This is a genomic window from Spartinivicinus poritis (assembly GCF_028858535.1).
Taxonomy (GTDB): Bacteria; Pseudomonadota; Gammaproteobacteria; order Pseudomonadales; family Zooshikellaceae; genus Spartinivicinus; species Spartinivicinus poritis.
Window position 1 is genome coordinate 57461 of sequence record NZ_JAPMOU010000023.1, and the last position, 43676, is coordinate 101136.

The following is a 43676-nucleotide window of genomic DNA, read 5'->3' on the forward strand; positions in this document are numbered from 1 at the left end:
AACGGTTTGGAGTATGGTAAGCCTCCTGTCCGTCTTTTAATCACTAACGTGAACAAATGTCTGGTTATTACCGTTCAGGACCAGGGGGATATCCCCTCGACGTATTTATTTAAATTAATTAGAAGTAATCATCAATTGCGTGGAATGGGTATAGGATTACGCTTAGTCAAACGTATTAGTAAACAGCTGGGTGGTAAACTTAAAATTAATAAATGCCCAACCCGATTTACAATTGAGTATCCACTATGAGTATTGTATTACTGGTAGAAGATGATCTGTTGTTAGGGGAAGGTTTAGTTAAGCTATTTACCAAGTCAGGTTATCAGTGCTTTTGGGTAACAAAGGCGAGTGAGGTTGAGCAATATTGGTTAAAGGCTGATATTGTTATTCTGGATCGACAACTACCAGAAGGCGACAGTTTAAGGCTGTTGCCTCAATGGCTTTCAAACAAAGCCTTACCCGTAATTATCTTAACCGCCAAAGTTGAAGTCGATGATCGTATCGAAGGGTTAAGAACAGGGGCTCGTGATTATATGCTTAAACCATTTGAGCACCTTGAGTTATTAGCTCGGGTACAAGCACAGTTACGGCCATTGGGCGAAAGTAGATTATATGCTAATGACCTAGTACTCAACTTAGCGACACAACAGGTGGTTTATCAAGGAATTGAGGTAACACTGACAATCAAAGAGTTTAAGTTACTCTCAGTATTAATACAAAAGCCAAATAGAGTGTATAGCCGAGAAGAGTTGCTTAACCAAGTATGGGGTTATCAATCGTTTCCTACAACCCGAACAATCGATAACCATGTATTACACTTAAGACAGAAATTCCCTACCTTAGTTATTGAAACGGTAAGAGGGATCGGGTATCGATTAAAAGTATGAAGTTGAAAAGCAATTATTTATTTACAGTTGTTTTTTTATTTTTTATAACCAGTCAGGCTAACGCGAATAATTGGTTGCAAGAAACACCACTAAAAAAGGTCTATGTAGCATTACTAGATGAAAAGCCTATTAAGGCATGGCAACAATTGCTGCTTATACTGAAGAAGCCGTTAACGAGTGAAATAAAGAAACAATGGCCACTAGTATTTGATACAATATTACAAGAAACCAGTTGTGGACAAGCGATTCCAGTAAAAATAGATAATATTTTTGCGAGCTTTATCCGAGTAGTACTAATCAAACACTATAACCTTCAACAAGTTGAATATCATGTAAAATTAAGTTTCGAAGGGGTTGATGCTCCTTTTACTGTCAAACTCATTAATAACCATGGAAAGCCATTAATTAATAATAAAATAGCTAAACAATCAGGTGAGTATGGCTACGCTGAAGTGGAAAGTGACTATTTTCCTCACACCTATTCTGCAGGTGTTTATGACTTGATATTGAGCAGAGGGGAGCACCGTTGGCATGTTAGCCTTATTTTACCGCCTATACCTGATCAGGATTGGATTAAAATTCGAACTCAGGCATCTGTTAAACCACAAATTGATTATACTATTCCCGCTCAAATGGCTGCTTGCCCACCATCAAAAGTAAAGCAGCAGGTGCTAGACCATCACTTTGGTCTATTGTGGCAAAATGTATTATTAAGTAATCAAGCTATAGTATGGAAAAATGATATTGTAAATGCCCATCGAGCCAGTGTCGTGGTAAATAAAAGCTTTTATCAAGGCGATATTTTAATTGAATGGGCTCAAGGAATAGGCTTACCTATTGAACTCACAAGATTTTAACTGTTCTTTTTACCCTCACATGACAAACTCAGCTCAAGTACTGGCTTAAATATACCCGTCGCGGATCATTTTTAGGTTTTGTTATCTTCATTCCTCACCTAAAAATCCTTCGCATTGGGTATAATATACATAAACACCTGCTTTTTATATGAAGGAACAATAAATGTATAGTATTCGAATGGTACTGGCTTGTTTTCTATTCATTGTGTCATGTATCAGCTTTGCTGCCGACCCTATTAAGTTCTGGGAAACGACACAACATGGTGGCAATAGCTTCAATCGTTTACCACCTAGTAAAGCCTATTTTGCAGCATTAAAAGGGTATGGTGCCAGCTGGGTAAGACTTTCTTATGATAAGTGGCAAGCAGAAAAGCGTGATTTCCTGATGGGAGATGCTGACAACTATCGTGGCATTTCTCTGCAAGACTTTACAGTTTTAGCTAATACATTGGAGCGCGCCCATCAAGCTGGAATTAAAGTAGTTATAACACCATTATCTCTGCCATTTATGCGCTGGTCTCAGAATAATGGAAACAAATTTGATGACCGACTTTGGCAGGATAAAAAGAACTGGGATGTAGCTGCGCAATTTTGGCAGGATTTAGCTAAACAACTTAAAGATAATCCAGCTGTTGTTGCATATAATATTATTAATGAACCCGCCCCTGAAAAAAAAGGAGGGCTGGCGGAGCATGCTGACCAGTCAACAATGCAAGACTGGTATAAGCAACAACAGGGAACCTCAAGAGATTTGCGCGCTTTTTATACTAAGGTGATCCATGCTATCCGTCTGGTAGATCCTGTAACACCGATTATGGTGGATGCTGGTTGGTATGCATCAGCTGATGCATACAGCTACTGGCCTGCACCTTTGGCAGACAAACGTATTCTCTATAGCTTTCATATGTATGAGCCTTATGCTGCTACCAGTGGCCCTAACTTGAAGCGTAAAAAACCATACAGTTATCCTGGTATAGTGCCTTTTGGTGATGGTATGGAGTATTGGGGGGCCAAAAGAGTAGCTAAGTATCTTGCGTTACCAGGCCAATGGGCTGAGTTGCATGGTATCCCTGCTAATAGAATGGTGGCAGGTGAGTTTGGTTGTATTCGTAAACTGCCTGGCTGTAAGAACTATTTAAACGATGTGCTGACTGTTCTGGATCAAAAAAAATATCACTGGGCATTCTATAGCTTCAGGGAAGATAACTGGGATGCAATGGACTATGAATTGGGGACAGCAAAGGTTCATTGGAAATATTGGGATGCTATGGAAAAAGGTGAACCTGATCCAATTAAACGAGAACTTACGCCTTTGTTTGATGTTATACGTATGAGGCTATAGAGCTTCTTAACACTACTTGAATCCCCACTCTCAGTTCAAATAGGCGTTGAAATAACGCCTTTCAGTTTCGCAACGCTTGATACTATAAGCGTGGTAAGTTACACTCGTGTAACGCTATAACTAACACCTGCTTATTCAGTCCATAAGCACTCAATGGTATGAGCAGCTAGTTTTAGCTTTTAATATTGTCAAAATGAATCATAGTTGGCTGTTATAAAATGTACGTATTTTTTTGATCATCAATAACTGTAAATAAAACGCTGGTTTAGCTCGTCTGATAATCAAGCTTTGGTATTCATGCTAGGTTTTGGACAACAGAAATGCTTTAGCTTCATCTTAGCTCGCGTTGTATTGGCTTGAGGTGAGAGTCATACATATTTGCTAAAACCAGAATTAATGTAGCTTGACAATTCTTTTGTATAAAGGTTGTCAGTTGTTGCCTTCAGTTATTTTAGGTGTTCAAATAATATGAGTACAGATACTGTCGTTTCATATATATTTTTATGTGTTATCTCTGCAGCTACTCCAGGACCTGGCACTTTGGCAGTGGTCGCACAGAGCATTCAAAATGGATTTCGACATACTCTTCCATTAATAGTAGGTATTCAACTTGGTTTGCTTTCTGTCGCTATTGCGGCAATCAGTGGGCTTGCAGTTGTTTTTAAAGCTTCAACAACCTTGTATTATCTCGTTCAATATGCAGGATTGAGTTATCTTGGTTACCTTGGGGTTATGTCTTTAATGGCTTCATATAATAATTATAAAATTAATGAGTCAGCACTGAGTAACTTTTCATTTAAACAAGGTGTGATTATCAGTAGTTTCAACCCGAAAACACTACTATTTTTTTCATCATTTTTTCCTATGTTTATTGATGTGAAAAGTGACTACTTGATACAAGCACTATGGCTAGTGGTTATTTTGCTATTATCAACACTGTTAGTACACTTGTTTTACTCGTTGATCATGGAGAAAATATCATGGGTGCTTTTTAAGTACTCAAGATTATTTCATTTTGTTGTAGGTATTTCTTTTATTACTATAGCCATAACTATGGTTTAAATAGACTTGATTATAGTTAAAATTAGGTACTGAATAATTTTTTATTCAGTACCTAATTAGGTTCTCTAGAAAATTGTCATTACATCACACGTTGAAAAACATACAAAGAAGCTTTGTTTGTGTAGCTTAAGCCTTTACCCACTTTATATAAATATTCCTTGGTAATAGCAATGTCTTGCTTGGGAATAAAGTATTTGTCTAAATCATTGAAAGATAGCTTATATTTTCCGTTTGACTCACGAATAGTCGCTACCAGCTTGTAGTCATTATCAATTGATGCTAACCCAGCATCACCATGGCTATCATTTGCCAGTAAATATCCCCCAACCTTTAAGTATTGTTTGCAGCAACTAGAAATAAAACCAGCATATTGTGAAATTAAAAGGTCAAAAAGACCCAGCAGTTCTTTTATGGGATTATTATAATCTCTTCCATAAAATGTGATATTGGGTATAGTATCATACTCCTTTCTGCTGTTAATAAGATTAATAATCCGATCATTATCTTTAAAAAACTTGATGGCATTTTTATCAGCATCAATGAAAACTACCTGTGGATAGACAAATGCTGGTGATATTTGTACATAGCTGCCAGGGTATACAGCATTAACTATCGAAAATTCCTGCTTTAATAATTGAAATAAGTCAACTTGTTCATTTTCTCTGTCCATGTAGTAGGTTTTATAAAGATGAATAATGTCTTTTTTTCTTATTGCCATAGGAGCCTATGTGAATCTGTAAATTGTTTGCTAGCCTGTAATGATACGTTATTGTAACATTACAGGTAGGTAACTTTAGCAGCTATAAGGGAATATACTTACTACATTATTATATGGGATATAAGCAATCAGTGTTAAACATGAGAGACTATATTGATTTAACCCTTCTTACTCTAGAAGGTATATCCAAAACAGCAGGTAGGCCTATTGATGAACAAGCCTACCTTGAATCAATTGAAATAGCGATGAACCATGGCTTGCTATTCGAGGTTCGTCGAAATGGTATTTTATTAAGCTATGCAACGCTTAAAGATATGGGTAGTGGTACTTGGTTCATTCTTATGTTTGTTACTCACCCATATCACAGAACTAAACAAGTTTTTGGCGAACTATTTTCAAAAATTATCGCTCACCTAGAAACAGTCAAAGCCTGTAAATTAGTGAGTAATGTATTGAAAGTGAACAAGCTATCTCTGGCATTTCATAGGAAGCTAGGGTTTACTATTACAAGAGAAGCTGATATCGGTTTTGAGTTTACAATGGACCTTGATAGCCCAAATGCTCAGCATTGGAAACAATGGAGTAAGCAATTCTACAATGAAATAAACGCTTGAAGTGATTTTCTTAGGGCAGACAGGCCTTAAGCCAATAGGTAGTTTCGGTATTGCTGGCTGTATAGGTATAGACTTAATTATGGGAGTCAATGAGGTCTTTTAAAATGCAAAACAACCAGCTAGAACAGTATAAAATTGCGTGGAGTATTATCTCTGAATTGTTCCTAGACAATCAACTTAGAGTTTTAGACCTAAAACATATAGCAAATGAATTGTTTAAAACTTCTTTTACTGAAAAGGAGCTAAATGAGATGTATTATTACGATGTTGCACCTATTTGCTTTATGAATTTACAAAATGTAGCTGGTGAATGGGAAGGATTTGACAAAGAATGGCTATTTTCTGAGATTCAAAAAAACAGAAATAAAAACCAAATAATATTTCGGTTAAAATGTAAACTGATGCGAAAGTTATATAGCCCACTGACTTTAGAGCAATGGGCAAAAGTCCTTGAAAAACTTAGAGAGTTAAGAGGGGCAGGGTAGTTTAGGAGGCAAATTTAGGTTTCATTGCGATTCTCAGTAAAACAGCCCTATGGTAGTGTATAGGTTATACAAATACATGAAAACTATTTTCATTAAACTCTTTCTTTTTTATTGGTAATGGAGAGCATTACTTTATAGGTAATCCGCCATACATGCCTACCTTATGGGATGTATGGATTGGAATCTATGTGTTGTGTGGTTTTATGGCATTAATGTTTATAATAGGTATATGTAGAGGAAGGAAACTTACCTAACAAAGAGATGCCTGATAAGCTTAATAATGATGAACATCAGAATAGCGACAGACCTGGATCGTGACGATATCAAAAGAATCTATTCATCCGCGTTTCCCAAGGGCGAGAGTGAGATTGTCACAAAACTTGCCATTGAACTACTTGCCGAAAAGACGACACCATCAACCATCCCTCTGATAGCTGAAACTAATAACTTTGTGGTGGGACATGTCACATTTAGTCCTGTTGGAATAGAAAGCAATGAGAGCTGCCAGGCTTATATTTTGGCACCGCTGGCAGTGCAGCCGGGTTACCAAAAACGTCGTATTGGCTCTAAGTTGATTGAATATGGCATGCAACAGTTGTTAGCAATAGGGGGAAATATCGTCTTTGTTTACGGTGATCCAAAGTATTACGGAAGATTTGGTTTTAATGCTGGAGCTGCTCGTAATTATACAGCGCCTTACAAACTTCAGTATCCTTTTGGGTGGCAAGCTGTTGTGCTTAATGAATATATTTTAGAAAAAGCACCCGTAGCAATAAACTGTGTTGCTTCTTTGTGCGACCCCAAATTATGGTAATCAGTTTTTATGAGCCAATTAACACAAATTATTCAGTCCCTTGCATAGAGGCTTTTTTATTCTATGGCTTACTAAACTAATTGTTTGTGTTATATTGGTAACCTCATAACACAAATCTTTTGCCTCTAACTTAGAGGCATTTTTTTACTTAACTGTGACAAAACTGCCTAGTAACTCACTTATAATCAATAGTGTCATACTGTTCCTATTGCTGTTTGTGGTTTAGGAGTTTGATATTTTTCATCTCAAAGAAAAAATTTAGCCCTCGTTATCCTGAGGGCTTTTTTTGTTCTGGAACATTGAAATATTGTTGTACTTATAAAGTATCTAACCTCAAGAGGCTACTTTTTACATTCCTGTGACATTCAATCCAGCAGAGGCTTATATAATTGGCACTGTTGTACAGACCTATTTGAAAGGGAATTAAGCTGTATAGTAGACAGCTTGTGAGCCTAAAATAGGAAGACATACTCAAGTTTTAGCCCCCATGGGGCTTTTTTTATATAATCCTACCAGTAGCAAGTTTGATAGCTAGTAGCCCTCCTATTACAAGTCTAATGCCAATATTAGATTTTACTTAATTATGACAAAAATATTCAGCGTTTACATATAAAATGCAATTAGTCATATGGCCTATGGCTTTTTGGATGGATATTGAAGAGGACTTTTTATGTGGAAATCAATAATTTTTATAGCTGCTGTTACTTTTTCTATTGCTGGTCAAGCTGGCGATGATGACGACTATTGTGAATGCTGGGGTGTTATATGTGAGTGTGGCATGTCATCAGCAAAATAGTGTTTAGACTTATTCCAAACGCTAATCAAACAGCCAATATTGTCTTTGCTAGAAATAATGCTTAACAGCTAATATCCTTTTAAGCCCCACATCGTTGGGGCTTTTTTATTGTATTAACGGCTATCTTTATTGGTGTGATTGTTTCATCTTTGGGGTTTCTTATTTTTGCTAGTTATCGACTTGGTAGGTGCTATCAAGATTATATAAGTAGAAAATGTAAACCTTTTAATGGTAGTTCATAGGCCTTGAAAAATTAAAACTTCGTTACATTCTGTTTCAGAAATTACATATACTTTCAGTGTTGTATAGCTCGATACTAAGTTGTAAACAATGACATAAATCAAGTGCGAGTGGACTATTATGAACAAAATAATTGCTGTAATTGTTTTAACTTCCGTTTCTGCTTTTTCTCATGGTTATGCACATGAATCATGTAAGCATCTCACGGGCAGTGCATATTCAAAGTGTAGATCTACACCAAATTTTATACGTCTTAGTGACCAAAATTTGAAAAAAAATACAGCCCAATTAGAAAAAGCCTTAGAAAATATATCTAAATTAAACGGAGTCTCTTATGAGTGGAAGAAAAACAGCAAGAAAGATATTGGTGTGATTGCCCAAGATGTGGAAACTGTCTTTCCTGAGCTAGTGCAAAACATCAAAATCACTAATGAAGATGGTACAGAAAAAACACTCAAGCAGGTTAATTATGCTGGGCTTGTGGGTGTGCTGATTGAAGCAGTGAAAGAGTTAAAACATGAAAATCAAGCTTTGAAAGATCTGCTAGGGATATAAGTGATCTAATTAGCTACCTTCTGGGAAGGTGGCTTTTAATTTTATGCCAAAGTATTTCATTGTCAATGGGAGTCTCCAGAGGAAGCAGTGGATTTTTGAGCGTGAAGATAATCCTATTTTCCATTTTGGCTGATCGTAATGTGCTTGCATGTGATGGATGGTTATAAAATAGTCGGTCAAAATCTCCTTGTTTAATTGCTATCCATAGTCCTGTTTCAATTCGACTGGCAAGTTTTTTATTAGATTTGTTAACAAAAAAGTAGATTGGTGCTGGATAGTACAGCATTAATTTCATATCAAGCATAAATCCTTTATTTGAATATTCCTTTAATTCTTCCCAAACTTCTGTTACTCCTCTAGGGAAATAATCAAAACGATGGTGTTCTAACATGCTAAATAATCCCTCATAGTTTGGGCTTATGGTTACAGAAAAACTGTTTGCTTGCAGTATTTTAGTATCGGGCCAGTCATGGCCTTGACCAGCTTGAAGTTGTTTAAGCTCCTTAAGCGTTGTAATTTTTTCAAAATTTTCCTTATCTACTTTTCTTATTATAAAAATACGATGCCCCAGCAATCCTTTCATCAAAGGAATCCGTATTGGTAATAACACGTTTTCTCGTTCAATAGATGTCATTGTCCATAGTATATCTATGAATTTATTTTGCTGAAGGCTTGCAATTGCTCTGTCTTGGTTCATTAACGATTGGGACATTTCAAGCCTGAAGCTTCCATATGTATCTTGAGTATTCTTGAGAGCGATCTTTAATAGATCGATGAAATAGATATGTCGTTTATCATGAATACTTTCTGGCGGAACATGTTTTACAACTAGCTCGCCATAAGTAGTACTACTTATAACAATGCTTAAAGAAGCGATAATGTTGGCAAGTGCTTTCATCTGATCTTACAGCTTACTTTATCTATAACTTTTAAGCATAGCACGTCATTCACTAGATATGACTAATAACTCAATTTCAAGTTTAACGAGTCATATTATTACAGGACTAGATAGGCTCTTTACTTCTGATGAAGGGTGTTCAGCTGCAATACAAAAGCTCTAAGAACCCCTTAACCAATCACATTTACTTTCAGGCCATAACTAATTCAAAAGAAGGCAAGCACCCACCCATTATGGGGTTCGGGTTGGTGGCCTGGATTGGGTAGGTTACATGTAGGGTTGTTTGATAAAATCAAGGAATAGTTAAAAATGAGCTTATCATCCTATTTAATAACTACTTCCTTGTTAAAATATAATCATATCGAGAGCTGTCGATAAAAAATGAGTATTTGATTTTATTATAATCGCTAACAGGGGTAATTATAGTTTTCATTCTAGATTTATGGTAAGGGTGTGTAAACAGATCTTTTTTATCTGAGTAGGCAAAACTTTGATAATGTAGCTCATTGCCAACCCAACTTACATTATTGTATAAATAGTTCCAATTTTTATCACTTTCCAAATGTAACTTTATATTACCATCAGCATCTTTTATTATGGTGATCTGAATTTCACCTTTATCATTAGCCCATGCTCCAATGTATCTATCTATATCCGGTCTAATAGGTATTATTGGTTTATGAATAAACTCTTTACCATCAAATGCACCTTTTTTTGTTTCACTAGGTTCTTTCCATTTGAATAATGAACATAATGGTTCAATTTTATTGGTTTTAATATATTGAAATGTTAATTTATGATCATTGAAATTCATACTAAGCTTCATTGCTTTAGGTTGTAAAGTTAATACTTCTAACTCAAAGCTATTTTTTTCAGAAGAAATGTAAATTATTTTTCCATCCTGACTTACTTTGTAGTCAGATATTTCAACTACCCTTTCATTTTTTTTAATACAATTAAACGAGTACACCTTACTTTTACCATCTTTTGTATACTCTACAACATTAGCAATACCATTCTTGAGAGGAATCATAGACCATATGCCAATAATAGAATTTTTGACGACGTTATCTGAAATTTCTTCACTTATTGCCAGGTTTACATATAAATCAATCGCTATTATAAAAATAGCTATAAATGGCATTTGATTCATTCTAGCAATTTCCTAGAAGCTAACAGCTAATGAATATCTCTAGACAGAACTATGACTTATAGATGTCTAGTTCTAGATAATGTTATCTTAAGCATAGGCTCTATTACAAAAAGTATCTAATGAATGTGTTAATCAGCTTTTTTCTATCACCTATACATAATCGTTTACCACAATCAGTCAACGACTCTAGCATGCAGCTTATCGGAGTTTATGATAGTGGTTGGGTAGGCTATGACTAAGCATAGCCATACGTTTGGAAGTCCTAGCAATACGGTGTTAAATAGCCTCAATCAGTGATCAGTTTAAGCAGTATACGTGTCGAAAATATTCAATACCTGTCTTGAGCCATTAGCTATCTTATCTCCCATAACTCACTATTGAGGAGATAAAATATGGCTTTACGTGCCAACTACTTAGATCTCGCTTCCAAAGCGATGCAGATTTTGATGAAACAGGAAGACTATCTGCGTGAGCAATTTAGTGCTTCAGAAACGATGACGATCTCAATCTGGGAATTGATTAAACTGAGAGTGTCGCAGATCAACCAGTGTGCTTTTTGTATTGATATGCATAGCAAAGATATGCTGAATCAGGGTGAAACTCAGGAACGTATTCAGGAACGTATTATTGGTTTAAGTGCGTGGCGTGATATGCCCTTATACTCAGAGATTGAACTCGCAGCACTGGATTGGGCTGAGTATTTGACTGCAGGTAAACCTGTGGATGATCACAACTATCAGAATGTGGTAAAGATACTAGGTGAACAAGCTGTTGTGGATTTGACCATTGCAATTAATGCCATCAACAGTTGGAACCGAATTGCTAAAACATTCAAGCCAGAGGTGGGCAGTTATAAACCGTAATAAATCAATTAAGCCAGTATTCAACTTTCAGCTGTCTAAACCATCGGGACGGCTGTCTGCGTTTATACAAGGAATATGGTCAGCATCTGTACTTCAACCAGATTCGGTAGTGAAGTCACTGTATTCTGATGCCGGGAGTGGAATTATTTTTAATCTTATGGGTGACGTGACGATTGGTAATGAAACTCTCCCGGAAGGTGTCATCATGCTGCCGATAAATAAACAGGCGGAGAACATTGTTCTATCTTCTGGAGCACTACTCGCAGGTATCCGCTTCTATCCGGCAATTGGTTATGGTGTCTTAGGGCAGCACTTCGATAAGCCCACATTATTATCGTCAGAACAAGATCAACTATATAACCTCTACCGAATTTATTCTCAACTCCGGATGCAAAAAGATAACGAGAGCCAGATTGAAGTGCTGTATCAGTGGGCAGATAAAAATCTGGATTTTACCAATGTGATTCCAGACTCTCTGGAAAAAGCACTGGAGTGTATTGAACAAAATGAAGCCTTGGGGCAACTTAGTAAAAGTATTCAATTGAGCCAACGACAGATCGAGCGTCTTTTTAAGCTTTGGCTGGGGATGACCCCAAAACATTATCAGCGCATTTTACGGATTAAAAAAACAATTTGCTTTTTACTGCTACATAAAAACGTAGACCTGGCGGATGTTGCTCAACAATTTGGATTCAGTGATCAGGCTCATATGACACGGGAATTTCGTACTATTGCATGTACTACACCAGGAAAATTATAGGTGCCCTACAGCCTAACGATTTCAAAATTAGGAAAGACGATGAGAATTATAAACCTCGTAATAATAATTGTAAGTCTGAGTTTTTTTGCAAGTGGTGTACCTGCAGAAGACGTTAAGATCAATGAAAATCTCACTATACATTACGAGCAAGCTGGCAGCGGCGACATTACTATCATTTTTATTCCTGGCTGGATGATGTCAACCGATGTTTTTGAACATCAACTCGCACACTTTAAAAATTCAACAACGTATCGGGCACTGGCTTATGACCCAAGAGGCCAAGGTAAATCATCAAAACCAGTTGAGGGCCACACCTATCAACAACACGCTCGTGATCTAGCCCAATTGATCGAAAAGCTGGGCTTGAAGAATATCATTTTGGCGGGTTGGTCATATGGTGTTATGGAGCAACTGGCGTATTTGAACCAGTTTGGACCTGATAAGCTCAAAGCTATGATAATGATTGACACTGGGCCAGATATAGCAGGAGCATCATACGACGAGTGGGTCTGGTATCTTGACGATGATTCGGATGGTTATTCGCGGTCGTTTACTGAGGGTATCATCGAGAATCGAGATAACGTCATTGCGGAATTTAGCAAATGGATGCTTGAAACCCCCACCCCTGAGAAAGTTGCCTGGGTATCAAAAATCGCTAATCAAACGTCAAGCAGTGTTGCTTCCATTACAAATGCTACAGGGTTTTATCTTGATTACAGTGAGGATCTTATCGCACTGGAGGGAAAAATGCCTTTATTATATGTTGTGCGGGATGAGAAGAAGGCGGTGGCAGAAAAGTGGATTAAAGCTAACACCCCATCTGCCACTACGGTTTATATGGGCAAGCACATGATGTTTTGGGAGCGGTTTAAAGAATTCAATAAAGCCGTTGATGAATTCCTTTTAAGTATTGAAGAGTAGGTATAAATTGCCGATGCGGTCTGTTATCGGCTGAATTAAGGGAGCTTAAGAATAGATTGGCTACCAAGTAATTACATTTAGATACCATCTCATACTGAATAGCTTGACTGTATCAGTAGCTCTTCACAAATTGATGATAGTTTATTAAATATCAACAAAATGATATTTTTGTTTTATTCTGCCTAACGTTCCATCGTGTTTCATTCTTAAAAGCTCTTCATCATATTTTTTGACCAAAGATTTTAAATTAGGATAAGATGATGCTTTGACAAATAGGTTATAATATGGCTTTATTTTTAATGGTTTCTTTAGATATGTTATTTGGTCCGAGATACCTTGTTGATGAGCTTTATATAATGCTGAAAGAGTTTCAAGAGGAACAACATCCAGCCGCTTATTAATCAGCTTGCTTAATTGCACAGCATCTCTTGGAATTATTTGAATATTAGGAAATAACTTAGTAGCTTCCCAAAACTCTTTTGTGTAAGACTTTCCTGAAGAAGCACCAACTCGCCACTCTTTTAGGTCGCTATAATCTTGAAATTTAATTTTTTCTTTATCTTCTTTCCTAATAAAAAAGTTCCATGCAACTTTTACATGCGACTCCTTGGGGTATATAAGATATTTTCCCCTTTTTTCCTTATATGAATAAGTCATCAATATATCCATATCTCCTTTTTGCCACATTATCTCAATCCTAGGAGAAGAATCTATTAGAACAACAATATATTCATGGCCTAATTTTTTCAAAATATGATCGAGTACATCAATATCAAACCCCCGAGGCTGTTTATTTGAATCAAGATACCTCATCGGAGGAGCAGGAACACCTACTACAATTAGCTTTCTGGCATGTGCATAATAAGTAATTTGCTGAAGGAGTAACATTAAGAGAACAAACTTAGAGATTATACTCATTAAGCTTTATCCTTAGGATTAGAGCGTACAAGTGAGTATATAGCTGAAGATTAAAGTTTTATCATACTAGATGCTCAATTGTTCTAAAGATACCTTGAATGATTCCTACTCGTTCTTGCTAACTTTATCTGTTACGCTTTCAAAACTGTCAGTAAGTACATACATGGAGTCGGCTAATTTAGCCTGAAAAAAGTATTGTTCTACGCAATATATCTTTTGCATTTGTACTGAGTAGCCACAGCATTTACTGCTTAAATATTGCGCAATTATTTCATGGCCACCTGTCCTTCCATATGACAAATTACTTTCTATCCCTAGCCATCATCAACTCCTCCGAGAATTAAGAAGACCGAAAAAAGCACTGCTCCTCCCCACCTGTGGAGTTTGTGTCATAGAGGTTTTTGCAAACTTAATTATGGCAATAATTAATAGCTAAACCTTGTTGTGTAAGGGCTTTAAGGATTAATTTTTATTTTCACAAAGTGAAAAATTATCTCAGTTTAAGCAAAAGAATACATTTTCAGTGCAAATTATTTATTTTAAGAAAACATAAGTATTGTCGTATCCAATATAAGTAGCATTTCTCAGTTTTTAGACTGTAGTGTCTAACCCTAATTTGTCTCACTTTCTCAAGTAATAGACTTGCCATAATCATCTCCGCATACATCACATAGCTATTAAGGTGATATAATTCTGTATAAGTACAGTGTGAATAGATGGGCGTCAAAGTGCTGGTTGAAAGATGATCAATTTTATATAAATCAGTTAGTTGAGTGCGTCATACCAACATTATTCTAGTAATAAGTTTGTGATTTGGTTAAAATATATTCGATTGTTATACGTCAATGCGACGTAGTACTTTGCGTCAGAGTGACGTTCATTAATAGTTATGTGTAGTGAGTTATATGGAAGGCTGGCAAAGTAAACTAAAGAATTTATTTTCTTGCCTTGCTCAAAGCGAGCTCGAAGAAGCATTCGATATTATGAATATCGACAGCACCCAAGAAGATGAAATAGAGGCATGGATAAGCGCTATTGACTCGGCTATCACAGCCTCATCAAGCAATGATCAGTATGTGGTTGAAATCATAAATTCATCAGGGTATGTCATTAGCCGACCAATTGAGGCTCGTCCATATTTTACTGAGCTGGGTTATATCTATCTGCGGGGATTAAGGAACAACGTCAAAAACACATAACAAGTTGCTCAAGCATCATTCCGGCCTGCAGGCCTGCACTAGACAGCCAAACCTGCAGTTCGGCTGCCGCCTAGCTTGGCGTTATGCAATTGAATCATGTAATAGTGAAACTAAAAAATGAGTAATAGAAAGGAAAAGTCAATTGGAGTCAGACTTCTTGGAGCGGTATGTTCGCTTCTGATAATTGGTTCGGTTGTGTATATGTTGTTTGTAGGAGTCGAAATGTACTCTAGTGCATTAGTCGCAGCGGCAATAATTGGTGCGGCAGTGCCAAGTGTGGGTGCGGGGGAGGGGCTCTTAGAGATATTGTCAGGAACTCTCGAAGTAATAATTGATGGGCTTCTCTCTATTTTTGATGCGATCGCTTCAATATTTAGTTTCTGAATGAACAAGATGAATAACAATGTGTTTCATCGGGACATTTAAGTGCTCGTTCCCTGCGCTACCGCTCTGGTCGTTCGCATTCAAACGCCGGTTAACACTACATTATGAGTAAACATCTGTGAAGTTAATATATACGAATGAAAACCGATTCCTAGTCAGCAACGCAAAAAACCTTGTAGAAAATTCAGGAATAGCGGTTACTTTAAAAAATGAATATGCTGCAGGAGGTATGGGGGATCTATCACCTTTAGATACTTGGCTTGAGCTTTGGGTCGTAGATGATTCTGACTATGAAAAAGCTGTTCAAGTGATAGAATCTTCACTTAGTTCTGTGGATTCAGAAGAATGGAATTGTAACAACTGTAATGAAAAGAATGATGCATCTTTTGAGTTTTGTTGGAGTTGTCAAACAGAGCACTCATAACAAAGCAATCTTGTACGGCACATGGTAAGAATTGCAGTGAATTATAAATACCCAGAGGAACTAGAGTTCTTTGAGAAAGGGTTTGGCTTATCTGATGAGAACGACCCCGATGAGGGTTTGTTTTCTTATATATATCTTTATGAAGATGGTAGTGAGCTGATTGTTACCCATTCTCCATTTGGCAATATATCATTTAGTGCCAAGCTGATATCGAACGGTGTCGTGGTATATAATATCTACCAAGAGTATGTGTCGGAGATAGCTTTTCAAGCATGGAGTGATGAGAAAGTTATTCGTGTATATTGCAATCCTAAGAAAACAGACACTGAGTTTAGAGTCTATTATTCGCCCACTCCGAGAATTTACGTTGCAAATACCTAACAAGCACATCAAAATCCGCTCCACTTCGTTGCGCTGGACGTCGCTGACGCTCCGCCTTTTATGTGGGCGTTAGGCAACTAGTGATACGCGTTATTTATAGATATTGGAGTTAAGTATGGAAGCATCACTCGGTACCATCATGATATATGCACGTAATATGGAAAAATCAGCAGAGTTTTACAGCAAGCTCTTTAACTTCAAAACAACGGGAAAAGTTGTTGATGGCTTGATTGAGTTGACTCCTACTTGTGGAGGGGCTGGAATTCTAATTCATCAAGCGGCTAAGAGTATAAAACTAGGTCAGGTTGGGGTAAAACTGAGCTTTCATGTACAAGATGTTGCTAACTTTATCTCTATTGCTAAACAGTCAAATATTGAATTTGGTCCTATACATGAAGCAAAGGGCTATCAGTTTTCAAATACTAAAGATCCTGATGGAAACTCCGTGAGTATTTCTAGTAGGTCATTCCGTGACCAATAAGGTATTGCCTAACAAACGTTTCAAGACGGATTCGCAACGCTCGGCGGTTTTGTTCTAAATTGGCTTTTGTGTTTTCGGTGCAATAACTGAGTGTTGTATTAGCGTTGCTCACCACTTAAGCGGACGTTATGTGTTGTAGGGTAGGGGGTATCTATCTATGATGACTATATAGTATTCTATTCATGAGATATTGCGGTACGAATAGCTTCGCATACGGTCTTGGTCGTGTACTTCTTAGTAATGGTAGCCTAAAACTCATTGATATTTATGTGTGTTATATATGTAGTCTACCTGTACAAATAATATAAAATTTAAATAAATTCAACAAATTATGAATGGTTTTTTGTGAAATAGGGTTGTGAAGGGGGGTAACTCAAATTTTCTAATTTTTATAAAAAAAGTGACCAAATTTTCACTCAGCCACTTCCTCATATACTTCCATTTAAATGAAATAAAAATTAACAACTACAGCTATTTCCACTGCCACTGTGCACCTTCTGCATTATCCTTAGTCCATACGCCAACCCAGTCGCCGTAGGCTTTAAAATGTTTTAAATAAATCATTGGGTAAGCCAGGTTTTCAAGGCGGCCTTGTTTTAGTTGCCAGCGTTGGTGAAGTTGTTTGCTGTCGCAGCTGCCAATAACGGCGCGGTTGCTGCCTTTCCACCATTGTGGCATTTGTAAGCATTTTTCAGGTGCGCTGGCTGGATGTAAGAGGCCTTTGGTGTCTAGTTCCCATTGTTGTGATTTATCATTTTGGCAGCTGCTGGCATTTATTTTGGCGCTGCTATTTACCCCTAGGCAGGCATTAAGCTTGTTAGAAAGTGGTTTAAACTTATCGGGGTTGGGCTTAGGGTTTGGATTCGGATTGGGGTTTGGATCGGGATCAGGATTAGGGTTAGGATTACCGCCTACACCATCGGCAGGTACTTTATTATTAAAATGCTCAGCGACTTCTGGCCAGATATCTTTAATTTTAGCTGCCGAGTTAGTGCCGCTTGGGCAGCCTCCCCAGTGGTGTAAACCAATAACTTTGTGGCTCTTATTTGCCAATACAGGTGATCCAGAACTACCACCGGTAGTATCACATTTATAGCCTAAATTACTACGACTACTGGTGGGTTTATCTACCTGGCAGCGGTTACGTGAATTTTGATCGTCTTCAATACTCAGCTCTTTAGGGTTGCCTGCGCCATGCTGAGCAATATAAATATCTTCATTTTGTTGAGGTTCTCTTACATCGAGGCCCAGATAACTAAATGACTTGATTGAGTTAAAGTCTTTAACGGTAAATAAGGTGTAGTCTAAACTATTACTGCGACTGGTTTTTAACATTTTATCGCCAGAGACTTTTACCACTTTATTTTTTTGTCCACCACCACATTGGCTGCGTTGATAGTTAAACCAGACTTCTGAATTGGATACTTTTGATTGAGTGCTCATACAATGGTTATTAGTAAACATACGGTTGTCGGCACTGACTCGCCAGGCTGTACATAAACCCCCGCCCATGACCAAGCGGGCGACAGGTTTGGTATGAGCATATTCAGTTGGGTGAGAGTCTTTATAACAAACCGCATCTTTTCGTTGCATTTTGCCGCAGGTGGAGCGAGTTTGGATGAGTTCCTCAACCACTTCTTCTGGGTAGCCCTTCCAATAGTGACCAATTTTTAATTGATGTTTCCCTTCTACCCAGGGGTATTTAGGATCAGTTTCAACTTTGACGATGGCGGTATCACCACTAATCGACATACTGGCCCAAGCCTGTTTACCATCTTCTCCATTATCAGGATCAAAGGTGAAATTATCGCGTTTGCTATTACCATAGCGATATGCTTCGCTACCATCAGGGTTGCTGACAATCACTTGGCTGTTTTTAGGAAGGCTAAAAGCACTAAAATGAATTTTAATAAAGCTGGCGCCGGGTTCCTGAATTGTGTGAGATTGATCTTTTTTGAGTGATTGATTAGGTACTAAGCTAGTAGCCGTAACGACTTTATCTGCAATTTTAATTATTTGCGGCTGTGCACTAGCTTCTATGGTTTGTGTTGTGTTATTTTCTGTTTTTGTGGATAGTAATGAAGTTAATACATTTTCTTTTATTGTAGCATCTGTAGTTACTGTTGCATTTCTAGTTATTCCAGCATTTTGGCTTATTGCTGATTTAGACGTTAATACATTTTGTATCGCTGCTTGATCAGTTTGTGATTGAGCAGAAAGATAGCTAAAGGGTGCAACGGTTACCAGCGTAGTAAACAAACAGGCAAACGGGTGTAATTTAGGTAAACTCATGATGACTGCCTTGAAGATGCAACGAGTCCTTAAGGGTTTATAGACCCTAAGGGCATGTTTTTAATAAATAGTTAAAAGTGTTGAAGAACTATAACGAAATTACCTACCAAGAAATCGAGAACCGGTTAGCCTTATAATAAGGCTGAAATATTTTTTTAGTTTATTGTGAAATATTAATTTTAAGGTTGACTTTTTTAAGTTGAGATTTCGCTGATAATTATTGAGTGTGTTTTTATGAAATATTAACTCAAAATAAATGCTAGTCTTATTGATATAGGGAGTGTTTATATAGGGGGTTTTTATATAGAGGGTTTTTATATAGAGTGATATATGATAATGAGGCATTCAAATAGAGTGTGATAAGCCTTGTATCTATAAAGTATGATGACTAATTTATTATTAATAAGCTGATTGTTGAAGGGGCGCTTGAATAATATTGTTAATTAATGAAAATACATTAATGAATTAAGGGTGCTTCTAAAAATAGTCAAAATACCCTAAGCGACGGGTATATTAACCACTACTTCTACTTGGTCTATAGGTATGAGCCCACCAGGCAAAAGCGTCAACACCACGGGTTTGTATCCATACTTTACCCTGTCCTGAAAAGCGACAGACAAAGCCTTCCCCTGAAAAGAATAGAGACTTATAACCACCTACCTTACTTATTTTATAATCCAGTTGTTCGGTGAATGCTACAATATTCCCAGTATCTACAACGTAATTACCCTGAACATCGATTTCTATTATGGCGCCATAGCTGTTAAACCATAAGTCACCTTTGCCAGAAGCTCGAATCAAAAATAAATTTTCTCCAGAAAAAAAGCCTTTGGTAAAGCCTTGCCATTTTGATTCAATATTGACATTCATGGCAGAGGCAACAAAAGCAGAATTTTGTAAATAAAGAATATCGCCATCTAAATAGATATGGGCCATGTCACCAGGTGCCCCAGGGGCAATGCCTATTTCACCAGGGCCATGGGTGGCAGTAAATTCATTTATAAAGATCGATTCTCCAGTAACAAACCTGCCTAGACCTCCTTTTAATTTAGTTTTCATTTCAATATGGGTATCCATGGTTGCCATGGCGGAGGCTTCTACTTTCAGCGTTCGGTTAGCTGGTAATTGAACAGTGACAAAGCTGTAATCGGGTTTACCTTCAATTTTAAACTGCAAGCCAGGATGATCAGCAGGCGGCTCGTAACTATCAATAGGGGTGCTATCAATTGAGGTGGAAGAAGTGGAAGCTTTTTCGATTTGAATTTTTTTCTGTTGAGCAAGAGCAGCTAATTCAGCTGCGGCTTCTTGTGCGGTTAATATACGACAACCAATACCAATTTTATCAAGTGCATTACGAACTTTAATAGCTGCTGCTTTATTGATATTTTTTTTAATGGTAACTCGGCCTTTTTGCAGAGTTTGTTTAGCTAGTTCAGGGGTTGTTTTAAACAGTTGAGCAAACTCGGTGGCTGCTTGTTCTAAATGAGTGGACCCAGCTAGTTTGCCCGTTAGGGTGACTTGGTATTGGTTATCTGACATAGATGCTGTCCTTCGCTTTGGCTATATTTTTAGCGGGGTTTAAGATCACTACCAAGTAATGAGCCAAAACTACTGGGGTTATGAGATTGGCACCAAACGGTACCTTTTCCATGAAATTTACACACCAAGCCTTCGCCGCCCAAAAATGAGTGTAACCAGCTTTTACCCGCTTTGGTGATGGTAAAGTTCAGCGTTTCATTAAAAGCAACAATATGGCCAGTATCTACAATGTACTCACCATCCACTTGAATGGGATAAATAGCACCAAAGGAACTGACAATTACTTTTCCTGTGCCCTGAAGGTGCACCCAAAAAACCCGTTCACCCGAAAATACCGATTTAAATCCCTGCCAGCCCAGGTCGATTTCAATATTATGTTCACAGGCTAGAAAAGAGCTACCTTGAACAATCAGGGTTTCATTATCAAGCTGCATGACTTCCAAATCGCCAGCCAATGCAGTACCAAACCATACTTCACCTGGTGTTTTTTGTGCCTCAAAATGGTTAATAAAAAGTGACTCGCCTGCTACCATCCGTTTAACTGCTTTTATAATACTGCCTTTCCCGCGTTTATGCGTTGTTGTGGTTATTTGAATATTATTGCTCATCGCAATCATGGCGCCTGACTCAGCTGTACAAATTTCAGCAGGGTTTAAGGTGACTTTGGCAGCCGTATTTCCTGGGCGATGTAATAGTTGTATATTCATCAAGGGCATCCTTTGGACAAAAGCCCTAAGGTAATTTAGGATTAATCCAGCCAGCTAATCCCGCTAAACTGCGAGTTTGAATAATAATTTTGCCTTTACCAACAACACGAGTGACCAGCCCTTCACCACTAAATAGGCTAGAGAAAATGCCGCCTGCCAATTGTAACTTGAGTTTAATAGTCGGTTCATAGGCAACTAAGTGGCTGGTATCAACAATATATTCGCCATCAACTTGTTTTTCCAATAATGCGCCAAATGCACCGTACCAGACTTTACCATGCCCTTTGACGACTACTTTAAACAGACCTTCTTTCGCTAACCAAGAAACAATACCAGCCCATTTGACCCCAAGCTTAATACCTTGGGTACAGGCGAGAAAGGCGCCAGGTTGCAAGTACAAGCGGTTACCTTTTAACTCAATTTCTTTAATTTCACCGGGGGTTGGCTGAACCAGCGTTATTTGTCGATTGCCTTTGCTATTATTTGCAAACTCGTTAATAAATAAGGTTTCTCCCCCTAAAAAACGTCGGGCTAAGGCCGGTAAAAAACCACCATTAAATCTTGATGTCAGGTCTAAATCAGCCGACATGGTTGCCATGGCATCCGACTCTGCCGTTATAGTTTCTCCAGGGGAAAGTTGAATATCTAAATAGGAAAAAGCACGACCGCCTTTAATTTCAGTTTTCATCTGTAGTGGGGTCCGATGAAGTATGGGTGACAAATTGTTGTACGGCTTGTTTCAATTGTTCAAACTCCTGGTTCAAATTACGATAGGAGCGATCATTTTCTTGTGTTAATAATTTTAGCTGACTAATTCGATCTGATGTGGCTGGGTGGCTGCTTAATAGGGTAAGAGATTGTTGAACTACTTCATGGCTATCATCGCCAGTAATTTGTGCTAGGCGCTTGGCCTCTTCCTCTTGAATTTTTTTGAAGAATTGATGAAGCCCTTGTGGGTTGATATTGGCAGCTTTTAATAAAACCACGCCTTGCTCGTCTGCATCTGACTCAAACTGTCGGGAATAACTTTGGTTAATTAATAACGGGGCTGCGTCTGCAAGGACAGCTAAAAGACCAGACATGTCACCTAGCAACGCGTCCACAATGATAAACGTGCCTGTAGCACTGATAATGTTGCGTAATCCATGTTGCTCAGTAACATGAGCGATTTCATGGGCAACAACGCCCAGCAATTCTTCGGCACTATCTGCTTTTAAAATTAGCCCAGAGTGAATCACAATGTAGCCGCCAGGTAAGGCAAATGCATTAATTTCTTCATCTTTAGCAACATAAAAATGAAATTGATATGGGCTGTTGGGAATTGCGTCGATCAACGGTTTGGTCAGGGGGCTTAGAAAGATTTTTGCCTGTTTGTCAGACATAAAGGTGCTGCTGAGTTGATATTGTTTTATCGCTTGCTCTCCTAATGTTTGTTCCCAGCTAACCGGCACTTGTCTGGCAAGTAACGCAGCAGCAGGGCTCATGGCGAAGTAAAGCGAAAAAGGGCTGGCAAGTATTAGTAGCGCGATAGTAGCAAAAATAAAGTTGTTTTTTGTTCGCTTTCGTTTGGCGTTAGTAAATTGAGCGGCAATGGCAGAGTGGCTGGTCAACAACGGGTTTTTGAGAATCTCAAGGTTGTTGGTATAACAAGTAAAGTCAGGCTGATCAGGGTGAGAAATAAACACCAAACGGTTACTTGCACCGCCTAATTTAAATTCACTGCCTTCTATGGGGATGCTTAGCGCTTGCCCCCCTCCAGCAAAGACTATTTTCCCTTTACCAATGGTTAAGGTCCCTGAACAGCGACCATTGGGAAGATCTTGGTAAAAGGCATGGGCAGTATAACTGGATTGGGTTTGAATCATATGATGTCTTATGTTGATTATTTGCTGAAATTTTAGCACTCAGTTGATCTTAATAAACCCAGTGAGCTGGCAAGTTGGTTGCGAATCAGTCAATAGCTGGCTAAACTGTCAGGATTTTGTAGTAATAGAGTCATAGTAATGCAAGTACAGACTGTTGATTATTTAGCCCCTGATTGTGCCCAGCGATTTGTTGAGTCTTTACGAACAACAGGGTTTGGGGTATTAAAAAACCACCCGATTTCGCAAACCCTGGTAGAGTCTATTTATCAAAATTGGTATGAATTTTTTGTCAGTGCTGAAAAACACCAGTATCAATACAATGTGGATACCCAAGATGGTTATTTTCCTCCTGATGTGTCTGAGGTAGCGAAAGGCCATCAGGTTAAAGACATTAAAGAGTATTACCATATTTACCCTTGGGGACAAACACCGCCTGAATTGAAAGCCGAAGCCATGAGTTATTATCAAATAGCTAACCAACTGGCTACTGAGTTACTGGGCTGGGTAGAGTCACATACACCAGCTGAAATCGCTCAGCACTATTCAATGCCTTTATCAAAAATGATAGAAAACAGTCGTGGTACCTTGCTAAGGGTATTGCATTATCCGCCATTAACGGGTGAAGAAGAGCCTGGGGCAATTCGTGCGGCTGCTCATGAAGATATTAATTTACTGACTATTTTGCCTGCTGCTAATGAGCCTGGTTTACAAGTGAAAGGCAGTAATGGTGAATGGCTGGATGTTCCCTGTGACTTCGGCACATTAATTATTAACACTGGTGATATGCTTCAGGAAGCCTCACAAGGGTATTTTCCCTCTACTACTCATCGGGTGATTAACCCGAGTGGCGGCAGACGCGACAAGTCGAGAATTTCGTTACCATTATTTTTGCACCCTAACCCAGATGTTGTATTGTCAGAACGTTATACGGCAGGTGAATACCTGCAAGAAAGGCTGAGAGAGCTTGGAGTGATTTAATAATGGCAGAGCTTGATCAACAAGAGTTGCTGAAAGCGAAATTAAATCTTGAAACCTCAACCATTGTCTGGAAAGACTTGCAGCCTTTTTTTGCGGCAGGGCAGGTAATAGCGGTTACTGAAGCACTGGATTTAATTGAAGTTGCAGCGCAAGTATCTCAAGATAATAAAACTCAGGTTGAGACCTGGCTGGCTGAAGGGAAAATACATAAAGTCACTGATCAACAAGCCACGACTTGGTATGAAAATGACAGTACTTTATGGGCTGTAGTGGTGAGGCCTTGGGTGCTGGTGCAGGATAAGAAGAGTTAAAATTATACTCTAGTATTGCCCTTTTTTTCAAAGAGGCTATCGTGAAAGGGGGAATTAGAGCTATAGCACAATCCAGCTTCCCCCTTTGAAAAAGGGGGATTGAGGGGGATTTCATGAAAACCTTCTCAAATCTCTTTAAACAACCTGCTTGCCTAGTATGATTAAATAAAATCCCCCCTAGCCCCCCTTTTTTAAAGGGGGGATTAAAACTGCAGCACAATCAAACTTCTGCTTTCAAAGAGGGTATAATTTTAATCCAAAACAATAGTTAATTTTAAATCCCGATAGCCATCTGCAATAATGGTGACTACATTATTCCCACTCATAAATCGATCCTGATTAAGAAGACGAATAACATTATTATTTATGGTATATTCGTAGTCCCAAAGTTGAGTAGCGCCAACTTTAATCCGCTGAATTTTTTCCAACCAGAAAGGCGCTTCGGTGCGAATGACAACATTACCAGTAGTGGCTTCAACTTCAACATCCACTGCTGGTGGGTCTACCGCAATAGCTTGATTAAATGCAACCGCTTCACCAAAATGGCCATCATTTAACATGAACTTTACTTGGTAGGGCCTGCCTAAATATTCATTGGGTTGAAGTGCTAAGAAAGCTTGGAAACTAAGGTAGTCGCCAACTACTTCGGCTTCCATTGCTTCGTATGTGTAATCTTCCCAGCTGTAAAACTGGGTTTGCCCGGCGGCTCTTACCATGGTTTTATCGGTACTTTCCCAGGCATCAATTATTTGAGTAACAGCCTGCGTTTCAAGCCCCAGCTTTTGTAAAATAAACGCATTACTGACTAAATCAAAATTAAATACCACAGCCGCATTCATAAAAGGACCTGATTCAGTCATTGTCGCTGGCTCATGGGTAACAGCGTCTTCGGTCACTGTAACAGGTACTTCTGGTAGAGAGTGTTGCCCACGGCGAAATTTCAGGGTTCTTTTGGCTGTTTTATAACCCCAGGCTTTGATGGTGATGGTGTGTAAACCGGGCGTACGAATGACATGTTCTTCAATAGTCACCAAATTAGAAATGACCCGGTAATCAGTATTAGTTAAAACCTTGTCATCAACCGTTACTTCATAAATTGGGTTGACAAAGCGATAGGAAAAATCTTTTAGTTTTAACCGCAGCGCTTCTCCAGTTACCGGTGTTCTCCCATTAGAGACATAAATGCGAGGTGCATTTTTTACGAGATGGATAGTAATAAAACGGGGTTGATAACCATGGGCTCTTACAACTATTTTATGCTGGCCATTATAACCTGCTAAAGGGGCTGAAGACGCGTCAATAATAATTTTATTATCCTGCAAATGCCAATTAAGCTCTCTTTCTCGATTAGGGTTGCCCGAATCATCCGTTTTAGCCACTTTATAAATAGCGTTTTCCCATTCAGCATCTTGATCAAAAGTCACGACAACATCTTGACCAAGTGGTGTGTTATCAGCAAAAAGATATTGAATATCAGCTTCGTCGGCTGTTAAATCAATATGGGTTTGCCAGGGATAGACCTTAACGTTGCCATTTTCATCATAATAACGAGTGTGATATTCAAATACAGACATACGGAGGTAGCCGTATATTTCATGAGGGGCACTAAAGGCTACAGACTGACTGGTGAGTAATAAAAAAGCGATGAAATACTGTAGTTTGTTGATCATCTTAAGTCCCTTATAAGTCTTTAAATGTAAGTAATTGACGGATATCAATTTGTGGCCCGGTAATTTCAAGCCATTTATCCCTTACATTATCAACTTCACATTTTAATACAGTGCCTGCGGTATTGACCTTCTGGAATACCACGGCTTCACCATTTAGGGAGAACTGAACGCTTTTAGGTAATGGTTTTTTTAAGTGAATAACGGCAAATGCAGTGTGCTCTATATTAAGAATGCCAGAGCCATCAGCTACTAAATAGCCATCAGCCACTAAATATTCATCAGTAGCAAGATAGGAACTTGTGTCTTCCGATAAATTTTGTCGATACGCTTCATTTTGTACGACAAAGCTATTGTTTATTTGAGGGTTCGCATAAAGTGGCAAAGCGGTGATTGTGGACATAATGACTATTCCACTCTTTACCAGCAAGGGTTTAAGAAAGCTCATTCTGACTCCTTTTCTGTTTGTTGTTAATTCCTGAAAGCATTAATTCTTGAAAATAAAGTAAGTAAGTGCTTATTTTGTTATTGTTGGGGGATATCTGCTAAATAAGCACAATAGTCCTTTAAATTCCTATGATAAAGCCTATGGGGTGAATCCATTTTTTCGCGACAATAATAATCATTATCATTTATTTTGAAAACCATTTTCTTTGTTTGATGCAATCCCTGCCTACAGGCTGTATTTGTTTTATACTAGGGCCTGTTAACAGGCCCTAGACTGCCAAGCAAATCATTGATAACTGGTTATTCTATGAAGCTTTTGCGTAAGGAAACCTTGTACTACCAGCAAGGTAATTCTGACAAAGTATACGAAGTTGATTTGTGTGAATGTAACTCACTCAGTGCTGATCGTTATTTGGTTAACTTTCGTTATGGCAAGCGAGGTTCCCGGCTTCGAGAAGGAACGAAAACACCAAATCCAGTGAGCCTGACAGAAGCAGAAGAAATTTACACCAGTATTGTCGTCAATAAGCAAAATAAAGGTTATATCAGTCAGCAGCCTGACCAGGCTAATTCCACAGCGGGTTCGGTGCCAGGCACAACTCGTCAGCAACATATTTTAGTTAAGCTTAATGATAAGTCAGCTAAAGTGCGTACCAGAGCCATTTGGCGAATCGGTGAGCTGGGTTTAATTGAAGCAACTGACCAGCTCATTGAGCTAATAGGCAAAGGTAAGCCTCGACAAGATTATTGTATTGCTTGGGCTTTAGGTCGTTTAGCAAACAATAAAGCCAATGATGTACTGCTACTGATGTGTCAGCATAAAAATGAAGCAGTAGCACGTATTGCTAGAGAAGCCTGGTTACGCTGCATTGGCTCGGCTGAGCGGACTCAATACATAAGTAGTGTGATTGATGCACTACCTGAACCTTTGCAAGCAAAGTGGGGTAGAGATCAGGGGCAAGCATTGGCTGACACACTGTTAACCGCTATTGGTCATCAAGGACAAAATACAAGTCTATTGTTACCAGCCTATCAAATAGCCAGTAATAACCCAGTTTGGTACCAAGCATTATTACAGGCTATGGAAAGTCTTCCAATACAACCTAATTTTTTCAAGGCTTTTCGTCACCTGTTAAAAGCGGCTGAATTACGCCTAGACGGTAATATGCTGGGCGTACTGTTTAAACGAATGGATCAGACCCAGGCTTTTTTTCATGCTGAATATGGCAGGGGGTATTTACCGGGTAGTTGGAAATCAGTCAGTGTAGCCAGTGAAACGAAAAAAAGTGATAGCTGTTTAGCTTACTCCCAGCGAACGCGTGATTATTTACGCCGGCGTAGTATGCGGTTATTACGGCGTTTAGGTGAAGCTGATGATAGTCGTTATCTTGATGTTGCCGTCGGTGTATTGAATGCAATAACAGATGCTGATACGCAAGACGAGCGTCGCTCAGAAGTATATCGCTGGTCTCAGGATGGGCGTTGGCAGCGAGAGCTGGTTGCGACTAAGTACTACGATGGGTATGCCCCTTACTTGGCGTTTAATTTTGTTTTACATCATTATAGCCAGCAGTATGTGTTAGCGAGTAGTAAACGGGCTTGGCAACTGTTGTCTGAACCTGGTGATATTGGTCAACCGGAGTCAATGACGGAAGCATTTCCAGAGCTTTGGGATCGACAGCCTGATCGATTATTCCAATTATTGCAAAATAATCGGTGTAATTTGGTTCATCAGTTTGCTGTGCGAGCGATTCAAAGACACCCTTTATTTTGTCAACAGGTTTTAATAGAAGACTGGTTGGGTCTGTTGTCATCGGTTTATCAGCCAACAGCTGCACTGGCTTTGCATTATATTATTGACCGGTTTGATATTAGCCAACCTGACTGGCGAGTGATATTAGGCTGTTTAAATGCTGCTATTGTAGAAGCAAGAGAGCAAGCATTGGACTGGTTGGCTACTGTCAGACAGCCAGATTCAGCAATGTTGATTAAGCTGTGGGTTGTATTGATTACCAGTCCTTACCAGGAAGTACGACAGTGGGCAAAGCATCAGCAATATCAACTCCATCAGCTTGATGCAGCAACACTATTACCAGAATTGGTTACTGTGCTGAAAAATATGGATGATGGATTGCTTACTCAAGTCGTCGATGATGTAAGCTGGCTATTATGTGAGAAACTAATAACGACCAGTCGTCAGTTGCCGATTAATTGGATAGAGCAGCTGGTTGCTTTCAAGCAGCCATCATTAAAATTATTGGGTGCTCACTTATTGGAAGTGAATAAAATTGGGTATGCTGAATTGCCTGGTCAGTTGTTACAGCAGATTGCTCAAGGAGATTCACTGGCATTAAAAGCCATGGGAGTGCGGCTGTTAAATAAAATGACTGATCATGAACTTCGTCAACAAGCAGCAGCTTTAATAGCCTATGTACAGTCTGGAGATGCTGTATTACGTCAAGCTGCGCTGCCATTATTATTGCGACTTACTCGGGCTGACCAGCGGTTCGCTGATAACTTTATACAACAAATGCTGCCAGTACTATTTCAGTCTGAAGCGGTAGAAGGGCAGCATGATGATATAATCAGCTTATTATCCGAGCAACTGACATCAGCTATTCAGCGGTTGAATAAAGACACCACCTGGCGCTTATTGCAGGCACGTTCAAGAGGTGCACAACGGTTGGGATGGGTTCTGTTTAAACACCACTTTGAGCAGTTTTCTGTTCGGCAATGGGCTGTTTTAGGCAATCATCCATTGGCAGGGGTTAGGCAGCAAGTGATTAATGCTTTCAATGAATACCCTGCCCGTATTAAAGCGGCTAAAGCGGATGCTTTACGTATTTTAGTGACTGAATGGGAAGACGTTCGGCAGTTTGCACTGGATTATTTTCGACACCAGTTTACAGCGACAGACTGGGAGCCTGAGTTATTAGTGCATTTAGTTGATCATGTCGAAGATGTTGTACAACAATTTGGACGCGAGTTAATTACGCAATATTTTACCCCAGAACTAGGCCCGCAACTATTAATGCAGCTTAGTCAACACCCTGCAGCCAATGTACAATTATTTGTCAGCCATTTTTTACAAGATTATGCAGCAGGCAACCCAGAGCGAATTATCTCGCTTAGGCCTTATTTTCTGACTGTGCTGTCGCAAATTAACCGTGGCAGAGTAGCTAAAGACCGGGTATTTCAATTTTTAACTAAAGAGGCACTAGCAAATGAGCGCGTTGCTGAAATGGTTGTTGAGCTATTTAATCACCTGTCTTTAACGGTGGTAATAGGAGATAAAGCGATAATGATTGAGGCATTGTTGCAGCTGCAATATCAGTATCCGCAACTAACTTCTGTTATTAAAACCTGCAATTTACCTCTGAGGTCGGTGGTATAAAGGAGTTGGGGTATGGAGTTTAATTACCGGTTTTTGGGTAGCTCAGCCATCAGCCATAGTGCGAATCAAAGTGAATTAAGCTTTGCACCAGACACTTTACGTGAGCCGACTTATTTTGTGGCAGAATTAGCTCAGCATTTGCCTTTTCGGGAAGCTATATCAGCACTAAATGCAGTCGTCGTGGCTGATCTCCGCTTTCAGCCTAAAGACCGCACCGAATACTTGGCCTGGTTAAAGCAACATGAGCAACGTTTATTGGCAGACTATTTGGTAGAGCAGCAAGTGGTTGATCGCCGTCTTGATGAGGTAAGAGCGGAACTGGCAGATGTTCGCAAGCAACAAAGTCAAGTGATGGCACCTTATTATAAAGCACAAAATACCTATTTTAAGTGGCTTTATAAGCATGACTTTGATGCCTGGTTTGTACTTGATCCAGTGATCACCGTTCATCCTGATCAAGTCATGTTTGAATGTTTCAGCCAGGATGAGTCTGCTTATGGCTGTTTAAGCTGTAATTATGAGGTATTTAAAAATATTACTGACCAGGCTTATGGTACGACTAATATTGACTATTCTGCTGGGCTTTATAATGAGTTTCAAAAAATTCGTGATTATCGGAAAACAGAATTGCGGATAGAACCCGCTGGGTTTTCAGTTGCAACCTCTGGCTCTGAACAGTTTAAGGAAGAAAAAATTGATTTACCTGATAGCTGGGTGAGGGGTTTTTTACAAGTCAGTTCCGCAATGACGTTGCCTATGGTAGAAGCCGTATTACACCCAATGGATATTCATAATCTGCTGTTTCACCTTAAGCGAAAAAAAGAGCGGCATGGCCCACGGTCCTTACGCTTTCAACTATTACCAGGTAAACCTGTCAAGGTCATCATAGAACCCTGGGAGCAATCGATTACTTTTCATCGGTCAATATTTCAGGGTACAGAAGAACGAGAAATTCGCATTTGGGGGAGGCGTCGATTATTAATGCTGGAACGACTGCTGCCCTATGCCAAGCAATTTAAAATGTGTTTGCTGGGTACTGGAATGCCATCATTTTTTATTGCTGATTTAGGCGACTTGCGCTTTACCTTAGGTTTATCTGGTTGGAGCAGCAATGACTGGTCGCGAATGGGTGAGTTTAATTTAATGACCAGTCGTGAAGAAGTCGATGCCGATACTCAAGCGACAGTATTTAAACAACTGCAAAAGAGTTGGTCGGCAAGTACTGATCAATTGGCAGTTAGTCTAAAGTTGGAACGCAGTATTATTATTAGTGCATTAAGTGCTTATAGTCAGGCTGGCCGAGTAGTTTATGATTTAGCATCAGACGTTTATCGTTGCCGAGAATTAAGTCGAGAACCACTGCCTATCGATGCATTGCGATTTGCTAGCCCCCAAGAAGAAAAAGCACAACGCTTGTTAACGGCAGGTTTAGTAAAACTGAAACACCAAACACCTTATGCAGATGGTATTAAACTAGTTGGCCAGGTGAGAGATGATGGGAAGAAGCTGTCTGTTGAGTTGATTATTGATAGTGATCGTCGTTTAACACAAGCAAGTTGTGAGTGTAGCCATTTTATACGCAATAGGCTGTATAAAGGACCCTGTGAGCATATGCTGGCATTAAGGCTACGAGCAGAGGCTGACATATAAAGCATGTATTTAATGAAAAATGAACTGATTATTAACGCTCGGTTTGCAAACAGGGTTTTGCGGCATCAGCAAAAGGTTGATAGACTAAATAATTACTGTAGTGCGGTAGAGCAACTACCTTGCGTTATGGGCGGTGTATCGCCGTTCTTACTTAATGACAGCACACGCATCACTGGTTTGCTCTTAACTGTGCCGAATTATCACTACCATCACTATCCCGGTATGGCTTCCATGAAGCGGATGAGTGATGGTAGTGTAATTCGGCGTCGAGTTGAGCAACCCAGTCTTCAGGATTCTACGAAGGCTGCCTATCGCACTACAGTACCCCCTCTAAAAATCCCTTCCTTTGGGGTATGTCACACTCTGTCTTATTTATTATTACTGTTTATAACCTTTGTTTACGCTAGTTTGTTATTGTTAAATGCTAGAGTAAAAAGTTATTGCTGGAGTGCTTGTAATGTTTGATCAGCAGTCTCCTACCAAGCTTACTCGTCAACAGTTGTATGACCGTATTCGTGAATCCAGTAAGGATGAATATATCTTAGCGGAGATGAAGCGGTTAGGCTTTTGGAATGAGTCAGAAGACCGCCCTAGCCTGTCTGAATCATTAATAAAGAAGCAAGGTGAACTAGAACGGGAATTACGAGAATTACTGGTAAAACAGCGACAATTACAGGACCCTGAAAAAGCCCTGGCAATAATGCATAAGCAGCGAATGAAAGATGCCAGGGAACAACGAGAAATAACCCGCCAACGTCGTGCCGAACAACGCTATCAACGTAGCCTTAGCTGGTATAATAAAAATCAGCAAACCCTGACGTATTTGGGGGAAAAGGTATCCAGCCGCTTAGACATAACCAATGAACAACAAGCACGATTGTTGAAAAACCAATTGCCTTTGATTAACAGTCATTTGCAACTGGCAACCCTTATGGGTATTAGCTTAGCTGAGTTACGATTTCTAGCTTTTTCGCGTAAGGTGAGTAAAGTCTCTCATTACCAACATTTTTTGTTGCCTAAAAAATCAGGTGGCGTTCGTCTTATATCAGCACCGATGCCACGCTTGAAACGGTTGCAGTATTGGGTTCAAGTGAATATTTTAGAGCCAGTTGTATTGCATGATGCCGCTCATGGCTTTGTGCCACAACGTTCTATTGTGTCAAATGCGGCACCTCATGTCGGTAAGGCTGTGGTGATTAATATGGATTTAGCTGATTTTTTTCCTTCAATCAGCTACCCACGAGTAAAAGGGCTTTTTAACCACTTAGGTTATGGTGAAGGAATTGCCACGGTTTTGGCATTATTAACAACTGCACAAACAGTTACGCCTGTGGAGTTGGATGGAGAGCACTATTTTGTTGGCCAAGGTGAACGACACATACCACAAGGTGCGCCGAGCAGCCCGGCATTAACGAATATTTTGTGCCGTCGGTTGGATAAGCGTATTTTAGGTGCAGCTCAAAAGCTGGGCTTTGCCTATACAAGATATGCTGATGATTTGAGTTTTTCCTCTGCGCAAGGGGATACAAAAAAAGTACGGCAATTGCTGTGGCGAGTTAAGCAGATTATTAAAGATGAGGGGTTTGCTGTTCATCCAGATAAAACCCGAGTAATGTACCGTCACAAACGGCAAGAGGTTACGGGGGTGGTGGTAAACGATAAACTAGCAGTTGAGCGGCGTACCTTAAAAAAATTCCGTGCTTTATTATTTCAAATTGAAAAAGAGGGTATCGCAGGGAAAACCTGGGGAAAAATAAATGGAGATGACCCCCAGGCATTGATTGCAGCAATTGAAGGCTATGTGAATTACGTAGCCATGGTATCACCTGAAAAGGGCATCGTATTGCAACAGCGTGTGGTGCAGATAAAACAGCAGTATGGTGTTCAAGTTAGCCCTACACGAATAATGACATTAAATCGCAAATTGTTTAAGCAGAAGGCAGCTAAAGGCGAAGCACCTAGAGACAATTGGTGGCAGCCTGTCGAGAAAAAACCACCTGTTCAAGAGTTAACGCCATTACAACTTGAAGCGAAGAAAAAGCAGGCAAAGCAACCATTGCCACCTGTTAGAGATGCAAACCCGCAAGAGCAGATTAGGCTGCAACCAGATACAACTAAGAAAACCTCTCAATCTGAAAAGCATCATTATTGGATTATTTTTTGGATTTGTTTTTTATTGTTACTAGTGGTAATGATGAATTAATAACAGTAGAGAGTTCATTTAGTTGTAGGTAGTATAGTGCTGATAAATGCTGGAGTAAGTACCATCTTTTTTCATATTGTTTAAAATGGCTTCAACATTGGCTACAAATTTTTTTGAAAAATTCTTTTTTGAGAATAATAAATAAGTTGGCCACTCTAATACAATTAGATTTTTATTATTGGGTGTTTTGATCATTTCCAACTTATCAATAAGTGCCTGTTTTCTTAGGTAGTATAGGGTAGGTATAATATCGGCTACAAAAAAGTCGGTTCTACCGGCAAGTAACATATGAACACTTTGCTCAACAGAGTCCGTTTTATAAATAGTTTTGAACTTACCTTTATCTAGAGCTTGTCTTAAGGCGCCACTACCATAAAGATAACCTCGGCGTATACCTATTGAGTATTGCTGAGTGTTCAATAGATCTGATGTTAAACTAATATTAGAACCTTTGCGTGTGAATAAAGCGTATTGCTGTAAAATTAATGTGCTATTGACATATCGTCCCCATTGTTGGCGAGTTTTGTTTTTACCTGCGTTAAACAGAATATCATTTTTCCCAGTTTTAACTTGGATGACAGCTCTGGCCCATGGATAAAAGTAAAACTTCACTTCTCTTGTTGGTGTGGTACGTTTAAAAATTTCTCTAATGATATCGATCGCAAGTCCTTTAGGTATATCGTTCTCACTATATTCATACGGAGGGTATTGCAAAGTGGCTGCAGTGATATAACGGTTGTCTGGGAATACAGTCCTAATAATGGTTAAGCCAACAAGAAATAGGAGAAAAAGAAGTTTTGGCATTATTAGATAAGCATAAAAGAGAGTCTGCTTTAATATAAATAACAGAGTAGCAGGTTCTAGTCGAAATCTACTAGCTTTTGTGTCAGTTTTATGGAGTGACATGGCAACTAAACTGTAATATGGGTGATATAAAAATAGAGCTACAATGTTAAGTTGTTTTTCCTGTAACTTTTTATTGCTGAGATATAATTATTAGAAACATGGATATGTTGACAGGTAAATATAGCCAAAGCGAATGGCTTTTAGGGGAGGCCGTTGAGCGATGAAGCCCCATGAGTTTATGTGTTTATAAATGATTGGGGTGAAGAGCGACGACAACAAACCCTAAAAATCATTCGAGAAGGGTATAACTATCAAGATGATGAAAGCACTAGTCAGTCGAGAGGGAAAGGCTGTTATAACCCAGTTACCTAGACCAACCATTACGAGTGACGATGAAATATTGCTACAGGTTATACTGGCTGGAATATGTCGAACTGATCTGCTAGTAGCTGATGGAACGATTTCTTGTTATAAGGAAAGTTCAGGTTGTCAGGAAAGTGCATTTGGTCATGAGTTTTGTGGCAGAGTAGTTGCTGCGGGGCATAGTGTTACTCATTTTTATCCTGGGCAGCGAGTGGCGGTTAACCCAGTATTGGCATGTGGGCAGTGTAGCGATTGTCAGTCGGGAAATGGTTATTTATGCAGCAATAGTGGTTTGTTGGGTATTAATGCCCCTGGTGCATTTGCTGAGTATATCAAAGTGTCAGCAAGCCAATGTTATAGAGTGGCAGAAAGTATTTCTGATCACTTAGTTGCTTATGCTGAACCTGTAGCAGCCATGTTATCAACTTTAAATTGTGGTATTAAACCTCAACAACACATTGGAATATTAGGCTCAGATCGCATTGCCAGGTTATGTCAGTTTATCTTATCAACTGAAGGCTTGGATGTTATTACTATAAATAAAGAGCAGCCAGTGGATGTATTACCAGTAGATGTATTAATAGTCACGTCATTTATTCGTGAGTGTTTACCGGTTAATTTGGTTAAACCTGGAGGAATGATCATTATTAAAAGTCGTTCTCCTTTTTCTTCTACAGTGTGTTATTCCGATATTGTTCAGCGGCGTTTGATTTTATTAGGGGTTAATTATGCACCCTTTACAACAGCACTGAAATTTATCGAAGCTTATCAGCAATCACTGATGCCGTTTATTGGTTCAAGTTACCCACTTGATCGCTTTGCTGGGGCATTTAAAGCTGATTCAGCTCAAAAAATATTTTTAGTGCCATGTGTGGGTTAGTTGTAATACAAGATAACAACTCTCGAATTGACCGCAAACTTATTCCTGCCATTCATCAAGCCATGCATCACCGGGGGCCTGATGGCAATGCATATTATTATCAGCCAGATTTGTTAATGTGCCACAACCGATTAGCGATTGAGGGTGAAAAAGAAGAGTTGCAACCTTTGTATAGTGTAGATGGTCAGTGTATTGCGGTAGTTAATGGTGAGCTTTACCCTTATCAGATGCTTCGACAACAACTTCAACAACAGGGGTATCATTTTCAAACCCAATCCGATAGTGAGTTGGCTATTGTGCTCTATCAGCATTATGGGCTGGATTTTGTTCACCATTTACGTGGCGAATTTGCATTGGTGTTATGGGATAAAAAGCGCTTATCACTAATAGCGGTTCGTGATCGTTTTGGGATTAAGCCCTTATTATACGGACAAGAAGAAGTATATGGACAAGATAATGCTAGTATGAAGTCTGGGCGTTGGTATTTAGCTTCTGAAGCAAAAGCCCTGTTTGCTGCTGGTTTTAAAGCCAAGTGGAGTAGGCAAGGTGTTGCAGAATGTTTTAGTCATCAATATCTTTTGCCTGGTAGCTCTTTATTTGCAGGAATAAAGCAGTTGCCACCGGGCCATATATTGATAATAAAACAGGGAAGAGCACAACTGCATTGTTATTGGAGAATGAGTTTTTCTCATCAATCTTCTTCAGACAATATATTAGATCAATTAACTCAAGCTGTCAGCATCCGTATACCTTCACGGCAACCTTGTGCATTTAGTTTAAGTGGTGGTTTAGACTCTAGTGCTGTTGTCGCGCTTGCAGCAAGAGAGTTAACCTATCAACCAGATTGTTATTGTGTGTCGTTTGATGACAATGACTACGATGAATTTCAATCAGCAGCCCAATTTGCTAAGCGACAAGGTTATCGATTACATCAGGTTAAGGTGAGTCGGGATGATTTAGTCAATTATATTGATGACGCTGCATTTTACTCAGAGGGTTTGGCTATTAATGGGCAGTATGTTGGTAAGTTTTTATTAAATAAAGCAATAGCGGCTGATGGTTATCAGGTAGTAATGTCTGGAGAGGGTGCTGATGAAGCATTTATGGGGTATGCGCATTTATTAAATGATTATTGTTGCTATGAATTAACTGGTAGTGAAAGGTCAACTGCATTAGCACAACTAATCAATAGTTATCCATTACAGCAAGGGCTCATGCTAGCTGATGGTGCTCAAAATCATGAAAGTGATCAAATTATTCCGAGTTTTTTAGTAGCAAAATTTTCGTTTTCACTGATGTTTAAAGAGCTTTTTAAACACGATTTTTGTGCTGAAGTTAATCAGTTAGTTATCCAAAAGCGATTAATAAATAATTACACAGAGTCATTACCGGCTAGTCAGTTAGCAAGCTTAATTTGGACTGAGCTTGCTTTAGCCAATTATATATTGAATACTTTAGGTGATGGAATGGAAATGGCTTTTTCGTTAGAAGGCCGGTTGCCATTTTTGGATCATCCATTATTTGAGTCAGCTACGGGGCTTGCAACCACTCATAAATTAAATAAGCTAACCACTAAACTAGTGTTACGCAAGAGCTTAGCCAACATTTTACCTGCCGAGATTATTGAGAGGAAAAAGCATCCTTTTATAGCGCCACCTATCTTGCAAAATTTGAGCAAGACTACCTATGAAGGTATCTTTGATCGTTTATCAACCCAGACTTTTAAGCAAAATCCAGTATTTGATCAGAAAAAAGTATTAAAATGGATCAATAATTGGCAATTGGTTTCAGAGGTAGAGCAAAAACGACGAGACCCTATCTTAATGATGCTATTATCATTTGCTGCACTACAGAGTCAGTTTAGTTTAACTGATATGGAGAAGCACTAGTGGCCAATCAGTCAGACCAGGTTTGGTGGAAACAATTGTATGATAATAACCTGGCAGAGATATTACTAGACAATGCTGACCCACAGGAAGCAGATAAAACCTTATTATTTTTAAAGCAGCAGTTAAATTTACAGCCAGGTCAGCGAGTATTAGATCAGTGTTGTGGTACAGGTAGGCTTTCGTTAGCACTGGCTAAACAGCATAAGGTGGTAGGTGTCGATTTAATAGCAGAATATGTTGAATGTGCCGCTCAAAAAGCCCGTGAACAGCACTTACAACTAAAGCTTTTTTGTGATGATGCATTTGATTTTTATTTATCACCTGCTGCTGATCTTGTTATTAACTGGTGGACAAGTTTCGGTTATGCAGAAAATGATGAACGTAATATACAAATGATTAAACGGGCCTATGAATCGTTAAAAATAGGCGGTTCTTTTGCTTTGGATTTTATGAATGTACCAGGGCTATATCGAAGCTTTCAAACGGATATGATGACTTGTGTACAAAGAAAGCAAGGCAAGTTGGTGTTAGTCCGTCATAGTGAAATTGACTTTAATAGTGATATTTTAAAGAAGGATTGGTATTATTTTTTGGAAAATGGCCAACGTATTCATCACCAAAGTCAAGTGAGGCTTTATTCTCCCGCTCAGTTGCTATCATTCTTTGAAATGGTTGGGTTTGCTCATGTAAAACTGTATGGTGACCTTGATGGTCAATCGTTATCATTATCCAGCCCGAGATGTATAGTGGTAGGGCAGCGAATATGATAAACACAATTGTCACCCCATATGCCTTTGCTAATAATATAAGATGGCGTCATAGCATATACCAAGGTGAAATATATAAACTGCCAGCTAGTCAGGTATCAACTGAGTTGGTGAATGCTATACAACAGCTGTTGCTGAAAACATTTGCCATTAATGAACTGAATTTTAATAATTTGGTGAATATTCATAACGTATTATCTGAGGCTGATTTTTTTGCTGCCATGAAATTAATCCGCCGTGAGCTATTTGAGCAACCAAAGTATACTGAACTGTTATCAAAGTATTTACTCAATTTGGGTTTTAAACAGGGGGAGGTGGCTTTTGAGCCACTCAGATTACGTGCTATTCGCCATAATGGACACCTGACTGAGCGAGCCAAGGCTGTTTATTATGCCCATCGAGATACCTGGTATGGGCATGCTCAAAGTGTGATTGTTGGGTGGATTCCTTTACATAATCAGGCTATTCATCAGACGTTTGAAATTTATCCAGATTGGTTTAACCGGCCTGTATCCAATAACTCTGAAGTATTTGATTATAATCAATGGCGTAGTGGCAATAATGATAAAATTATTGGCTGGCAAAAAAAAGATACCGGTTTAACCGCTGTTTATCCTGAAACCACTGCTGAGGTTCCCTTAGGTCGGCGTATTAAATTCAGCTGCACACAAGCTGAAACCCTGCTTTTTTCTGGTGCTCATTATCATCAAACCTTAAAACAAACCCGCAATCTGTCTCGTTTTAGTGTTGATTACCGGCTGATTCATCTGGCAGATGAACAGCAGCAACTGGGGGCGCCTAATGTTGATAATCGCTCCCGTGGTTCTGCGTTACAAGACTATATTCGTCTATGATCAACGACTTTTATCTGCAAGTAGTGGCTCGTCCTGAACAGACAGCACTATCAATTGATGGCTGTTCATTAACTTACTTTGGCTTGTGGCAACAAGCTGTTGCCAGTACCAGGTATTTAAAGCAGCATGGAGTACAGCAAGGTCAAATCATTGGATTACATTTAGCAAAAAGTAATCAACTGGTTGTGATGCAATTAGCTTGTTGGTTAGCTGGGGCTGCTTTTATGCCATTACCGATTGACTGGCCGATTAAACGAAAACAGCAAGCGCTAGATTATTCACAAGCTGTTGGTATTATCACAGAGATGAACATCAGTGATTTAACCGATAACATCAATCAATGGTTAACGGTTAATATTATCAGTGAATATAGCCGTGTTGATGATTGCGAAATATTTAAACATAACAGCCACCACAACAGAAGCTGTGTAAATAAAAAACTTAAAAATAACTACTATCCTGAGTCACAGCCAACGGACCTAGCATATGTTATTTTTACATCAGGATCGAGTGGTGAACCGAAGGGAGTGTTGGTTACATTTGCCGGTTTACCTACAGTTATTAACCAACAAATCCGTTTTACACGACTGAAACCAGGCGAGCGATGTTTGTGGCTACACCACCCTGGTTTTGATGCTTCAATTGCTGATATTTGGGTGGCTTTATTGGCAGGGGCAACCCTGATAGCAGATAATCATTTACAGTCAGCCAATTTATTACAGTTTATTGCGGTAAATAAGATTAACTATGTAGACTTACCTGCTGCATTACTACCTATGCTTGAGATTAACCTTGCCCCTGATTGTTTACATACTGTATTAGTAGGAGGCGAAGTGTGTGATCTTATGGCGTTGTGTCGCTGGGGCAAGTTAAAACGTTTGGTTGTGTCCTATGGGCCTACTGAAGCAACTATTTGTAGTAGCATGTATTTAGTGACAGGATATGAAACAGTGGCTAACTGGATTGGCCAGCCCTTAAATCATCTTCAATATTGGGTGGTGGATAACCAGTTACAACCGGTATTATCCGGGGAACCTGGAGAGTTAATAATTACTGGGCCAGGTGTTGCTGCAGGCTATTTAAACGGCAATACTAACAATATCCGGTTTGTTCAGTTTCAAGGTCAAGTAGGGTATCGAACGGGAGATCGTGTCCGTCAGGTTGATCAGAACTATCAGTTTTTAGGTCGGTTGGATAGACAGTTTAAATTGCATGGAAAATTAATTTGCCCTGAAGAAATTGAACAAGCATTATTACACCATACTGAGGTAAAAGAAGCTTATATATTTAAATTTAAGCAACAATTAATAGCAGCAATTGCCCCTGAGCTTGATTCACAGTTACTACAAACCAGGTTATTAAAGTCATTACCTTGCTGGATGAAGCCTCAACAATGGCTGTGCTTACCCAAACTGCCTAGAAATCAACATCAAAAAATTAGTCAAGCACAACTTATTCATGATTATGAGCAAAGAAATTTTGTTGCATCGACATGCCCTGTACTCACATTAATACGACAAGTGTTACAGCAAACAGCCATTGATTTTGAAGACGATTTGAAAGCCTGGTCCCCTAGTTCCATACAGTGGTTAGCGTTATTAATGGGATTGAAACAGTTGGGTATGGAAATCACTTATGAACAATTATTTGCATTTAAGTCCATTAAAGAAATTGTAAAACGGTTTGAAACATACAAGGATAACAATAGATGCTATTTATCAGAAAGTAGTAACAGTTTGAGTAGTGAAAAACTGAACCAAGCTTTGTTACAATATCCACCTCTTATATCATTAACAAAAAATACAAGACATAATGCAGTATTGCTGACTGGTGCTACTGGCTTATTGGGTGCTGAGTTGCTAGAACTATTAAGTCAGCATGAGCGAACAATTTACTGTTTGGTACGAGGTGCTAAAACAAGGTTGTACCAGCATTGCCAAAAATGGGGAGTAACTGTTAACTGGGATCAAGTCGTAGTGTTGGCTGGTGATATTCGTCAGTCTTATTTAAATTTAAGCGAATCAGAGTGGAAAATGCTAGCTGACCAGGTCAGTGATATTTATCATTGTGCAGCGGATACTAATTTGTTGAAAAATAACCAGCAGCTACAAGCAACCAACGTTACGGGTAGTTATCATGTATTGCAATTAGCTGCTTCGGGGCAGAAAAAACGTTTTCACTATGCCTCAACATTATCGCTGGTCGTAGACTCCAGTTGGCAATATCGGCGGGTCGATGAAAATAATTCACTAGACTCAGGTCAGTTTTATGGGGGATATACACAAAGTAAATGGCAAGCGGAGCAGTTAATTAGACGGCTTATTTCTGCGAATATTTTTCGATTTGGCTTGTTGACAGGTGTTGTTGGTAAGGGAAGATTGCCAACTAAAGACTGGTTTAATTCCCGGTTATTATTGAAGCCGGACTTTAGTCAAATACCTGCCAATGCCTGTGTTGATTTTACCCCGGTTAATTATGCTGCGAAACTGATGCTGGGAATTAGTCAGCAAACTGATGTGGGAACTTTTCATATTTGCAACCCTAACCCGGTATTAGCCAGTGATTTAGCATTAATCATTAATGCGCCTAAGTCGAAGTCTGTGAATAATACTTGTTGGTCATTTGAAAAATCGACAAATCCATTACGCTTATTTAAAATGACAAATACGCATATTGAGTCGAATATTGCTGCCCATTATGCTCAAATATTAAATTTGCCTTTTCCTGTAGTTGATAATAACTATCTACAACTATACTTGGAATTTTTATGGCAGCACTAAATCCTGATTTAAACGGTAAATTAACACGAGGCCTAGTACTGGGTAAATTCTACCCACCGCACCTGGGGCATCAATATTTAATTGCTTTTGCTGCTGCTTATGTTGATGAGTTGACCGTCGTAGTCGAAGCGATGCCAGCTGAACAGATACCAGCTAGTCGACGTATACAGTGGTTGCAGTCATTATTTGTTGAAGTAAAGTTTTTACTGTTGGCTGATTATAACCCGCAAGACCCAAGTGAAACCTCGGATTTTTGGCAAATTTGGCAAAGCAGTATATTACGGTTGCTATCCTATCCACCAGATGTTGTATTTGCCTCAGAAAGTTATGGTGAGCCCTTGGCAGCCTGTTTAGGTGCTGAATTTGTACCTGTTGATCCACTGCGTCAGTTAACTCCTGTATCAGGCACTGCCATTAGAGCTAATCCGTATCAGTACTGGCAATATTTATCTGACCCTGTGAAAAGTTATTATCGAAAACGTGTATGTATCTGTGGACCGGAAAGTACTGGTAAAAGTACGTTAAGTAAATGGTTGGCGAACCAGTTAGATACACGTCATCCTGAATGTAATAGTTTGGTGCCAGAATATGCCCGGCTGTTTTTAGAGCAGCAGCAAACCGAGATGACTGCACAGGATATAGTAACCATAGCCAAAGGACAGGCAGCTAGTGAAAAAGCCCTTATGAGTCGTGCAGGCCCTCTACAGATAGTGGATACGGGAGTTATTGCATCTAAAGTATGGAGTGAGTTTTTATTCGATCAATGCAGTACGACACTAGATAGCTTATCTCGGGAAACTCATTATGACTTATATTTATTGTGCTACCCTGACATACCTTGGGTAAAAGATGATATTCGTTATTTACCCTGTCAGGGGCAGGCATTTTTTGATCGGTTGCAGCAACTTATATTAGAAAGCCGAAACGCTCAAGTGGAGATTATTAAAGGGAATTGGCAGCAGAGAAGGGGTATTGCGCTTCAGGCAGTACTACAGCTGATTGAATAACATATACCCTTCGCGAATGTTTTTTTAAGGGGTTAGCTTATTTGTCGCAATAAGCTCTTCAATAAATCGACATCTTATTTTTTATTCTTCCTGTTCGTACTTTTTTTGAAGAAATAACGTTATTTGCGGTAGTAAAGCAATATTTTTTGAGAGAACATGATTACTGTTCTCTGGCTAAGCAGGCTTTAATATAGTTAAATTAATATGAATGTAGGGAGACACAGATAAGTACTAGGCAGTCGTTAATGACTTCAGGTGGATGATTATAGAAGCACAAGAGAATTGGTAGCGGGGGCTGGATTTGAACCAACGGCCTTCGGGTTATGAGCCCGACGAGCTACCAAGCTGCTCCACCCCGCATCAACACACAACTAATTTTGTAAACTAATTTGCTTTGTAAAAAACTAGTGGTAGCGGGGGCTGGATTCGAACCAACGACCTTCGGGTTATGAGCCCGACGAGCTACCAGACTGCTCCACCCCGCA

General features: G+C 39.1%; 42 protein-coding genes and 2 tRNA genes (1 of these 44 cut by a window edge). 29 read left to right on the forward strand and 15 right to left on the reverse strand.

Translation table 11 applies throughout. From position 1 onward, the window contains the following. The 5 genes from ORQ98_RS17170 to ORQ98_RS17190 form a co-directional block, all read left to right on the forward strand. A protein-coding gene (locus ORQ98_RS17170; protein ID WP_274690037.1) for an ATP-binding protein crosses the window boundary here: on the forward strand, positions 1-249 show its end. The gene continues 1194 nt to the left of window position 1, outside the view; only the last 249 of its 1443 coding nucleotides appear in the window; its start codon lies off the left edge, out of view; its stop codon occupies positions 247-249. Next, entirely contained in the window at positions 246-887 is a 642-nt protein-coding gene (locus ORQ98_RS17175; RefSeq protein ID WP_274690038.1) for a response regulator transcription factor, read from the forward strand. The genes ORQ98_RS17170 and ORQ98_RS17175 overlap by 4 nt, the downstream gene beginning before the upstream one ends. Then, positions 884-1744, forward strand: a complete 861-nt coding sequence (locus ORQ98_RS17180) for a DUF2861 family protein (protein ID WP_274690039.1) — start codon at positions 884-886, stop codon at positions 1742-1744. Before ORQ98_RS17175 ends, ORQ98_RS17180 begins: the two co-directional genes overlap by 4 nt. A gap of 163 nt (positions 1745-1907) precedes the next feature. Continuing rightward, positions 1908-3086 (forward strand): glycoside hydrolase family 5 protein, encoded by a 1179-nt coding sequence (locus ORQ98_RS17185; protein ID WP_274690040.1) that lies wholly within the window; start codon positions 1908-1910, stop codon positions 3084-3086. Positions 3087-3554: 468 nt separating this feature from the next. Further along, positions 3555-4148, forward strand: coding sequence for a LysE family translocator (locus tag ORQ98_RS17190; RefSeq protein WP_274690041.1), 594 nt, complete (start codon positions 3555-3557; stop codon positions 4146-4148). 79 nt (positions 4149-4227) lie between these two features. On the opposite strand, the gene ORQ98_RS17195 is transcribed toward ORQ98_RS17190, so the two are convergent. Next, positions 4228-4866 carry a hypothetical protein gene (locus ORQ98_RS17195; RefSeq protein WP_274690042.1) on the reverse strand — a complete coding sequence of 213 codons (639 nt, stop codon included), beginning with the start codon at positions 4864-4866 and terminating at the stop codon, positions 4228-4230. Between the two features lie 140 nt (positions 4867-5006). On the opposite strand from ORQ98_RS17195, the gene ORQ98_RS17200 reads away from it, so the two are divergent. The 5 genes from ORQ98_RS17200 (at position 5007) to ORQ98_RS17220 (ending at position 8370) form a co-directional block, all read left to right on the forward strand. Then, positions 5007-5480: a GNAT family N-acetyltransferase gene (locus ORQ98_RS17200; RefSeq protein WP_274690043.1), complete on the forward strand. Its 474-nt coding sequence runs from the start codon at positions 5007-5009 to the stop codon at positions 5478-5480. A gap of 104 nt (positions 5481-5584) precedes the next feature. Further along, on the forward strand, positions 5585-5965 hold the full coding sequence (locus ORQ98_RS17205) for a DUF7079 family protein (protein WP_274690044.1): 381 nt from the start codon (positions 5585-5587) through the stop codon (positions 5963-5965). A 280-nt stretch (positions 5966-6245) separates the two neighbouring features. Continuing rightward, the gene (locus ORQ98_RS17210) at positions 6246-6779 is read left to right on the forward strand and encodes a GNAT family N-acetyltransferase (RefSeq protein ID WP_274690045.1); all 534 of its coding nucleotides are present in this window, start codon (positions 6246-6248) and stop codon (positions 6777-6779) included. 670 nt (positions 6780-7449) lie between these two features. After that, a complete protein-coding gene (locus ORQ98_RS17215) occupies positions 7450-7575 on the forward strand; it encodes a hypothetical protein (RefSeq protein ID WP_274690046.1) in 126 nt (41 codons plus the stop codon). 360 nt (positions 7576-7935) lie between these two features. Beyond that, entirely contained in the window at positions 7936-8370 is a 435-nt protein-coding gene (locus ORQ98_RS17220; protein ID WP_274690047.1) for a tail fiber domain-containing protein, read from the forward strand. Between the two features lie 13 nt (positions 8371-8383). Here ORQ98_RS17220 and ORQ98_RS17225 read toward each other — a convergent pair whose 3' ends face one another. Both ORQ98_RS17225 and ORQ98_RS17230 read right to left on the reverse strand, forming a co-directional pair. Beyond that, entirely contained in the window at positions 8384-9268 is an 885-nt protein-coding gene (locus ORQ98_RS17225) for a type 2 periplasmic-binding domain-containing protein (RefSeq protein WP_274690048.1), read from the reverse strand. A 334-nt stretch (positions 9269-9602) separates the two neighbouring features. Further along, entirely contained in the window at positions 9603-10421 is an 819-nt protein-coding gene (locus tag ORQ98_RS17230) for a hypothetical protein (protein WP_274690049.1), read from the reverse strand. Between the two features lie 392 nt (positions 10422-10813). Here ORQ98_RS17230 and ORQ98_RS17235 point away from each other — a divergent pair, with 392 nt between their 5' ends. Genes ORQ98_RS17235 through ORQ98_RS17245 form a run of 3 tightly spaced genes read left to right on the forward strand, consistent with a single transcriptional unit; the run spans position 10814 to position 12965 of the window. Beyond that, positions 10814-11284, forward strand: a complete 471-nt coding sequence (locus tag ORQ98_RS17235; RefSeq protein WP_274690050.1) for a carboxymuconolactone decarboxylase family protein — start codon at positions 10814-10816, stop codon at positions 11282-11284. Next, positions 11241-12044 carry a helix-turn-helix domain-containing protein gene (locus ORQ98_RS17240; protein ID WP_274690051.1) on the forward strand — a complete coding sequence of 268 codons (804 nt, stop codon included), beginning with the start codon at positions 11241-11243 and terminating at the stop codon, positions 12042-12044. The genes ORQ98_RS17235 and ORQ98_RS17240 overlap by 44 nt, the downstream gene beginning before the upstream one ends. Positions 12045-12083: 39 nt before the next feature. Further along, the gene (locus ORQ98_RS17245; protein WP_274690052.1) at positions 12084-12965 is read left to right on the forward strand and encodes an alpha/beta fold hydrolase; all 882 of its coding nucleotides are present in this window, start codon (positions 12084-12086) and stop codon (positions 12963-12965) included. Positions 12966-13109: 144 nt separating this feature from the next. On the opposite strand, the gene ORQ98_RS17250 is transcribed toward ORQ98_RS17245, so the two are convergent. Continuing rightward, the gene (locus ORQ98_RS17250; RefSeq protein WP_274690053.1) at positions 13110-13883 is read right to left on the reverse strand and encodes a substrate-binding periplasmic protein; all 774 of its coding nucleotides are present in this window, start codon (positions 13881-13883) and stop codon (positions 13110-13112) included. 520 nt (positions 13884-14403) lie between these two features. Then, complete coding sequence (locus ORQ98_RS29630; protein WP_425347693.1) at positions 14404-14550, reverse strand: phage integrase N-terminal SAM-like domain-containing protein; 147 nt, start codon at positions 14548-14550, stop codon at positions 14404-14406. A 238-nt stretch (positions 14551-14788) separates the two neighbouring features. Between ORQ98_RS29630 and ORQ98_RS17255 the strand changes: the two genes are divergently transcribed. The 4 genes from ORQ98_RS17255 (at position 14789) to ORQ98_RS17270 (ending at position 16752) form a co-directional block, all read left to right on the forward strand. Next, entirely contained in the window at positions 14789-15082 is a 294-nt protein-coding gene (locus tag ORQ98_RS17255; RefSeq protein WP_274690054.1) for a hypothetical protein, read from the forward strand. A gap of 502 nt (positions 15083-15584) precedes the next feature. Further along, on the forward strand, positions 15585-15890 hold the full coding sequence (locus ORQ98_RS17260; protein ID WP_274690055.1) for a putative signal transducing protein: 306 nt from the start codon (positions 15585-15587) through the stop codon (positions 15888-15890). Positions 15891-15926: 36 nt separating this feature from the next. Beyond that, the gene (locus ORQ98_RS17265) at positions 15927-16271 is read left to right on the forward strand and encodes a hypothetical protein (protein WP_274690056.1); all 345 of its coding nucleotides are present in this window, start codon (positions 15927-15929) and stop codon (positions 16269-16271) included. A 115-nt stretch (positions 16272-16386) separates the two neighbouring features. Then, the gene (locus ORQ98_RS17270; protein ID WP_274690057.1) at positions 16387-16752 is read left to right on the forward strand and encodes a VOC family protein; all 366 of its coding nucleotides are present in this window, start codon (positions 16387-16389) and stop codon (positions 16750-16752) included. Positions 16753-17223: 471 nt separating this feature from the next. Here the strand turns inward: ORQ98_RS17270 and ORQ98_RS17275 are convergent, their stop codons facing one another. From ORQ98_RS17275 to ORQ98_RS17295, 5 genes are all read right to left on the reverse strand, one after another. After that, positions 17224-19044, reverse strand: a complete 1821-nt coding sequence (locus ORQ98_RS17275; protein WP_274690058.1) for a trypsin-like peptidase domain-containing protein — start codon at positions 19042-19044, stop codon at positions 17224-17226. A gap of 513 nt (positions 19045-19557) precedes the next feature. Then, positions 19558-20583 carry a TIGR00266 family protein gene (locus ORQ98_RS17280; protein WP_274690059.1) on the reverse strand — a complete coding sequence of 342 codons (1026 nt, stop codon included), beginning with the start codon at positions 20581-20583 and terminating at the stop codon, positions 19558-19560. Positions 20584-20612: 29 nt separating this feature from the next. Beyond that, positions 20613-21290, reverse strand: coding sequence for a TIGR00266 family protein (locus ORQ98_RS17285; RefSeq protein ID WP_274690060.1), 678 nt, complete (start codon positions 21288-21290; stop codon positions 20613-20615). Positions 21291-21315: 25 nt separating this feature from the next. Further along, positions 21316-21978: a TIGR00266 family protein gene (locus ORQ98_RS17290; RefSeq protein ID WP_274690061.1), complete on the reverse strand. Its 663-nt coding sequence runs from the start codon at positions 21976-21978 to the stop codon at positions 21316-21318. Further along, complete coding sequence (locus ORQ98_RS17295) at positions 21968-23155, reverse strand: M48 family metallopeptidase (RefSeq protein ID WP_274690062.1); 1188 nt, start codon at positions 23153-23155, stop codon at positions 21968-21970. Before ORQ98_RS17295 ends, ORQ98_RS17290 begins: the two co-directional genes overlap by 11 nt. Before the next feature lie 138 nt (positions 23156-23293). On the opposite strand from ORQ98_RS17295, the gene ORQ98_RS17300 reads away from it, so the two are divergent. Together ORQ98_RS17300 and ORQ98_RS17305 are read left to right on the forward strand one after the other, a co-directional pair. Continuing rightward, positions 23294-24133 carry an isopenicillin N synthase family dioxygenase gene (locus ORQ98_RS17300; protein WP_274690063.1) on the forward strand — a complete coding sequence of 280 codons (840 nt, stop codon included), beginning with the start codon at positions 23294-23296 and terminating at the stop codon, positions 24131-24133. 2 nt (positions 24134-24135) lie between these two features. Continuing rightward, entirely contained in the window at positions 24136-24444 is a 309-nt protein-coding gene (locus ORQ98_RS17305; RefSeq protein WP_274690064.1) for a DUF2288 domain-containing protein, read from the forward strand. 251 nt (positions 24445-24695) lie between these two features. Here ORQ98_RS17305 and ORQ98_RS17310 read toward each other — a convergent pair whose 3' ends face one another. Together ORQ98_RS17310 and ORQ98_RS17315 are read right to left on the reverse strand one after the other, a co-directional pair. Next, positions 24696-26114, reverse strand: coding sequence for a hemoblobin-interacting domain-containing protein (locus ORQ98_RS17310; protein ID WP_274690065.1), 1419 nt, complete (start codon positions 26112-26114; stop codon positions 24696-24698). 10 nt (positions 26115-26124) lie between these two features. Next, entirely contained in the window at positions 26125-26559 is a 435-nt protein-coding gene (locus ORQ98_RS17315) for a hypothetical protein (RefSeq protein ID WP_274690066.1), read from the reverse strand. A 306-nt stretch (positions 26560-26865) separates the two neighbouring features. Between ORQ98_RS17315 and ORQ98_RS17320 the strand changes: the two genes are divergently transcribed. From ORQ98_RS17320 to ORQ98_RS17335, 4 genes are read left to right on the forward strand one after another with little or no spacing between them, the layout of a single operon-like run. Next, positions 26866-29952, forward strand: a complete 3087-nt coding sequence (locus tag ORQ98_RS17320; RefSeq protein ID WP_274690067.1) for a HEAT repeat domain-containing protein — start codon at positions 26866-26868, stop codon at positions 29950-29952. A 12-nt stretch (positions 29953-29964) separates the two neighbouring features. After that, positions 29965-31602: an SWIM zinc finger family protein gene (locus tag ORQ98_RS17325; RefSeq protein ID WP_274690068.1), complete on the forward strand. Its 1638-nt coding sequence runs from the start codon at positions 29965-29967 to the stop codon at positions 31600-31602. Positions 31603-31614: 12 nt separating this feature from the next. Continuing rightward, on the forward strand, positions 31615-32067 hold the full coding sequence (locus tag ORQ98_RS17330; protein WP_274690069.1) for a hypothetical protein: 453 nt from the start codon (positions 31615-31617) through the stop codon (positions 32065-32067). Then, a complete protein-coding gene (locus ORQ98_RS17335; RefSeq protein WP_274690070.1) occupies positions 32060-33805 on the forward strand; it encodes a reverse transcriptase family protein in 1746 nt (581 codons plus the stop codon). Before ORQ98_RS17330 ends, ORQ98_RS17335 begins: the two co-directional genes overlap by 8 nt. A gap of 18 nt (positions 33806-33823) precedes the next feature. On the opposite strand, the gene ORQ98_RS17340 is transcribed toward ORQ98_RS17335, so the two are convergent. Beyond that, entirely contained in the window at positions 33824-34609 is a 786-nt protein-coding gene (locus tag ORQ98_RS17340) for a substrate-binding periplasmic protein (RefSeq protein WP_274690071.1), read from the reverse strand. A gap of 358 nt (positions 34610-34967) precedes the next feature. Between ORQ98_RS17340 and ORQ98_RS17345 the strand changes: the two genes are divergently transcribed. From ORQ98_RS17345 to ORQ98_RS17370, 6 genes are read left to right on the forward strand one after another with little or no spacing between them, the layout of a single operon-like run. Further along, the gene (locus ORQ98_RS17345) at positions 34968-35894 is read left to right on the forward strand and encodes a zinc-dependent alcohol dehydrogenase (RefSeq protein WP_274690072.1); all 927 of its coding nucleotides are present in this window, start codon (positions 34968-34970) and stop codon (positions 35892-35894) included. Then, the gene (gene asnB, locus ORQ98_RS17350) at positions 35882-37783 is read left to right on the forward strand and encodes an asparagine synthase (glutamine-hydrolyzing) (protein ID WP_274690073.1); all 1902 of its coding nucleotides are present in this window, start codon (positions 35882-35884) and stop codon (positions 37781-37783) included. Before ORQ98_RS17345 ends, asnB begins: the two co-directional genes overlap by 13 nt. After that, on the forward strand, positions 37783-38550 hold the full coding sequence (locus ORQ98_RS17355; RefSeq protein ID WP_274690074.1) for a class I SAM-dependent methyltransferase: 768 nt from the start codon (positions 37783-37785) through the stop codon (positions 38548-38550). Before asnB ends, ORQ98_RS17355 begins: the two co-directional genes overlap by 1 nt. Continuing rightward, positions 38547-39404: a hypothetical protein gene (locus ORQ98_RS17360; protein WP_274690075.1), complete on the forward strand. Its 858-nt coding sequence runs from the start codon at positions 38547-38549 to the stop codon at positions 39402-39404. Before ORQ98_RS17355 ends, ORQ98_RS17360 begins: the two co-directional genes overlap by 4 nt. Then, a complete protein-coding gene (locus ORQ98_RS17365) occupies positions 39401-42184 on the forward strand; it encodes an AMP-binding protein (RefSeq protein WP_274690076.1) in 2784 nt (927 codons plus the stop codon). Before ORQ98_RS17360 ends, ORQ98_RS17365 begins: the two co-directional genes overlap by 4 nt. After that, the gene (locus ORQ98_RS17370; protein WP_274690077.1) at positions 42172-43191 is read left to right on the forward strand and encodes an AAA family ATPase; all 1020 of its coding nucleotides are present in this window, start codon (positions 42172-42174) and stop codon (positions 43189-43191) included. Before ORQ98_RS17365 ends, ORQ98_RS17370 begins: the two co-directional genes overlap by 13 nt. 283 nt (positions 43192-43474) lie before the next feature. On the opposite strand, the gene ORQ98_RS17375 is transcribed toward ORQ98_RS17370, so the two are convergent. Then, positions 43475-43551, reverse strand: a tRNA-Met gene (locus ORQ98_RS17375). A 48-nt stretch (positions 43552-43599) separates the two neighbouring features. Next, a tRNA-Met gene (locus ORQ98_RS17380) sits at positions 43600-43676 on the reverse strand.

Bases quoted from the DNA above. Each gene is read 5' to 3' on its own strand.
- ORQ98_RS17360 (WP_274690075.1), top strand. From the start codon at position 38,547: ATGATAAACACAATTGTCACCCCATATGCCTTTGCTAATAATATAAGA.
- ORQ98_RS17235 (WP_274690050.1), top strand. From the start codon at position 10,814: ATGGCTTTACGTGCCAACTACTTAGATCTCGCTTCCAAAGCGATGCAG.
- ORQ98_RS17275 (WP_274690058.1), bottom strand. From the start codon at position 19,044: ATGAGTTTACCTAAATTACACCCGTTTGCCTGTTTGTTTACTACGCTG.
- ORQ98_RS17310 (WP_274690065.1), bottom strand. From the start codon at position 26,114: ATGATCAACAAACTACAGTATTTCATCGCTTTTTTATTACTCACCAGT.
- ORQ98_RS17210 (WP_274690045.1), top strand. From the start codon at position 6,246: ATGATGAACATCAGAATAGCGACAGACCTGGATCGTGACGATATCAAA.
- ORQ98_RS17305 (WP_274690064.1), top strand. From the start codon at position 24,136: ATGGCAGAGCTTGATCAACAAGAGTTGCTGAAAGCGAAATTAAATCTT.
- ORQ98_RS17180 (WP_274690039.1), top strand. From the start codon at position 884: ATGAAGTTGAAAAGCAATTATTTATTTACAGTTGTTTTTTTATTTTTT.
- ORQ98_RS17290 (WP_274690061.1), bottom strand. From the start codon at position 21,978: ATGAAAACTGAAATTAAAGGCGGTCGTGCTTTTTCCTATTTAGATATT.
- ORQ98_RS17190 (WP_274690041.1), top strand. From the start codon at position 3,555: ATGAGTACAGATACTGTCGTTTCATATATATTTTTATGTGTTATCTCT.
- ORQ98_RS17195 (WP_274690042.1), bottom strand. From the start codon at position 4,866: ATGGCAATAAGAAAAAAAGACATTATTCATCTTTATAAAACCTACTAC.
- ORQ98_RS17175 (WP_274690038.1), top strand. From the start codon at position 246: ATGAGTATTGTATTACTGGTAGAAGATGATCTGTTGTTAGGGGAAGGT.
- ORQ98_RS17285 (WP_274690060.1), bottom strand. From the start codon at position 21,290: ATGAATATACAACTATTACATCGCCCAGGAAATACGGCTGCCAAAGTC.
- ORQ98_RS17340 (WP_274690071.1), bottom strand. From the start codon at position 34,609: ATGCCAAAACTTCTTTTTCTCCTATTTCTTGTTGGCTTAACCATTATT.
- ORQ98_RS17330 (WP_274690069.1), top strand. From the start codon at position 31,615: ATGAAAAATGAACTGATTATTAACGCTCGGTTTGCAAACAGGGTTTTG.
- ORQ98_RS29630 (WP_425347693.1), bottom strand. From the start codon at position 14,550: ATGTATGCGGAGATGATTATGGCAAGTCTATTACTTGAGAAAGTGAGA.
- ORQ98_RS17295 (WP_274690062.1), bottom strand. From the start codon at position 23,155: ATGATTCAAACCCAATCCAGTTATACTGCCCATGCCTTTTACCAAGAT.
- ORQ98_RS17270 (WP_274690057.1), top strand. From the start codon at position 16,387: ATGGAAGCATCACTCGGTACCATCATGATATATGCACGTAATATGGAA.
- ORQ98_RS17335 (WP_274690070.1), top strand. From the start codon at position 32,060: ATGTTTGATCAGCAGTCTCCTACCAAGCTTACTCGTCAACAGTTGTAT.
- ORQ98_RS17200 (WP_274690043.1), top strand. From the start codon at position 5,007: ATGAGAGACTATATTGATTTAACCCTTCTTACTCTAGAAGGTATATCC.
- ORQ98_RS17320 (WP_274690067.1), top strand. From the start codon at position 26,866: ATGAAGCTTTTGCGTAAGGAAACCTTGTACTACCAGCAAGGTAATTCT.
- ORQ98_RS17345 (WP_274690072.1), top strand. From the start codon at position 34,968: ATGATGAAAGCACTAGTCAGTCGAGAGGGAAAGGCTGTTATAACCCAG.
- ORQ98_RS17220 (WP_274690047.1), top strand. From the start codon at position 7,936: ATGAACAAAATAATTGCTGTAATTGTTTTAACTTCCGTTTCTGCTTTT.
- ORQ98_RS17300 (WP_274690063.1), top strand. From the start codon at position 23,294: ATGCAAGTACAGACTGTTGATTATTTAGCCCCTGATTGTGCCCAGCGA.
- ORQ98_RS17215 (WP_274690046.1), top strand. From the start codon at position 7,450: ATGTGGAAATCAATAATTTTTATAGCTGCTGTTACTTTTTCTATTGCT.
- ORQ98_RS17185 (WP_274690040.1), top strand. From the start codon at position 1,908: ATGTATAGTATTCGAATGGTACTGGCTTGTTTTCTATTCATTGTGTCA.
- ORQ98_RS17280 (WP_274690059.1), bottom strand. From the start codon at position 20,583: ATGTCAGATAACCAATACCAAGTCACCCTAACGGGCAAACTAGCTGGG.
- ORQ98_RS17245 (WP_274690052.1), top strand. From the start codon at position 12,084: ATGAGAATTATAAACCTCGTAATAATAATTGTAAGTCTGAGTTTTTTT.
- asnB (WP_274690073.1), top strand. From the start codon at position 35,882: ATGTGTGGGTTAGTTGTAATACAAGATAACAACTCTCGAATTGACCGC.
- ORQ98_RS17365 (WP_274690076.1), top strand. From the start codon at position 39,401: ATGATCAACGACTTTTATCTGCAAGTAGTGGCTCGTCCTGAACAGACA.
- ORQ98_RS17255 (WP_274690054.1), top strand. From the start codon at position 14,789: ATGGAAGGCTGGCAAAGTAAACTAAAGAATTTATTTTCTTGCCTTGCT.
- ORQ98_RS17325 (WP_274690068.1), top strand. From the start codon at position 29,965: ATGGAGTTTAATTACCGGTTTTTGGGTAGCTCAGCCATCAGCCATAGT.
- ORQ98_RS17225 (WP_274690048.1), bottom strand. From the start codon at position 9,268: ATGAAAGCACTTGCCAACATTATCGCTTCTTTAAGCATTGTTATAAGT.
- ORQ98_RS17370 (WP_274690077.1), top strand. From the start codon at position 42,172: ATGGCAGCACTAAATCCTGATTTAAACGGTAAATTAACACGAGGCCTA.
- ORQ98_RS17230 (WP_274690049.1), bottom strand. From the start codon at position 10,421: ATGAATCAAATGCCATTTATAGCTATTTTTATAATAGCGATTGATTTA.
- ORQ98_RS17250 (WP_274690053.1), bottom strand. From the start codon at position 13,883: ATGAGTATAATCTCTAAGTTTGTTCTCTTAATGTTACTCCTTCAGCAA.
- ORQ98_RS17315 (WP_274690066.1), bottom strand. From the start codon at position 26,559: ATGAGCTTTCTTAAACCCTTGCTGGTAAAGAGTGGAATAGTCATTATG.
- ORQ98_RS17205 (WP_274690044.1), top strand. From the start codon at position 5,585: ATGCAAAACAACCAGCTAGAACAGTATAAAATTGCGTGGAGTATTATC.